The following is a 55,642-nucleotide window of genomic DNA, read 5'->3' on the forward strand; positions in this document are numbered from 1 at the left end:
CGCGTCCGTCGGGCGGGCCCAAAGAATATTGGCGCCCCCGAATAATTTTGGGCGGGGGGCCGGGGCGCCGGGGGGGGGCCGCGCCCCCCGGGCGGCCCGGTGCTCAGGACACCGGGCGGTTCGGGTGGCCGTTCCGGGTCACGCCGGCGGCGGGCAGAGGGTGGTCCGCAGCGCGTCGTTGATCTTCGCGGCGGTGTCCGGTCCGAAGCCCTGCGGGTGGTCGGGCGAGGTGAAGCGCTGGTTGGCCAGCTCGACCAGCTTCGACTTGTCCTTGGGGAACTGGAACAGCGCCTGGCACTGGTTGCGGGCCCGGTCCACGGCCTGGTCCGGCTTGCCGCCGACGATTGCCGGGTCGATCGCGTCCAGCGCGGCGACCAGTTTGCCGGTCAGGTCGGTGCCCGGCTTGCCGGGCAGGCCGGCGTCGCTGGGGGGCGTGGGCTTGGCCGGGGCAGGGGCTCCGGGGGAGCCTGCGTCAGGGGCGGGGGCCGAGGGGCTGTCGGGTGCGGGCGCCGAGGGGGCCGCGGGCGTCGAGGGGGAGGCGGCCGGGTCGGGCGCGGAGGCCGAGGGCGACTCGGGCGTCGGCGGCGTCGAGGCGGTGCCGGGGGTGGGGGCCGAGGCGGCGGCGGGGGTGGTGGGGGAGCCGGCCGCGGCGGTGGCCGGGTGGGGGCCCGGTCCGGAGCTGGAGCAGGCAGCGAGGCTCACCGCGGCGAATGCCGTGAGGGTGGCGGCGAGGAGACGAGTGCGCATGGCGTCACACTGTCATGTCCGCGGCGTCGAAGGGAAGATCCTCCCGCGAGCGCGGACGGCCCGGGAGGGGGGACCTCCCGGGCCGCCGGCCCGCCGCGTCCGCAGGGCGCGCAAGGCGCCCGCCGAGGCGTGGTCAGCCGAGGCCGTTGGCCTTCAGCCAGTCCTTGGCCACCGCCGACGGGTCGTCCTTGTCGATCGCGACGCGCTTCATCAGCGCCGTCAGCCCCGCCGTGTCGAGCTTGGCCGACACCGCGTTGAGGGCCGCCGTCGCGGTGGGGTTCACGCCCGCCTTGTTGACCAGCGGGGTGACGTTCTGCGCGCCGAAGAGGTTCTTCGGGTCGGTCAGCGGGACGAGCTTCAGCTGGGGGATCTTCGGGTCGGTGGTGAACACGTTGCCGACCTGGATGGTGCCGTCCTTGAGCGCGTTCGCGGTGGCGTCGCCGGTGGGCTTCCACTCCTTGAAGTTCAGCCCGTAGACGTCCTTGAGCTGCTGCTCGCGGCGGGACTTGAACTCCGGCGGACCGCCTATCGTGAACTCGCCCGCCTTGGCGGTCAGGTCGGCGATGCTCTTGAGGCCGTACTTGTCGGCGTTCTCCTGGGTGACGCTGAGCGAGTCCTTGTCCTCGGCGGGGGAGGAGTCGAGGATCCCCAGCGCGGCGGGCAGCGTCTTGGTCAGCGCCGCGTTCACCTCCTCGGTGGTGGCGGCGGTGGACTTGGCGTCCAGGTAGGCGAGCAGCGAGCCGTTGTACTCGGGCAGGACGCTCAGGCTGCCGCTCTGGAGCTGCCCGTAGAGCACCTCGCGGCTGCCGATGTTGAACTTCTCCTCGACCTTGACGCCCTTGGCCTTGAGGGCCTGCGAGTAGATCGAGCCGAGCAGCACGTTCTCCGGGAAGTTCGCCGAGCCGACGACCACCGTCGAGCCGGCGCCCGCGCCCGAGGCGGCGGGGGAGCCCGCCGCGGAGCCGCCGCCGAGCGGGTCGCCGCCGCCGGAGGAGCCGCAGGCGGTGGCGCCGAGGGCGAGCGCGGCGAGCGTGCCGAGGACGACGGCGCGCCTGCTTCCGTGGTTTGTCGACATGGTGACAGATGTCCTTCCGGAGAGGATGGGGAACGAGGTTCAGCGGGCCCGGCGCTGGGCGCGCATCCCGGGCGGGAGTGCGTACCGGGCGAGCAGGGCGAAGAACAGCTGGGCGCCGACCGCGAGCAGCACCACCAGCAGCGCGCCGCCGACGGTGACGGCGTACTTGCGGGTGGCCAGCCCGTCGATGACGTAGCGGCCGAGGCCGCCCAGTCCGACGTAAGCGGCCACGGTGGCGGTCGCGATCACCTGGACGGTCGCGGTGCGAAAGCCCGCCAGCAGGGTCGGCGCCCCGGACGGCAGGCAGACCTGCCACAGCACCTGCGGGTGGGTCAGCCCGATGCCGCGCGCCGCGTCCCGGACGTCCGGGTCGGTGCCGCGCACCCCCTCGACGGCGGCCACCAGCAGCGGCGGCGCGGCGAGCGCGACCAGAGGGATCAGCACGGCCGTGTCGCCGACCCCGGCGAGCAGCACCGCCAGCGTCACCAGGCCGAGCGTCGGCAGGGCGCGGGTGGCACCGGCGAAGGCCGTCACGAGCGTGACGCCGCGCCCGGTGTAGCCGATCAGCAGCCCGAGCGGCACGGCGAGCAGCGCCGCGAACAGCAGGGCCTCGCCGGAGAGCACCAGGTGCTCGGTGATCCGGTGCACGATCGAGTCCGGGCCGCTGCGGTGGTCGGGGGCGGAGAAGAAGTCGCCCAGCCAGTTCAGCCAGTTCACGAACCGGCTCCCTTCTCCCGGACGGCCCAGGGCGCGAGCAGCCGGCGGGCGCCCACCAGTAGCAGGTCGACGGCCAGCGCGAGGACGGCGATCAGCGCGATGCCGGCCACGATCGGGGTCGGGAAGGTGCGCTGGAAGCCGTCGATGAACAGGTAGCCGAGCCCGCCGCGCCCGATCAGCGCGCCGACGCTGGCCAGCGAGATGCTGGACACCGCCGCGACCCGCAGCCCGGCGATCAGGTACGGCACGGCGGCGGGCAGCTCGACGGAGGTCAGCCGGTGCCACGGCCCGTACCCCATCGCGGTGGCGGCCTGCCGGACCGGGTCCGGGACGGCGCGCAGGCCGTCCACGGTGGTCGGCAGCAGCACGGCGAGCGCGTAGAAGGTGAGCGGGATCATCACCGTGGCCTGGGTGGCGAGGCCGGTGTAGGGGATGAGCACCACGAACACGGCCAGCGAGGGCAGCGCGTAGACGACGTTGAAGACGGCAGACAGCGGTTGGTACAGCCGGGGGAAGCGGGTGCAGGCCAGGCCCAGCGGGACGGCCAGCAGCAGGCCGATCAGCACCGGGAGCAGGGCGATCACGGCGTGGTCGGCGAGCAGGCCGCCGAGGTAGCCGAGGTGGTCGCCGATCCAGTACCAGCGGACGATCGGTTCACCGTCCACCGGCCGCCCCGTCCGTGAGGTCACCGGCCGCCGCGCCGGCTGCTGCGTCCGCCACCGGGATGGCCACGGGAGTGGCCACGGGGGTGGACAGCGCGGCGAGGACGGCCTCGCGGCTCGCGGTGCCAGTGGCCCGCCCGTCGGCGTCCAGGGCCACGGCGGCCCCGGCGGGGGAGAGGACGGCGGCGTCCAGCGCGGTGCGCAGGGTGTCGGTGTCCGGCCGGTAGCCGGAGACCGGGTGCAGTTCGGCGGTGGCGGCGTCGCGGTCGATCCAGCCGATCGGGCGGCGCTCGTCGTCCAGCGTCAGCTCCCAGCCGCCGTAGCGCAGCCCGTCGGCCACCGGGCGGACGGCGACGGTGGTCGCGGGGCGCAGGGCGAGGCCGCGCAGGCCCCGGTCGCGGCCGAGGAAGGCGGCCACGCCGTCGTCCGCGGGGGTGGTGAGCAGGGTGTGCGGGTCGGCGAGCTGGGCGATCCGGCCGTGTTCGCGCAGGACCACCACCTGGTCGCCGAGCCGGACGGCCTCCTCGATGTCGTGGGTGACGAACAGCACCGTCTTGTGCAGCTCGGACTGGAGCCGCAGCAGTTCCTCCTGGAGCCCGGCGCGCACCACCGGGTCGACGGCGCTGAACGGCTCGTCCATCAGCAGCACCGGCGGGTCGGCCGCGAGGGCGCGGGCCACGCCCACCCGCTGCTGCTGGCCGCCGGACAGCTGGAACGGGTACCGCTTGCCGGTCTCGGGCGCGAGCCCGACCAGTTCGAGCAGTTCGGCGGCCCGGGCGCGGGCCTTCTTGCGGTCCCAGCCGAGCAGGTAGGGCACGGTGGCGACGTTGTCGATCACCTTGCGGTGCGGGAAGAGGCCGGCCTGCTGGATCACGTAGCCGATGCCACGGCGCAGCTTTGCGGGCTCCAGTTCGGCGACGTCCGTGTCGTCCAGCAGCACCCGGCCCGAGGTCGGCTCGACCATCCGGTTGACCATGCGCAGCAGGGTGGTCTTGCCACACCCGGACGGTCCGACCAGGACGGTTATCCGACCGGTCGGGACGTCCAGGTCCAGGCCCTCGACGGCGATGGTGCCGTCGGGGTGGCGCTTGCCGGCGCCCTCGAATCTGATCACGGGGAGTTTCCTCGTCAGGGCGCCCCAGGGAGGCGGCGCCTGTTTCGGTCGTACGGTTGATGGCGGTTTGTCGACAAGCGGCGACGGCGTGGGCCGTACCGGCCGCTGCCGTGACGGCGTCTGTCGGATCGACCGCCCGGGCGTTCTTCCGCCCGCGTGGCTGCCCAGCTTCGGACCGGCGGAAACTCTGATCAGACTATGACCTGCATCATCTCCTGTCTCTCACTTACCACCCGGCACGGGGCCCAGACCCCGCCGCCGGACGGCCGGGGCCGACCGGGCGCCCGACGTTTCGGCAGGTCAGAGGGTCGGGGCGCGGACACCCTGACGGCGGGTCGAGGGCTCGCGCCCCGGACGATCAGCCCGTCAGCCGCCGAGCGCCCCAGCCCTCCAGGCTCTCAGCCGCCCCGGCGCGTCGGCAGCCCGGAGGCCGCCCAGCCGACGAAGCCGCCGTCCAGATCGGTCGCCCGGTGCAGCCCCAGCTCGCGCAGCGAGGCCGCCGCCAGGCTGGAGGCGTACCCCTCCGAGCAGACCACGATCACCTCGACGTCGTAACCCGACGCCTCGGGGATCCGGTGACTGCCCGTCGGGTCCAGCCGCCACTCCAGGACGTTGCGCTCGATGATCAGCGAGCCGGGGATCTCCCCCTCCGCCGCCCGCTGCGCCGCCGGACGGATGTCCACCAGCAGCGCGCCGTCCAGCTGCGACTGGTACGCCTCCCGGGCGCGCGGACGGTGGACGCCCTCGCGGGCCCGCTCCACCAGGTCGTCGATCGTGGTCACCATTGCTCCGGTCCTTCCTCCGAGGTGCGGACGAGCCCGCCGGCCCGCAGGTCGTAGTGCGCCATCGAGCCCAGCGGGGGCGAGTAGGCGTGCAGGGTCACGGCCGGGCCGGACGCGGTGTTGCGCACGTCGTGCACGTACTCGGGGCCGAAGGCGCGGGCGGTGCCGGCCGGGACCCGGCGGATCAGCAGGCCCTGCTCCGGCCCGCCGAGGGACAGCTCCTCCAGCTCACCGAGGGCGACGGCGAACGCGCCGCGCGAGCCGCCGTGGTCGTGGAAGCCGGTGGACTGGCCGGGCAGCCAGCTGATCAGCCACACCTCGTGGTCGTCGTCGGCCACCAGCCGCTGGTACCAGCGCTCCTCGGTGGAGAGCCGGACGAGGTGGATCCACTGGTCGGGCTGTTCGGCCAGTTCTCGGACGACGGTGCGCAGGGCGCTCGGGGTGAGCGGCGCGCGGGCCTCCTCGGTGGCGGTGGCGGTGGCCCTGGATGTTCTGGCCAGTGCCGATGCCAGTGCTGGTGCCGCTGCCGCTGCCGGGGCTTGGGCGGCAGCGGGTTCGTCGGGGGCGAGGTTCAGGCTCATGGGGGCGTCCTCGGGTGCAGCGGGAACGTCGGCGGGGTGCGCCCTGGTCCGGCGGCGGGCGAGGGCACGGGCCGACGGAGCGGCACGGCACGCGCGGGTGCGCCGGGCGGGGCGGGAATCAGAACTCGGGGTGCGGGTGCGCGGCGCGGGCCCTGGCAGACGTCACAGGGCGGGGGCGGCGGGGAGAGCCAGGGTCAACAGGCACAGATGGAACTCGCCTGGCGTCGCAGATCGACGTGCAGGCGGCAGACCAGAGTGGTGCCGGTGTCCATGCGCCGGATCCTTCCCGAGCCAACCGGACGAAGTCAAGCCGGATGGGGCCGGCCGCCACCGGCCGCCCCGCTGCTCCACCCCCGGCCGACCGGCCGTCGAGCCGTTCTGGACCGGAACCGCCGAACGGCACTCGCATGCGTAAGGACCCCACTTGCGGGGTAAATGATCGTTTCATCCCATCCAGGCCCCTCCGCGTGTCCGCGTCACGAGATCGCCCCAGATGCGTTACCGCCAACGTATTGTCAGGCCACCGAGGCCCGGCCTACGGTCTACAGACCGCTTTCTACGCACGTAGACCCCTGCGGATCCCCGGCGGTCCGCAGACGAGACCCGCCCGCCCCGTCAACCCTCAGACCGCAGGCCCGACCCCATGGCCGGGCAGCGGAGTTGCGGAGGTATCCATGTCGCAGATCGTCCGTGCCGCGCTCGTCCAGACCCGCTGGACCGGCGACCAGGAGAGCATGATCGCCCTTCACGAGCGGCACGCCCGCGAGGCCGCCGCCCAGGGCGCGAAGATCATCGGCTTCCAAGAGGTCTTCAACGCCCCGTACTTCTGTCAGGTCCAGGAAGCCGAGCACTACCGCTGGGCCGAAGCCGTCCCCGACGGCCCCACCGTCCGCCGGATGCAGGACCTCGCCCGTGAACTCGGCCTGGTGATCGTCGTCCCGGTCTACGAGGAGGAACAGGCCGGGGTCTACTACAACACCGCCGCCGTCATCGACGCCGACGGCAGCTACCTCGGCAAGTACCGCAAGCACCACATCCCGCAGGTCAAGGGCTTCTGGGAGAAGTACTACTTCAAGCCCGGCAACCTCGGCTGGCCCGTCTTCGACACCGCCGTCGGCAAGGTCGGCGTCTACATCTGCTACGACCGCCACTTCCCCGAGGGCTGGCGCGCCCTGGGCCTGGCCGGAGCGCAGATCGTCTACAACCCCTCCGCCACCAGCCGAGGCCTCTCCGCCTACCTCTGGCAGCTGGAACAGCCCGCCGCCGCCGTCGCCAACGAGTACTTCGTCGCCGCCATCAACCGCGTCGGCACCGAGGAGTACGGCGACAACGACTTCTACGGCACCTCCTACTTCGTCGACCCGCGCGGCCAGTTCGTCGGCGACGTCGCCTCCGACAAGGAGGAGGAGCTCGTCGTCCGCGACCTCGACCTCGGCCTGATCGAACAGGTCCGCCAGCAGTGGGCGTTCTACCGCGACCGCCGCCCCGACGCCTACGGACCGCTCGCCGAGGCCTGAGGAGCAGCGCGATGACCACCCGCGACCCGCACCAGCGCACCATCGTCCGCGGCGGCCTCGTCATCACCGCCGCCGACGAACTCCACGCCGACGTCCTCATCGAGGGCGAACGCATCGCCGCCCTCGCCGCCACCGGCAGCTCCGCCGCCGAGGCCTGGAGCGCCGACACCGTCATCGACGCCACCGGCCACTACGTCATCCCGGGCGGCGTCGACGCCCACACCCACATGGAACTGCCCTTCGGCGGCACCTCGGCCTCCGACACCTTCGAGACCGGCACCCGGGCCGCCGCCTGGGGCGGCACCACCACCATCGTCGACTTCGCCGTGCAGTCCGTCGGCGGCTCGCTGCGCGAGGGCCTGGACACCTGGCACGCCAAGGCCGACGGCAACTGCGCCGTCGACTACGCCTTCCACACCATCGTCTCCGACGTCAACGAGGGCGTCCTCAAGGAGATGGACGCCCTCGTCGACTCCGGCGAGTCCACCTCCTTCAAGCTCTTCATGGCCTACCCCGGCGTCTTCTACAGCGACGACGGCCGCATCCTGCGCGCCATGCAGCGCGGTGCGGTCAACGGCGGGCTGACCATGATGCACGCCGAGAACGGCATCGCCATCGACGTCCTGGTCGAACAGGCCCTCGCCGCCGGGCACACCGCACCCCGCTACCACGGCGAGGTCCGCCGTGAACTCCTGGAGGCCGAGGCTACCCACCGGGCCATCAAGCTCGCCCAGGTCGCCGGCAGCCCGCTCTACGTCGTCCACGTCTCCGCGGCGGCCGCCCTCGCCGAGCTCGTCCAGGCCCGCGACGCCGGGCTCAACGTCTTCGGCGAGACCTGCCCGCAGTACCTGTTCCTCTCCACCGACAACCTCGCCGAGACCGGTGCCGACGGCTTCGAGGGCGCCAAGTACGTGTGCAGCACGCCGCTTCGGCCGCGCGAGCACCAGGAGGCGCTCTGGCGCGGACTGCGCGCCAACGACCTCCAGGTGGTCTCCACCGACCACTGCCCGTTCTGCTTCACCGGGCAGAAGGAACTCGGCCGCGGCGACTTCTCGAAGATCCCCAACGGCCTGCCCGGCGTGGAGAACCGGATGGACCTGCTCCACCAGGCCGTCGTGGACGGGCACATCACCCGTCGGCGCTGGATCGAGATCGCCTGCACCACGCCCGCCCGGATGTTCGGGCTGCACCCGCGCAAGGGCACCATCGCGCCCGGCGCCGACGCCGACCTCGTCGTCTACGACCCCACCGCCGTGCAGACCGTCTCCGCCGCCACGCACCACATGAACGTCGACTACTCGGCGTACGAGGGCCGCCAACTCGCCGGCCGCGCCCGCACCGTGCTCTCACGCGGCACCGTCGTGCTGGACGGCGAAACCTGGCTCGGCCGGGCCGGCCACGGCACGTTCCTGCGCCGCGACACCTGTCAGTACCTGACCTGACCACTCTCCCGCACCGCCGCCCGGGCCCGTGCGCACGATGGCTCGGGCGGCGGAACCACCCTCCCCGGAGCCACCCATGGACATCGGCCTCGTCCTGCAGACCGACCCGCCCGCCCGCCTGCTCATCGACCGGATGATCCGCGCCGAACAGGCCGGGTTCAGCCACGGCTGGACCTTCGACTCCTGCGTCCTGTGGCAGGAACCGTTCGTCATCTACAGTCGGATCCTCGCCGAGACACGGCAGTTGACCGTCGGACCGATGGTCACCAACCCCTCCACCCGCACCTGGGAGGTCACCGCCTCCCTGTTCGCCACGCTCAACGACATGTACGGCAACCGCACCGTCTGCGGCATCGGCCGCGGCGACTCCGCCATGCGGGTCGCCGGACGCCGCCCCGCCACCCTCGCCCGGCTCTCCCAGGCCATGCACGCCATCAAGGAGCTGGCCGAGGGGCGGACGGTCGAGGTGGACGGCACCGAGATGCACCTGCCGTGGGTCGGCCCCGGCGCCGAACTCCCCATCTGGATGGGCGCGTACGGGCCGAAGGCACTCGCACTGACCGGTCGTCAGGCCGACGGGTTCATCCTCCAGTTGGCCGACCCGTACCTCACCGAGTACATGATCAAGGCGGTGCGGTCCGCCGCGGCCGAGGCCGGCCGGGACCCGGACGCCGTCACCATCTGCGTCGCCGCCCCCGCCTACGTGACCGCCGACGACTCGCCCGCCGCGCTCGCCCACGCCCGGGAGCAGTGCCGCTGGTTCGGTGGGATGGTCGGCAACCACGTGGCCGACCTGGTCAGCCACTACGGCGCGCACTCCGACCTCGTCCCGGAGGCCCTCACCGACTACATCAAGGGGCGCCAGGGCTACGACTACAGCCACCACGGCCGGGCAGGGAACCCCGACACCGCCTTCGTGCCGGACGAGATCGTCGACCGCTTCTGCCTCATCGGCCCGCCGCAGGCCCAACTCGCCCGCCTGGAGCACCTCCGCTCCCTCGGCGTCGACCAGTTCGCCGTCTACGCCATGCACGACGCCGTCGAGGCCACCATCGACGCCTACGGGACCGACGTCATCCCGCATCTGTCCCGCCAACCCCGGACGTAACGCCATTCGCGCAGAGGGGAGTTGCCCATGGCCGGGTCGAACTCTGACCGGCCGCAGGAGAGTTGCCGTCCGACGGCTACACCGACGACGACCTGCGGCCGGTCCCGGTGGCGCGGCGCACCTGGACCACCTGCAACTTCCCGGCGCTCCGGGTCGGCCTCGGTGCTGTACCTCGTGCTGGGCACGGCCTCGGGCGCCCGGCGGGCGGGTGCGACGGGCGGAAGGGGGTGGGCGGCTGACAAGTGACAGCAAACGGATAACGGCAAACGGATGACAGCGAACAGATAACAGATAACAGATTTCGAAATCTATTATCTGTTCGCTGTCGCTTGTCCGCTGCCGTTTGCCCGCTGTCATCCGCCGGCCGCTGCCCGGTCGACGGCCGCCAGCACCTTCGCCGTGCCGTCCTCGGCCGCGAGCGTGGCCGCCGCCGCCCGGGCCTGGTCGCGGTAGCGGGGGTCGTCGAGGGCTTGGCGGATGGCGGCGGCGAGGCGTGTGGCGGTGAGGGTGCGCAGCGGTACCGGCCCGGGGGAGACGCCGAGGCGGGTGAGCCGGTCGGACCAGAACGGGGCGTCGAGCTGTGCGGGTACCGGGACGGCTGGCGTGCCGCAGCGCAGGGTGGCGGCGGTCGTGCCGGCTCCGGCGTGGTGGATCACGGCGGCCATGCGGGGGAACAGCCAGTCGTGCGGGGCGTCGCCGATGGTCAGGACGTCCTCCGCCTCGCCGGCGGCGAGGTCGCTCCAGCCCGACTGCAGGACGGCCCGGACCCGGGCGGCGCGGACCGCGGCGACCACCGTCGCGGTGAGCCTTCCGGGGTCGGGGACGACCAGGCTGCCGAAGCCGACGAAGACCGGCGGCGGTCCGGCGGCGAGGAAGTCGAGCAGTCGGGCCGGGGGCCGCCAGCCCGGATCCCGTACCGGCCACCAGTAACCGGCCACGTCCAGCCCCGGGCGCCAGTCGGCGGGTCGCGGGACGACGGCAGGCGAAAACCCGTGCAGGACGGGGTACTTGCGCCTGGCACGGCTGGCGTCGAGCGGCGGCAGGCCGAGGCGGCGCCGCAGCCCGCGTGCGGCGGGGGCGAAGAGCTGGTCGGTCGCGACCTGGACGGCATGCCCCGCGAGCAGGTTGCCCGGGCGGCCGAGTGAGCGGGCACCGGTGACGGCGGGCGCGAACTCCCGCGTGGGGGAGAGCGGTTGGAGGTGCAGGCCGATGCTGGGAATGCCTGCGGCCTCGGCTGCGACCTGGCCGAGCGGGCTGGTGGTGCTGGTGGTGAGCAGCAGGTCGGTGCCGAGTGCCGTGGCGTCGGCGATGCCGTCGGCGAGCTCCGGCATGAACTTCCGCCCCAGCTGCAGCAGTTGCAGGACGGCTAGCGGTCCGGTGCCGGCCTGGAGCAGGCGCCGCCCCTCGGCGGAGGCGAGTTCGGCGCGCGGGTCGACCGGCAGCGGGCGGAACTCCAGCCCTGCGGTCCGCACCGAGGCGGCGAAAGTGGCGTGGGTCGCGACGGCCACCTGATGGCCGGCCGCCTGGAGGCGGGCGCCGAGCCCGGTGAACGGGGCCACGTCGCCCCGGGATCCGGCGGTGGCGATCAGGATGCGCATGGCCGCAGTATCCCGGCTCGGGCGCCCCGCCGGGAGGGTGCCTCGCCCGGAGCGGCCCGGTCCGGGGTGGCCGGTTCGGGCCGGTGCTCCCGCGGCGCCGGAACCGGGCGGTGGTGGGCGGCGTCCTTCCTGGCAGAGTGGCGGAACGGGGCCGTCGCGCCGTGGACGGGAGGGACAGATGAGCATCGTCGCGTGGATCGTGCTTGGCCTGCTGGCGGGGGCACTGGCCAAGCTGCTGCTGCCGGGAAAGGACCCGGGCGGCATGATCGTGACAACCCTGATCGGTATCGCCGGTTCCTTCGTCGGCGGTTGGATCGCCTCGCACTTCCTGCACAGGTCGGTGACGGCGCACTTCTTCGACATGGCGACCTGGGTGTCGGCGATCGGCGGCGCCCTGGTGCTGCTGATCATCTACCGGCTGGTGTTCGGCAGCTCCCGACGCTAGCCCGGGCGCCGGGAACCGGCCCCGCGCCGACGCGGACACGGTGTCGCGCAGCCGAGCCGGCCAGGCCCACGGGGCGGCCGGCTCGGCTCAGCGCGTCGCTGCCGACGCCTCCGTGACCCACTCCGGCAGGTCCTCGCGGGCGGCCAGCCAGGCGGTCGGCACCTCGGCGAGGCCGGTACGGGCGGCGACCATCCCGGCGGCGATCGCGCAGGTGGTGTCCATGTCGCCCCAGCCCTCCAGGGCGTGCCAGATCGCCTCGGGCAGTGAGTCCAGGTGCCCGGCGGCGGACCAGAGGGCGAACGGGACGGTGTCCGGGGCGGAGATCATGAACCCGGAGCCGAGCACGTTGGCGGCCTGCCGGACGCTCGTGTGTCCGGGCAGCCGGGCGGCGATCCGCAGACCGGAGCGCACTTCGCTGTCCGGCAGGCGACCGGCCACCTCCGTCAGCAACTCGGCACGGCCGGGCGGGGTTTGGCCCCGGCTGCGGACCGCGAGTGCCGTCGCGAGGGCGACCGCCACCGCGCCTGCGACCGCCTCCGGGTGGAAGTGCGTGGCGAGCGCCTGGAGTTCGGCCTGCCGGGCGACGGCGTCCAGGTCGTCCGCGAACCAGGCGCCCAGTGGGGCGACCCGCATCGCGGCGCCGTTCCCGTACGAGCCCTGACCCTCGAACTGGCGCGAGGTGATGGCGCGCCAGTCCCCGCCGGCGCCGATCTCACGCAGCACCCGGTGCATCGACGGGCCGTACTTGCGCCCGTACTCACGGGCGTACTCCTCGGCGAACTCGCCGGCCAGCGCATCCTGCCGGACCTCGCCCCAGGAGGCCAGGTGGCGGACGAGGACCAGCGCCATCGCGGTGTCGTCGGTCCAGTGCCAGGGCGCCGGGCGGAGCCGGCGGGCGGCCAGCGCGGCGGGTGCCTCGTCGAGCGGGGCCGAGAACCAGCGGTCGCCGAAGGCGTCGCCGAGGGCGAGCCCCTGCAGACTGTCCAGGGCCGGGCGGGCCGGGCGGGCCGGACGGGGCGGAGGGGTTGGACGGGCCGGACGCATGTCGTCCTCCAGGTGAGATCAACCGTGCGCGGCAGTCTGCCGGATGGCCGGGCCCGCGGGCGACCGGGTTTCGCTCCGGTGCCGGCCTGCGCGGCCGTCGGTGCCCGGGTCAGGGGCGCCCGGGGCGTCGGAGGTCCGTCACTTGGCGAGCAGGCCGCCGAGGATGAGCTTCCAGAGGGCCTCGAAACGGTCCTCGATGGTCGGCTCGGACCACGAGGACGCGTACGCCGGGTCGTGGAAGGGGCTGGTGGCGTCGAAGACGGCGCGGGCCGTGGAGAGGATGTGGGCGAGCTTGAACTCCTTCCTCTCCATGCCGTCCTGGACGATCTGGGCGATCTGGGTGACCAGGGTGTCGATGTGCGCCTCGACGATGCCGCTGTTCTCCTTGACCAGCACCATGTAGGTGGCGAACAGCTCCGGGTCGTCCAGCGCCTTCTTCCGCTTGGCCGCGAACAGTGTCACCAGCCAGCGGTGCAGCTGCTCGACGGCCGAGCCGGGCTCGGTCGAGATGAAGGCGAGCTGGTGGTGCGCCTGGTCGAGCCAGCGCTGGGTGACCGCCTCGCGCAGCGCGGCCTTGCTCGGGAAGTGGCGGTAGACGCTGCTGTGGCTGACGCCGAGGATCCGGGCGACGTCCACGACGGTGGCCTTGGCCGGGCCGAACCGCCGGAGGACGTCCTCCGCCGCGATCAGGATCTGCTCGGCGGTGAGTGTGGTGTCCGTGGTCACGGGGAGGTCCGTCCTTAGGGTCGTGCGGTCGAGGGTGGTGCTGCCGTCCCCGGCCGTCGGGCCGGTTCGGGTTGGTCAGTGCTCGCTGTCCAGGTGTGCCATCTGGGCGGCAGCGTAGCGGTCGCCCGCTGCGGAGCCGGCGGGGACGGCCGCCTCGATGGCCGCGAGGTCGGCCGCGGTGAGATTGATGTCCAGCGCGCCCAGCGCTTCGGTGAGGCGGTCGCGGCGGCGGGCGCCGACCAGCGGAACGACGTCCTCCCCGCGCGAGGCGACCCAGGCGATGGCGACCTGGGCGACGCTCGCCCCCTTCGCGGCGGCCACCGCGCGCAGCGCCTCGACGAGCGCGAGGTTGTGGGCCAGGTTGTCGCCCTGGAAGCGCGGGCTGTGGCCACGGAAGTCGGTGCCGGCCAGGGCGCGGCCCTGGTCCCAGTGGCCGCTGAGCAGGCCGCGCGAGAGCACGCCGTAGGCGGTGATTCCGATGCCGAGCTCGCGAGCGGTGGGGAGGATGGCGTCCTCGATCGAGCGGGAGATCAGCGAGTACTCGATCTGCAGGTCGCTGATCGGGTGGACGGCGGCGGCGCGGCGCAGGGTGTCGGCGCCGACCTCCGACAGGCCGATGTGGCGGACGTAGCCGGCCTTCACCAGGTCCGCGATGGCGCCGACGGTCTCCTCGATCGGGACGTTCAGGTCCAGGCGGGCGGGGCGGTAGACGTCGATGTGGTCGGTGCGCAGGCGGCGCAGCGTGTAGGCGAGGGCGGTCTTGGTGGCGGCGGGGCTCGCGTTGTAGCCGAGCCACTGGCCGTCCGGGCCGCGCTGGGCGCCGAACTTCACGCTGATCTGCACGCTCTCGCGGGCGCGGCCGCGCAGGGCCTCGTGGATCAGCAGCTCGTTGTGGCCCATGCCGTAGAAGTCGCCGGTGTCGAGCAGGGTGACCCCGGCGTCGATCGCGGCGTGGATGGTGGCGATGCTCTCGGCCTCGTCGGCCGGGCCGTACATGTCGGACATGCCCATGCAGCCGAGGCCGAGGGTGGAGGTGACCGGTCCGGAGTTGCCGAGGGTGCGCTGTGTGGGGCGGGAGGTCGTGGCCACGGGGACTCCAGGGGTGGGTGCGGCGATGGGTGGGGTGACCCGGAGTCCACTATGGCACGACAGCGAACAGATTTCAAAATCTGTTCGCTGTCGTCTGTTATCTGTTATCTGAAAGCTGTCACCTGTTATCTGTCACCCGCCGACCCGATCGGCCGCCCGGCTGCGGTTCTCGTGCGAGAGGGTGCCTCGTCGGCTGCGGCCTCGCCTGCCGGGGGCTCTGGCGGCGAGGTCGGACCCCAGTCCTCCCGTCCGCCCGGTGCCCGGAGCAGGTAGGCGCGGGCCGGCGGCAGGTTGCGCCACACCGTGCGCTCGCCCAGCCCGTACGTCGCCTCGAACCGCCGCAGCAGTCGCACCACTGCCCGGTGGCGGGCGCTCTGCCGGGGCCCCGAGGACAGGGTGCGAGCCGTCGTCGTGCCGAGGTAGCCGAAGTACGTCAGCTCGCCCCCGGGCAGCAACAGCCGCAGGTAGAGGTCGAGGAGGCGGCGCACCTGGGCCGGCTCGAAGTTGGTGAACGGCAGGCCCGACACGATCACGTCGTACCGCTCGTCCGTCTCGCCGGCCCCGCCCGCTCGGCCCGTCTCGTTGGTCTCGTCCTGGGGCAGTTCCTCCACCCGGCAGGCCGACAGTCGCAGGGCGACGCCTGGGCGTCGTGCGGCCAGCACCGGGTCCTCCCGCAACCGGTCGGCGAAGCGCGGGTTCGCCTCGACGACGTGCAACCGGTCGCCCGGGAGCAGTACTTGGGCCAGCCGGCGGGTCACCACGCCCGTCCCGGCGCCGACTTCCAGCACCGAGATCGGCCGATTCGGGCGGCTCGTGGCCGGAACCGTCAGGGCGTTCACCAGGTCCTCGCCGCTCGGTGCCAGCGCGCCGGTGTCGTGGAAGGTGCGCAGGGCCTCGGCGAGGAACAGCAGGTGGTCCCCGGCGGATCGTGAACTACGCTGCGGGCCAAGGGAGTCGAGGTGGGGGCGGGGGCGGAGCTTTTCGGTGGTCATGCCGTCGACGCTAGGTAGCCTGGCCGCACCCCGAATCGGCCGACGAGCGACGCGTACCCCCGACGAAAGTCGAGGGCACGGGTACCTGGGAGAAGGGGGCGCCCGCCCGCCGCCCGCCCGTAGCATCGAGACGGACGGACGGAGGGACGGGCGACGGACGGACGGAGAGAGCGCGGAGGGAGCCCGATGCGAGAGGACGGGAGCGGCCCGATGCGCACAGGCCTGTTGGGCTGGTACGGCCCGGACCGCCGGCTGTGGAGCGACACCCTGCTGCTGCTCGGCATCCTCGCGCTCACCGCCGAGGAGGGCCTCTCCCAGTGGATCCACGCCGACGAGCCGTTGAGGATGCCCCGGACCGTCATGGCCGCCCTCGCCCCGCTCTCCCTGCTGTTCGCCCGCCGCTACCCGATGGCCTCCGCCGTCCTGCCGGTGCTCACCGGCGGCCTGTTCAACCGCGCCTTTCCCGGACTGTTCAGCGTCTACTACCTCGCCTCCCTCGGCCGGACCGGCCCGGCGGTGGCCGGCGGCGCCCTCATCGCAGTGGTGAGCGCGACCCGAGCCGACTCGCTGGTCGGCTGGGCGGGCACCACCGGATCCCAACTCCTCGTCCAGGCGGCGACCTTGTCCGTCGGCCTGTGGTTGCACGGCCGCCGGGTGCTGATCCGCACCCTGCACGAGCAGGTGGACGTGCTGCGCCGGGAGCGCGAACTGCGCGCCGAACGGGCCCGGGCCGCCGAACGGGCCCGGATCGCCCGGGAGATGCACGACGTGCTCGCCCACCGTCTCAGCCTGCTGGTGCTGCACGCCGGGGTGCTGCGCGACCAGGCCCTCGCCGGCACCGTCGCCGCCGACCCGGACCGGCTCACCCACCGCCTCGAACTGCTACGCACCACCGCCGCCCACTCGCTCGACGACCTGCGCGACGTCCTCGGCGCCCTGCGGGCCGACCCGCCGACAGCACCGGCCGCCGAGGAGGTGCCGGCCGTACCGCCCCGGGCGGAGCGCGTCCAGGCGCCCGCGCTGCGCGATCTCACCGAACTCGTCGGTGAGGCCACTTCGGCCGGGCAGCAGGTCGAACTGGCCCTCGCCGGCGACCCGGAGACCGTCCCCACCACCCACCGGCTGGCCGTGCACCGTCTGGTCCAGGAGGCGCTGACCAACGCCCGCAAGTACGCGCACGCCGCGCCCGTCACCGTCCGGGTCCGTTACGGCGCCCCGGCCACCACCGTCGAGGTCCGCAACGGCCCGGGGGAGGCGTCGCCGAACGGGCCGGGCACCAGCGGCGGGTACGGTCTGGTGGGGCTCACCGAACGGGTCGACGCGCTCGGCGGCCACCTCGACGCGGGACCGGACGGCGGTGGCGGCTTCCGGCTCTCGGCCCGCCTGCCCGCACCGGAGCGCCCGCCGCAGACCGTGCCAGAACCCGTGCCAGGACCAGTGCCTGGGCCCGTCCCAGGACCGGGGCGCGACCCCGGATCCGGGCCTTCCCCGACCCTTGCTCCCTCCCCGACCCCGAAGCCGAAGGACGACGCATGATCCGCACGATGGTGGTCGACGACGACGCGCTGGTGCGGCTCGGTCTCGTCGACCTGCTCGCCCAGGACCCGGCCCTCACCGTGGTCGCCGAGGCCACCGACGGACTGCAGGCCGTCGAACTCGCCCGCAGCCAGCGGATCGACGTGGCGCTCATGGACATCCGGATGCCCCGGCTCGACGGCATCGCCGCCACCAGGCGCCTGCGCGAACTGCCCGACGCCCCGCGCGTGATCGCGCTCACCACTTTCGACCTCGACGAGTACGTGTACCAGGCGCTCGCCGCCGGGGCCGACGGCTTCCTGCTCAAGGACACCCCGCCCGCCGAGATCGCGCGGGCCGTCCACGTCGTCGCCGGCGGCCAGGGGATGCTGCACCCGGCGGCCGCGCGGCGCCTGATCGACCGCTACCACCGCACCGGTGCGCCCCGGTCGGTCGCCGCCCGCAACCGGGTCGCCGGGCTGACGCCGCGCGAGACGGACGTGCTGCGCGAACTCGCCGACGGGCTCTCCAACGCGGAGATCGCGGGCGTCCTCGGGATGCGCGAGAGCACCGTGAAGGCGCACGTCAGCCGGATCCTGACCGGGCTGGGCGTCGGCAATCGGGTCCAGGCCGCGCTGCTCGCGCGCGATGCCGGGCTGGTCGAGGACGGCGCCTGAGTCGGAGCCTGCCAGCGGTGTCCTGAGTCGGCGCCCTGAGTTGGTGCCCTGCAGTTGGTGCCGGGCGGTGCGGGGCAGTGCAGGGCGGTGCCGTCGTGGCTCGTGTGGTCGCTGGTCCTGCCGATGCCCGACGCCCGGTGGTGCGCACGGTGGCGGGTGGGGCGTCATGTCGTCCGGTGTTCACGCGAGTGTTCCCGGGGCGTCGGACCGGGCTCCCCCTGAGCCGGTCGCGTGCTCCCGGTTCGTACCGCGCGCTGAGCCGTTGTCACCCATCCGGCGTGGAAATCCCGCGCCTTGGCGGTTTGCGCTGCCGAACCCGGGCGGCGGGTCCATGGTGGAGATGGGCGCGATCCGGCGACCGCGCCCGCGCGCCGATCCAGGCCCGCGCGCCGCGCGCCCGCCGCTGTTCTCCGACGGGTGTCCGAGGTTGAGGGCCCGGTCCCGGCACGCTGGGAGCAGGGCCACCTCGCAGGAAGCCGAACGGTTCTTCTAGGCTCACATCTCGGCTTCCCTGCGGCGGTCCGGCCCGTTGCGCCCGCCGTCAGGAAGCCGCCGTCCACGGGGCCCCGGGCGGACCGGGGCCACCGGATCGAGCGAGGAGGACGCAATGCCAAGCACGCCGCCCAGCCGTTCCACCGCACTTGGGCCAGACGGTCCGTTCCGAAGGGCCGGGCACCATCCCGGTCGATCGGCGCGGTCCAGCCGGGCCTGGCAGCCGGGTTGGGGTGGTCGGCCGGTCCGGCCGCTGAATACCGGCAGCGGCCGCGGAGGCGAACGTTGAGTCCCCAGATCGTCGGGTCGCCCGCCGCGCCGAGTGCCGCCGCCGCCCCCGACGGTGACTCCGCCCCCGCGCCCGCCCCTGCCTCGGACCGCGCCCCCGTCGACCTCCCGGCCGCTGCTGACGGTGAGGCCCTCACCGCTACCGCTACCGCTACCACCAGCGCTACCACCACCGCTCATGCCACGGCCACGGCCACAGCCTCGGCCACCGCTGCCGCGACCGCCGCGCTCCCCGGCCTGCCGCAGGCCCTCAGTACCCGCGCCCGTACGCTGGCCGGGGCCGTCCGGCGCCGGTGCACGGACCTGGCCCGGATCGAGTCACCCAGCGGAGACGTACCCAGACTCGACGCTCTCGCCGAGGAGTTGAGCGCCGGGTTCAGCGCCACGGGTGCCACCGCGCGACGCGAGCCCGGGCCGGCCGGCGACCACCTCGTCCTGGATTGGGAGGGGCAGGACGAGACCCTGCCGCACCTGTTGATCGTCGGCCACCACGACACCGTCTGGCCGGTCGGCACCCTCGCCGACTGGCCGGTCACCGAGCAGGACGGTCTGCTCAGCGGCCCCGGCGTCGTCGACATGAAGGGCGGACTCGCCATCCTGGAAGGCGCGTTCGCCCTGCTCGCCGACCTCGGGCAGCGGCCGCACCGCGCCGTCCGGCTGGTCGTCGTCTCCGACGAGGAGGTCGGCAGTCCGGACGGACGGCGCCTGGTGGAGCGCCAGTTGCGCGGCGCGGCCGCGGTCCTGGGGCTCGAACCTCCGCACCCCGACGGCCGGTTGAAGACGGCCCGGCGCGGCAGCACCCGGGTCCGGCTCACCGTCACCGGGCGTGAGGCCCACGCGGGCAACGACGCCCACGACGGGGTGTCGGCGGTCGACGAACTCGTCGACCAGCTCGTCGTCGTCCGCGGCCTCGCGGGACAGCCGGGGACGGAGCTCAACGCCGGTCGGATCAGCGGGGGTTCGCGGGCCAACGTGGTCGCGGGCCGGGCCGAGGCCGAGCTCGGCCTGCGGTTCTCCACCGCCGAGGCGCAGCGCCGCACGCTCGACAACCTGGCTCGGCTCACCGCGCTTCGCCCGGGGGCCAGGGTCCGGACCGAGGTGCTGTCCAGCCGCCCGGCGTGGCCCGAGCGCACCGGCAACCCGCTGCTGCGGCACGTTCGTTCACTCGCAGCGGTGCTCGGGCAGCAGCTGGACGGCGGACCGGCGGGCGGTGCGGGGGACACCAACCTGCCGGGCTCGCGCGGGCTGCCGACGCTGGACGGCTTCGGCGCGGTCGGTGCCGGTGCGCATGCCCGGCACGAGCACATTCGGCTCGACCAGCTGGCACCCCGGATCGCCCTGCTGGCCGCGCTCCTCGCCGTACCGCTGCCGAGGCTGCGCGACCGCACGGAGGGTTGAGCGGGCCGCCGACGGTCGGGGGCTATCGGCGAGCAGAGAGCAGAGAGCAGGGAGCAGAGAGCAGGGAGCAGAAAGCAGGGAGCAGGGAGCAGAAAACAGAGAACAGAAGACGGGTGACAAGTAACAGCTAACAGATAACAGCTAACAGATAATGAAATCTGTTAGCTGTTATCTGTTTGTCGCCCGCCCGCCGCCCGCCACCCGCCGCCTGCGCCCACTGCTCACCGCCCGAAACCCCGCCCCTCGCCCGCGTCCCTTGCCATCTCTCCGTCTCGCCGCGCAGAATGGTACCGACCGAACGGTCAGTCGGTTGGCGCCGTGGGCGCCGGCGCGGGACACGAGAGGTGATCGTGGTGACAGCAGAGGTGGCCGAGGCGGTCCCCGCGCAGGCGCAGGAGGACCGGTTCGAGGCGGTCGTCGCCGCCGAGCAGCGGATCGAGCCCAGGGACTGGATGCCCGACGCCTACCGGGCCACGTTGATCCGCCAGATCGCCCAGCACGCCCACTCCGAGATCATCGGCATGCAGCCCGAGGGGAACTGGCTCACCCGCGCCCCCTCGCTGCGCCGCAAGGCGATCCTGCTCGCCAAGGCCCAGGACGAGGCCGGCCACGGCCTCTACCTCTACGCCGCCGCCGAGACCCTGGGTGTCGACCGCGCCGAGCTCACCGAGAAGCTGATCTCCGGCCGGCAGAAGTACTCCTCGATCTTCAACTACCCGACCCTCACCTTCGCCGACGTCGGCGTGATCGGCTGGCTGGTCGACGGCGCCGCGATCTGCAACCAGGTCCCGCTCTGCCGCTGCAGCTACGGCCCGTACGCCCGCGCGATGGTGCGGATCTGCAAGGAGGAGTCGTTCCACCAGCGTCAGGGCTATGAGCTGCTGATGACACTGATGCGTGGTACCGAGGCGCAGCGCCGGATGGTCCAGGACGCGGTGGACCGCTGGTGGTGGCCGTCTCTGATGATGTTCGGGCCCCCGGACGCCGACTCGCCGAACACCGCCCGCTCGATGGCCTGGCGGATCAAGCGGCACACCAACGACGAGCTGCGCCAGCGCTTCGTCGACATGACCGTCCCGCAGGCCGAGCACCTGGGCGTCACGCTCCCGGACCCCGAGCTGCGCTGGAACGAGGAACGCGGCGGCTGGGACTTCGGCGAGCCGGACTGGTCCGAGCTGACCAGGGTCATCCACGGCCAGGGCCCGTGCAACACCCAGCGGGTCGAACGCCGCCGGACGGCGCACGAGGACGGTGCCTGGGTCCGTGAGGCGGCCGTCGCCTACGCGGCCAAGCGCCGCGCCGAACAGTCCTCCGAACCCGTGCTGCCCGAACCCGCGCTGCCCGGAGCCGGACAGTCCGCCGAACCCGGGCAGCCCGGGCGTACGGGCGAGCCCACGGAACAGGAGAACGGAAAGTGACCGAGTCCAAGGCCGGCTGGCCGCTGTACGAGGTGTTCGTGCGCCCCCGACGCGGGCTGAACCACGTCCACGTCGGTTCGCTGCACGCGGCCGACGACCGGATGGCCCTGCTCGCCGCCCGCGACCTCTACACCCGCCGCAACGAGGGCGTCAGCCTCTGGGTGGTCCGCTCGGACGCGATCACCGCCTCCACCCCGGACGAGCGTGACCCGTTCTTCGAGCCCAGCGGGGACAAGGTCTACCGCCACCCGACCTTCTACGACATCCCCGAGGATGTCCCGCACATCTGACGGGGGAACCGCCATGCAGGACCACAGCACGCAGGCCGGCGCCGGCGCCGACCCCGACGACCATGTCTACCTCGGCCTCGCCGAAGCCACGCCCGGCCCCGAGGGCGAGGGCCGCTGGGCGTACGGGACGGGCTTCGCCGACCCGCTGCTCGGCGTGGACACCGCCGTGCCCGCCGGGGTGGACGGCGCGGACCTCGCCGCCTACTGCCTGATGCTCGGCGACGACGCCCTGATCCTCTCCCAGCGCCTGATCGAGTGGTGCACCCGGGCGCCTGAGCTGGAGGAGGAGGTCGCGCTCGCCAACCTGGGCCTCGATCTGCTCGGCCAGGCCCGCCTGCTGCTCACCCGGGCCGGCCAGGCGGACGGCTCCGGCCGCACCGAGGACGACCTGGCGTACTGGCGGGAGGACCACGAGTTCCGCAACGTCCGGTTGGTCGAGGTCCCGAACGGCGACTTCGCCCACTCGGTCGCCCGGCTGCTGCTGTTCGCCACCGCGCGGTGCGCGCTGTACGAGGCGTTGAGCGCGCACCCGGACCCGGTGCTGGCGGCGGTCGCCGCCCGGGGCGTCAAGGAGCTGGCGTACCACCGCGAGTACGCCACCGCCTGGACGCTTCGGCTCGGTGACGGCACGCCGTACTCCTCGGCGCGGATGCAGGCCGGGCTGGACGCGCTCTGGCCGCTGCTGGAGGAACTGTTCACGGCCCACCCGGTGGAGCTGCGGACGGGCGCCGATCCGGCGGCGCTGCGCGAACCGGTGCTGCGCTCGCTCGGCGCCGTGCTCGCCGAGGCCGGGCTGACCGTACCGGACGGGCAGCCGCTGGCCACCGTGCTCGGCCGGGCCGGCCGGGACGGCGTGCACACCGAGGCGCTCGGCCCGCTGCTCGCCGAATTCCAGGTGCTGGCCCGCGCGCACCCGGGGGCGACGTGGTGAGCGCGGCGGTGACGGAGCGCGGGACGGCCTGGGAGGTCGCGGCGGCCGTGCCGGACCCGGAGCTGCCCATGCTGACCCTGGCCGACCTGGGCGTGCTGGCCGAGGTGGAGGTGGACGACGGCGCGGTGACCGCCTGGCTGACCCCGACCTACTCGGGCTGCCCCGCCGTGGCCGAGATGGCCGCCGACGTGGACCGGCGGCTGCGCGCGGCCGGGTACCGGGACGTCCGGGTCCGGCTGCGGTTGGATCCGCCGTGGTCGACCGATCTGATCACGGCCGAGGGCCGCCGCAAACTCGCCGAGGCGGGCATCGCCCCGCCGCGGCCGACCTCCGCCGCCGGCGTGGCCGGCGCGGTCCCGCTCGTGCTCGGTCCCACCCGCACCACCGCCCCCACCGCCACTCTGGCCGGCACTGCCGCAGCCGCTGCCGCAGCCGTTCCCGTGCCCTGCCCGCGCTGCGGCGACGTGGACACGGAGGAGCTGTCCCGCTTCGGTTCCACCGCCTGCAAGGCGCTCTGGCGCTGCCGAGCCTGCCGGGAGCCGTTCGAACGCGTCAAGGAGATCTGAATGCCCGCCGCTTCGCACGCCGCGTCCCAGGCCGACGCCGCCGCGCACGCTGACGCCGACGCCCCCGCTGACGCCCCCGCTGAGGCCGCGGTCTCCACGGTGCGCCCCGCCCGCCGCCCGACCTTCCACCGGCTGCGGATCGAGCGGGTCGAGCGGATCTGCGACGACGCCGTGGCGGTGACCTTCGCGGTGCCGGACGGGCTCGCGGCGGACTTCGCCTTCCGGCCGGGGCAGACCCTGACGCTGCGCAAGGTGGTGGACGGCGTCGACGAGCGCCGCTCGTACTCGATCTGCGCCCCCGTCGGCGGGCCGCTGCGGATCGCCGTCCGGGAGGTGCCCGGCGGGCTGTTCTCCCGGTGGCTGGTGCGGGACGCGGGGCCGGGCGAGGAGGTGGACGTGCTGACGCCGTCGGGCCTGTTCACCCCCGACCTCGGCGTTCCGGCCGAGCACGTGCTGCTCGCGGCCGGTTCCGGCATCACCCCGATGCTGTCGATCGCCGCGTCCGTCCTGGCCGCCGACCGCAGCTCCACCGTCACCCTGCTGTACGGCAACCGGCGCAGCGACACCGTGATGTTCGCGGACGAGCTGGCCGACCTGAAGGACCGCTACCTCGGCCGCTTCCAGCTGGTCCACGTCCTGTCCCGGGAGACCCGTGACGCGGAACTGCTCAGCGGGCGGCTGGACCCGGAGCGGGTGCGGGCGCTGCTGGCGGCGCTGGTGGATGTCGGGAGCGTCGGGCACTGGTGGCTGTGCGGCCCGTTCGGGATGGTCGTCGGGGCGAAGGAACTGCTCGCCGGGCTGGGCGTGCCGGGCGAGCTCGTGCACCAGGAACTGTTCCACGCCGAGGACGAGCCGGTGTCCGAGCGCCCGGAGGACCGGGACGGCGCGGCGGGAGCGGCCGACGGCCCGCACAGCGAGGTCACCGTCGTCCTGGACGGGCGCGGCAGCACGCTCTCCCTGCCGTGCGACCGCTCGATCCTGGACGGAGCCCAGCGCTCCCGCCCCGACCTGCCGTTCGCCTGCAAGGGCGGGGTCTGCGGCACCTGCCGCGCGCTGGTCACCGAGGGCGAGGTCGAGATGCGGCGCAACTTCGCGCTGGAGGAGAAGGAGCTGGCTGCCGGCTACGTCCTCACCTGCCAGGCCCGCCCGCTCACCGACCGGGTGACGGTCGACTACGACCGCTGAGCGGTCGGCCGCCGCACCCTTCCTCTCCTGCTTCCCCTCCAGACTGCTTCAGACCACGGCTGGGGCGGGCAGCCTGGCCGGGTCGCCGAGCAGGTGGACGAGGTCGCTGACGGCGGCGCGGCCGGCCCGGTTGGCGCCGATGGTGCTGGCGGACGGGCCGTAGCCGACCAGGTGGACGCGCGGGTCGGCGGTGGCGCGGGTGCCGGTGAGCGCGATGCCGCCGCCGGGGGAGCGCAGCCCGAGCGGGGCCAGGTGGCCGACCTCCGGGCGGAAGCCGGTGGCCCACACGATCGCGTCCACCGTCAGCTCCTCCTCCCCCCAGGCGACGCCGTGCTCGGTGAGCCGGTCGAACATCGGGCGGCGGTGCAGCGCGCCCAGTTCCTCGGCACGCCGGTAGGCGACCGACGGGCCGAGCCCGGTGACGCTCACCACGCTGCGCACCGGCAGGCCCTGCCGGACCCGTTCCTCGACCTTGGCGACCACCGCGCGCCCGTACTCGGGGGTGAACGGCCCCTCGTGGTACACGGGCGGGGTCCGGGTGACCCAGACCGTTTCGCCGACCGCCGCCACCTCGGACAGCACCTGGATCGCCGAAGCGCCCCCGCCCACCACCAGGACGCGCCGGCCGGCGAACTCCCCGGGGCCGCGGTAGTCGGCGTAGTGCAGTTGGCGACCGGCGAAGTGGCCCGGGTAGTGGGGCAGGAAGGGGCGGGTCCAGGTGCCGGTGGCGTTGATCAGCGCGCGGGTGGACCAGGTGCCGTGGTCGGTCTCGACCAGCAGCCGGGAGTCCGGGCGGTCCGACTCGGCGCGCACCGCGCGAACCGCGACGGGGCGTACGACCGGGAGCGCGTGCCGGGCCTCGTACGCCGCAAAGTACCCCGGCACGACCTCGCGCGCCGGGGCCTCGGGGTCGGGCGCGGGGAGTTCGGCGTCCGGAAGGTCGTGGAAACCGTGCACGGTGGCCATCCGCAGGGACGGTGAGCGGTGCGCCCAGGCGCCGCCCGGCGCGGGGTTGGCGTCGAGCACGACGAAGCCGCCGTCGGCGTCCGCCCGGTAGGGGGCGAAGCCGCGGCGGCTGAGGTGGTAGGCGGCGGACAGTCCGGCCTGTCCGGCGCCCACCACCAGGACGTCCACCACCTGGATGTCCACTACCTCGATGTCCACTACCAGGGCGTCCGCGTGCCGCTGCCCGCCATTGGTTGCACCGTAAACAGTCACGCCGGTGAAACATCGGGGGTGCGGCGGGTGTTCCCGCCGCGTCTGCGGGTGCTCGCGGTCCCGGGGTGCTTACGGTCCCGGGGTGCTTGCCCGTCCCGCCGCGTGGCGCCCCGCGCGGGCGCCGGGTCAGCTCGGGCGCCGGGTCAGGCGGCTGGGGAGATCACCGCGGCCGTGCCGTAGGCACAGACCTCGGTGCCGACGTCCGCCGCCTCCGTCACGTCGAAGCGCATCATCAGCACCGCGTTTCCGCCGCGCGCCTTGGTCTGCTCGATCAGCCGCTGCATCGCCTCGTTGCGGCTCTCGACCAGGGTCTTCGTCAGGCCCCGCAGCTCGCCGCCGATCAGCGACTTCAGTCCGGCGCCGATCTGGCTGCCGATGTGGCGGCTGCGCACGGTCAGCCCGAAGACCTCGCCGATCACATGATCGACCCGGAAGCCGGGGATGTCGTTGGTGGTTACGACCAGGACGTCGGCGTTCGGGCCCTGCCCGCCGCCGTACTCGTTGATGTCAGCCATGGGCCCATCCTGCCCTGTCGTACGTCCGAGTGATCGAGGCGGGGCCGGGCGATGGCCGAGAAGGGGTCCAGAAGCTGGTTCAGACCGGTGATCGGGCGGCCGAAAGGCCGTACCGTAGCCCCATGGGCGAGCGAAGCGATCATCCACAGGGGCCGGGCGCGGCGGAGGACTCCGGCGCGCAGGAGATCGAGGCGACGGTGGTGCTGGGCCTGCGGATCACCGACTGGCCGGCGCTGCGCGCCGCCGCGGTCAGGGCCGTCGAGGAGCTGGTGTTCGAGGGCATCGACCCGGCCGGCCAGCGCCGTGAGCTGCTGCGCGAGGTCTCCGAGGACGCCAACGCGGCGCTCGGCGCACTGCTGCACCCGGACCGGCTGGTGGCCGCGATCCCCGGGGTCGAGGCGATCGGCGGCACGCTGGAGATCAGCGTCACCGAGGACTTCGCGCCGGACTTCGCCGAGCTGTTCCCGCTGGAGGGCGATGAGGACGAGGACGGCGGCGCCGGCGCGGACTGGACCCTCACCCCGCGCACCGCCTGCCTCCTGCACGCCCAGCTGATCGGCCTGGCCGACGCCGCCTACGACGACTTCGACGAGCACGGTGACGACCCGGTCGTCGACGGCGAGGACGCCGACTGGTCGCTCTACGCCCGCCTGCCCCAGCGCACCTGGCGGCTGCACCGGAACTGGCGCCGCGCCATGGCCCGGGCCCTCGACGACCTGGCCGACGACCTCGCGCTCGGTGAATGGCCGCTGCCGCGCTGTCTGGCCGAGGACATCGGGCTGCGGATGGCCCTGGTGGACGCCCGGGCCCTGCTCGGCGCGCAGCCCGAGTCGGTGGCCGACATGATGGGCGACCTGCCGGCCGACCTGTACGACTACGACTGGGACGGCTGCCACGACGAACTGTTCGGCGTCTACGGACCGGACGACGGCGATCCGGAGCTGGGCGCCGAGCAGCGCACCGAAGTGCTGTTGGCGGCCACGCACCCGGAGGGCTGGTTCCTGACGTACGAGGACGCGGAGGCGCGGGACCCGCAGCGCGGCTACCGGCGCTGACCGGCCGCCGGGCTGGTCCGGTTTTCGGGCCGGGTTGGGGTGGTTCGAAAGGCTTTTCGGGCGCCGCGACGGGTGGGCGACTAGGCTGCGGGCATGTCCGATACGTCTGATGTGCGTGCGGGTCCGGCAGGCGGGGACGACCAGGTGTTCACCCGGATCGCGCTCGGACTGGACGGCGTCCAGGCCGCCCAGCACGGGCGGACGGCCGAGGCGCGGGCCAGCTTCGAGGCGCTCTGGGCGGCGCTCGGCGAGCGGGGCGACGTCTTCCACCGCTGCGTCCTCGCCCACTACCTGGCCGACCTGCAGGACGATCCGCAGGACGAGCTGGAGTGGGACCGGCGGGCGCTGGCCGCCGCCGACTCGCTGACCGCCGAGCGCGCCCAGACTTACGAGTCCGCCCTCCAGATGCGCGCGTTCTACCCCTCACTGCACCTCAACCTGGCCTCGGACCACCTCAAGCTCGGCGAGCCCGACCTCGCGCGCGAGCAGTTGGAGCGCACCGTGCGCAGCCTGGACGCGCTCCCCGAGGACGCCTACAGCGCGAGCATCCGGTCGGCCGTCGACGAACTGCGGCAGCGGCTGCGCTGAGCGGGGGTGTGCGGGGGTGTGCAGGGGCGGGGGTTGGCAGGGACAGGGGCGTACGGGCCCCCGGCACCGCGTGATCACCGGGGTGGCGGGGCTGGCATGCTGGACGGGTGACTTCTCCGTTCGACACCCCTGCTCCCGCTTCCGCTTCAGCTTCCGATTCCGCTCCGGCGCCCGTTTCCGCTGCCGACGGCTCCCCGGCCCCGGCGGACCGTGACGCGCGGCCGCAGTACGTGCTGCCGCTGCTCGTCCGGCTGGAGAAGGCCACGCCGCCCGGGCGGACCGACGCGCTGGAGACCTCGGCCCGGGCGGTGCTCACCCTGCTGTCCGACTCGCGGGTGACCGACGCGGACGGCGAGTGGGCGGAGCGGGTCGAGGCCTGGGAGGACGCCCGGATCCGCAAGGTGGTCCGGCGGGCCCGGGGCGGGGAGTGGCGCCGGGCGGGCGAACTGCCGGGGATCACGGTGAGCGGACGGGAGGCCGAGGTGCGGGTGTTCCCGCCGGTGCCGTTGGACGGCTGGCCGAAGGACCTCGCCAAGCTCCAGGTCTCCGGGACGGACCTGGAGGAGACCGCCGAGGTCGGCGCCCCTGAGCCCGGGTTGCCGGTGCTGTGGCTCAACCCGGAGCTGGAGATGAGCGCGGGCAAGACGATGGCGCAGACCGGCCACGCCGCCCAGCTGGCCTGGTGGCGGCTGGACGAGGCGCAGCGCAAGGAGTGGGCCGAGGCCGGATTCGCGCTCGCGGTGCGGACGGCCCCGGCGGAGACGTGGGAGGCGCTGGTCGCCAGCGGTCTGCCGCTGGTCCGGGACGCGGGCTTCACCGAGATCGCCCCCGGGCTAACTGTTGCACTCGAAGGCGGCACGCGCTACTGCCCCACCCCGCGCCTACGACGCCCGTGAGCGCACCACGCTGAACCCGACACGGCAGGGTAGCGGGTGAGGAGCTTCACCGTGCGCCGTGGTCCGGTTACGTGAGTGAGCGTCCTCACGCCGCAGGAGCTCCGCGTCGCCCCGCCTCGCGGGCCAGGGGCTCACCAACAAGGAGATCGCCGCGCAGCTTCTGATCAGCCCGCGCACCGTCGGACACCATCTGGCCGACGTCTTCCCCGAAATCGGCATCGCTTCGCGCACCGACCTCGCCCGGGTCGACTTCGAGGACGGCCTCAAGCTGACCGGCTGACCGGCACGGCGTCCTGGCCTGCGGTGGCCGGCTCCCGCATGGGGACGTACCGAGGCGGCGGATCGCGGACCGCGCGATCGCCGGGGCGTCCGTCTCCCCGCCGGCTCCGCAGGGTCCGGGAGTTAGGGTTACCTGGTTACAAGATCGAACATGGGGGTGGGGACATGCTGGTCATGGGGGGAAGGCTGCCGGGGAGGGCTGCGGAGCTCCAGGTGCTGGCCGAGGCCGTCGGGGCGGCAGGTGTGGGGCGCGGCAGGGTGATCGTGCTCTCGGGCGAGGCCGGCATCGGCAAGACGACGTTGCTGCGGTACGCCGGTGATCTCGGCCGCGCCGCTGGGATGTGCGTGCTCCGGGCCAACGCCAGTGTGCTGGAGCGTGAGTTCGCCTTCGGTGTTGCACGGCAGCTGCTTCCGGATCTCGACGGGGCCGTACTGAAGGCGAGGGTCGAGGATCCGTTCGAGGCGGTCCAGGCTCTTTTCTCGGGGATCAGGGAGATCGCCTCGGCCGGGCCGGCCCTGCTGGTGGTCGACGACCTGCAATGGGCCGACGCGGCCTCGCTGCGTTTCCTCAACTACGTCGCGACACGGATCGGCACGCTGCCGGTCACGGTGCTGGCCGGGCGCCGCCTGGACGACACGGAGGGCGAGCCGCTGGTCGCCGAACTGACCGCGCGTGCGGACCAGGTGTGGGTGGCGCCCCTGGATGTGGGCGACGTCGCGGAACTGGCCGGACGGGCGTTCGGCCAGGAGGTGGACGACGGTTTCGCTCGGGCCTGCCACGCGGCGGGCGGCGGCAACCCGTTCCTGGTCACCCAGGCGCTGGCCGTGCTCCAGGAACGCGGTGTACGCCCGACGGGGGACGCGATCCCGGACGTGACGAGCGCGACCTCGCAGGCCGTCGTCGACTGCACCGCGTCCCGCCTGCGGACCGTGGACGGCGCCCTGGAACTGGCGCAGGCGCTGACGGTGACCGGGGACCACGGCAGTCTCGAACTGGCCGTCGAGGTGGCCGGGCTGACGACGGACCGGGCGGCGTCGGCGCTGGACGCGCTGCTGCGCGGCCGCATGGTGAAGTACGAGCAGGACGAGATCGTCTTCGTACACTCCATCATCGCCTCGGCGGTGGCCGCCACGCTCAATCCGCTGCGCACCCGTGCCTTGCACGTCACAGCGGCCGAGTTCTGCCACCGGCACTTCCTCAGCACCGAGCGGATCGCCGCCCACCTGCTCCAGGCCGGGCCGCCCCGCGAGGACTGGCAGGTCGACGTGCTGACCGAGGCGGCGGAGGGCAGCCACCGGGTGGGGGCGTTCGAGTCGGCCGCCACGCTGCTGAGGCACGCGCTGAGCGCGCCCCGCCTGCCGGACGGCCGGCGACTGCGCCTGCGGGCCGGGCTCGGCGCCGCCCTGATCGTCGACGACACGGCCGCGGCGCGGGAGACGCTGGCCGAACTGCTGCCGCTGACCAGCGGTGACCTGTACGCCCAGGTGGCCTCCGACCTGCTCCTCGCTACCTTGAACACACAAGGATTCAGCGCGGGAACGACGGTGGTGGGCGCCGTCATCGACACGGTGGCCGGGCACGATCTGGCCGCGGTTCTTCCACTGATCGCCCGCTCGATGGGCGCCGGCTGGCTGTCCGACAGCCCGGTGCGCGCGGTCCTGGACCAGGTGGAGACCGTGGCCGACGCCCATCCGCACGGCCTGGCGATCGTGTGTGCGGCCCGCGCCCAGCTCGCCGGGGAGATCGCCTCGGACGCCGAGGCCGGCGCCGTTCAGGCGGCCAGGGCACTGGACCTCTTCTGGGGCGCGGGGGAACCCGAAGCGGCCGACATGCACATCCAGTACGGAGCGATCCAGGGGCTGCTGACAGCCGAACGCTTCGACGACGTTCTGGCCTGGACGGCCAGGGCGGAGGAGCTGGCGGCTCGCCGGGGCTGGCCGGTCGTGTTGCGGGGCACGGCCTGGGTCCGGTTCATGTGCGCCTTGCTGGCCGGCCACACCGACGACGCGTTGGCCGCGGCCCGGGTCGTCGAGGGGCCCCCTGCCACTCCCGGGAGCGGGAGACCTATCTTCCATGTGGGCGGGTTCGTCGCGGGCGCGCTGCTCGCGGCGGGCCGCCTCGACGAGGCGGAGGAGGCGCTGGGGGCGCTGGCCTCCGGTGAACTCCGCTCGACGGACCAGTTCGTGGTGGCGGGTACGCGTGCGGGTCTGCGACTGGCCCAGAACCGGTGGGAGGAGGCGCTCGCGGACGCCCTCATGTGCGGGCGGCTGCTGCCTGCGCCGGTGGACAACCCGCTGGTCCTCCCCTGGCGGTCCCTCGGAGCGCTCGCCGCACACGGGCTGGGCGACGTGGAGCAGGCCCGCCGACTGGCCGACGACGAGTTGCGGCCGGCCCGCCGGTGGGGCACCCCGCACACGCTGGGCGTCGCGCTGTCCGCGGCCGGGATCGTCCACGGGGACACGGCCCTGCTGCGCGAGGCCGTCGACCTCACCCGGGGCACCCCCGCCCGGTCGGCACTGGTGCGGGCCCTGCTGGCGCTCGACGAGCCGGACGGACTGGCCGAGGCACTGCGGATCGCGGAACAGTACGGGATGGGTCTGTTCGTGCCCGCCCTCCGCGAGGCGCTGCGCGCCCACGGAAGGCGCCCCGGCACCAGGCCGGCGACCGCCCTGACCCGCGGCGAACAGGCCGTCGCCGACCTGGCGGCCCGAGGACTGACGAACGCGGCGATCAGCGGCCGGCTGCATCTGGCGCCGCGCACGGTCGAGCAGCACCTGACGCGCACCTACCGCAAGCTGGGAATCGCCGGGCGCACGGAGCTGGCGTCCGCGCTGCGGACCGCCCAGCGCCGCTGAACACGAAGCCTCCACTGGTCCGTTCCGGAACCCCGGACCGGCCCTACGGCGTCGCGCTCCCGGCGACCTGCGGCGAGAGCCCTTCAGCGACACGCAGCCCGTCGCTGAAGGGCGCGGGACGCCCGGTTCCCGGATCGAGGTTGACGATGGCCCGGTGGCCTTCGGCGTGCACCGCCGACCGGTCGGGCGACAGGATCCGGTAGCCGTGCACGCAACTGGTCCTTCCCATGCGCTCGATCCAGAAGTGCACGACCGGCGCACAGACTCCCGTGATCGGCCGATGGAAGGTCGTCCTGACCTCGCGGACGGCCACGAGGACGTCGGGGAAGGCCGAGACCGCCGCGTCGGGAGCCCAGCCAAGCCGCAGCCAGTGTGCGTGGATCGCCCGTTCGACGAGTGCCGCGTAGCGGGAGTTGTGCAGCACCCCCATGGGGTCCAGGTCGTCGAAGTGCACCGAGAGCTGCTCGTAGTGTCCGGGGTCCTTCATTCGGTTCTCCAGGCAGGGACGGTGGATGGCCATCGACAGGTTAGGCGGGGACGGAGCGGCCCGGCACCGTGCGCCGCCCGTCGCCGCCGAATACGCGGTCCGCCGCGCAAAGTACGCGGTATCCCCGGCCCGGTTGACGGTTACCGCAGGTCAGCACGGGGTTCTAGCGTCTTCCCATGTCCAAGATCATCACAGCCGCCATTCCGGCGCACGGCCACACCGGACCGCTGCTCGCCATCACCGCCGACCTGGTCGCGCGCGGCCACGAGGTGGTGTTCCTCGGCGGCGCACGGTACGGCAAGGCCGCCGAGGCGGCGGGCGCGCGGTTCGTCGCGCTGCCCGCCGAGTCCGACTTCGACGACCGCGACCTGGGCGCCGCCTTCCCCGGGCGGGACGGGACCACGCCGGGTCCGGAACGCGTCGCGTTCGACATGAAGAACGTCTTCCTGGACCCGATGCCCGGTCAGTACCGCACCCTGAACAGGCTGCTGTCGGAATTCCCCGCCGTCGCGGTCATCGCCGACTCCGGCTTCGTGGGGGCCCAGGCCCTGGCCATGGCGCTGCCGGCGGACCGGCGGCCGACGGTCGTCAGCATCGGGACCGGCGTCCCGCTGCTGCAGAGCGTGGACACCGCCCCGTTCGGCCTCGGACTGCCGCCGGTTCCGGGCGAGGAGGGACGCGCCCGGAACGCGGCGCTCAACGCCGAGGTGGCCACGCTCATGGAGCCGCTCACGCGCTATGCGGCGGAACTCTTCGCCACGGTGGACGCACCCCTCCCGGACGGCCCCTTCGGCCACGTCCTCGCCACCGTCGCCGACCACTTCCTCCTGCTGACAGTGCCCGGGCTCGAGTACCCGCGCACCGACGCCCCGCCGACCCTGCGTCTCATCGGGGCGCTCCCGGCGCCCGCGGGCGACGAAACCGAACTGCCCGGCTGGTGGGACGACCTGACGCAGGACCGGCCGGTGGTCGTCGTCACCCAGGGCACCGTGGCCAACGACGACCTGGACGAACTGATCGCCCCCACCGTACGGGCCCTGGCCGGCCAGGACGTCCTGGTGATCGCGGCCACCGCCCGCCCGGACGGCCCCCGGATCCTGACCGGCCTGCTCGGCGAACTGCCCGAGAACACCCGCGCAAGCGGCTACGTGCCCTTCGAGCTGCTGCTGCCGCACGCCGACGTCCTGGTCACCAACGGCGGCTACGGCGGGGTGCACACCGCGCTCCGCCACGCCGTCCCCCTGGTCGTGGCAGGCGCATCCGAGGACAAGCCCGAGGTGGCCGCGCGAGTGCAGTGGAGCGGAGCCGGCATCGATCTGCGCACCGGACGCCCGACGGAGACCGCGATCACCGAGGCGGTCACCGCGGTCCTGGGCGACCCCCGCTTCGGGGAGAAGGCCCGTGCCCTGCACGACGAACTCAGCCTGCACCGCCCGCTCGACGTGATCGCCCACCTGGTCGACGGGCTCAACTGAGAGGCACCGCGCACACCGGCGGGGAAGGCCCTCACCGAGCCCGCCGCCGACCGGCCCGCCGTCCTCAGCATCGGCATCTGCCCGTTCGGCGTGCCGAGCCTCGACACCGATTTTTGCAAGGAAAGGAAACCTGTTGAAGACCTATACAGGCGCAGGCAGGGCTGCGGTGGTTGCCGCGGCGGCTGTCGTGGCCATGTTCGCCGTGGTTCCGGACGCCTCGGCCGGCACCGGCTGGGGGAAGCCGATCGAGGCGGTCGCGTCGCCGGGCAAGTGCCTGGACGTGCGGAACGGGAGTCTGGACAACGGCACATCCGTGGAGATCTGGGACTGCACCGGCGGCTGGAACCAGAAGTGGGACGTCGACTTCCCGGACGGCCGGATCAAGGTGTCGGGGACGTCGAAGTGCCTCGACCTGCCCGCAGGCAACAGCTACAACGGCGCAAAGCTTGAGATCTGGGACTGCAACGGGGGATCCAACCAGCAGTGGAACGTGTCGCTGCGCCAGTTCGGCAGGGACAACACGGACTACTGGATGTCGAACCGGAGCGACCAGGGCGAGCGGCGATGCGCCGACAAGACCGACGGCGGGTCATGGAACGGGAACCCCGTCCAGGTGTGGGACTGCGACAACAACAACCTGAACCAGGGCTGGAGGATCCGGTGAAGCCCGCTGTGCTCATGTCCAAGGCCGGGGCCGTCGCCGCCTGCGCCGCGATCGCCACCCTCGGGCTGGGCACCGTGGCCTCCGCCGCTCCGCCGCCCGGCGAATTCCCGGTGGAGGTGCGGCTGTCCGGTACCACCAAGTGCCTCGACATCCCCGGCAACAACCCCTACAACGGCGCCCCGGTCACGCTCTACGACTGCAACGGCACCTCCGCCCAGACCTGGATGCTCTCCTCACTCGACTCGAACTCCACCTCGTTCGCACTCAAGAACTGGGGCAAGTGCCTCGACATCCCCTGGGCCAACAGCTACAACGGCGCGCAGCTGCAGATCGTGGACTGCGGCTACAGCACGGCCCAGCAGTTCTCCAGCCACGCCCTGGGCTCGGCCGACAGCATCCGCAACTCCATCGACGATGCCACCAGGTGTGTCGACGACCCGCGCGGCGGCCTGGACAACGGCAACCGGATCGAGCTCTGGGACTGCAACGGCGGCTGGAACCAGAAGTGGGAGATCCGCCGCCGCTGACGGTCCTCCGTCGTTTCCCTCCCGGCCCCGGCGCGTCTCCTCGCCGCGCCGGGGCCGTGGCATGCAAGAAGCAAGAAGCAAGAAGCAAGAAGCAAGAAAGGAACACTGGTGAAACGTCACCAGCCCGTAATCCGGCACGGGTGGCACCGACTCGCCACCGTGCTCACCGCGGTCATCGCCATGGCGGGTGTCCTCACCGCCGTCAGCCCGAACCAAGCCTGGGCGAGCGGTGACGACCCGGCCTACAAGTCGCTGAAGAAGGCGAACAATCCGGACTGGATGAAGGACCTCGGCGACGACACCCCGCTCGGCTGGCTGTCCGTGCCCGGCACACACGAGTCGATGTCGATCCGCGGTGGTGACAGCACCTACACGCAGGAGGACTTCGGCGCCAGCGCCAAGACGCTGGCCGCCCAGCTCCAGGCCGGCATCAGGGCGATCGACATCCGGGTGCGGGTGATCGGCGGCGGGTTCACGATCCACCACGGTGTCGTGTACCAGGAGGCGAACTTCGCCGACGCCCTCAAGGTGCTGGGCGACTTCCTGTCGTCCCATCCGAGCGAGACGGTCCTGATGCACTTGCGGGCCGAGTGCGACAACAGCAGCAGTGCCATCACCGACTGCAACGACAAGCCGAAGAGCACGAGTAGCGAGGACCGCGTCAACGTCTTCCGCAAGTACCTGGCCGATGACCCGAACGGAAAGTACTTCTGGGGTCCGTCGGTCAGCGGGAACGGGCAAGCCGATGTGCCGAACCTGGGCGAGGTGCGCGGCAAGGTCGTGCTGGAGCGGTTCCGGAGCGTGGGCGACTTCAGCGGCAAGTACGGTCTCACGGGCGGCAGCTACTTCATCCAGGACGACTACACGGTGCCGTCAGTCCTCGACGGCGACATCATCGAGAAGGTCGAGAAGGTCCGAGGCCAGCTCGATGCCGCCGACAAGGATACCGACCCGAAGCACATCTACCTGAACTACACGAGCGGTTCCAGCGCCTTGGCGTATCCCAAGGCCGTGGCGGACCGGGTGAACGCGAAGGTCCTTTCCCCGCTGGGCGCGACGAGGAACCGAACAGGCGAAGTGCTGATGGACTACCCCGGATACGGGATGATCAACACGATCATCGCCGCGAACCGGCCGTGGAAGGACCCCGCGCAGAAGACCGTCTTCGAGGACGACTTCAACGGCCCCGCCGGAGCCGGGCCCGACTCGAAGAACTGGGGGTACGAAACCGGCGGGAACGGGTGGGGCAACAAGGAGCGCCAGTACTACACGGACAGTACCGACAACGCCCGCCTCGACGGTGACGGCAATCTCGTGATCGAGGCCCGCAAGGACAACACCGGCGGTCTGAACTGTCACTACGGCCCCTGCGAGGTGACCTCCGCCCGTCTCGTGGGTGCGGGGAAGGTCAGCGCGAAGTACGGCCGCATCGAGGCGAAGATCAAGGTCCCGGGGGCGAAGGGCGCCTGGCCGGCGTTCTGGATGCTGGGCGACACCATGCCCCAGGCGGGCTGGCCCGGCGCCGGCGAGATCGACATCATGGAGAACATCGGCAACCAGCCCAACCGCCTCATGGGCACCGTGCACGGCCCCGGCTACAGCGCCTCCGGCGGCATCGGCGGCGAGCTGATGAACGACCAGCCCCTCGGCGACGCCTTCCACACCTACCGGGTGGACTGGGGACCGGACCGCCTCACCTGGTTCTTCGACGGCAAGGCCTACCTCAGCGTCGGGCGGGAGGACCTGCGCGGCTACCCGTGGGTGTTCGACCACCCCTTCTACCCGATCCTCAACCTCGCCGTCGGCGGCGACCTCGGCGGCAGCGTCGACCTGGGCGACTTCCCCGCGCAGATGGCCGTGGACTACGTGAAGATCACCGACCTCGGCGGAGCCAACCCGCAGCGCTCGAACCCGCCGACCACCGGCAAGGGCTGGCGGACCTGGCGGCCGGAGGCCCCGGCCGTGGCGATCCGCAGCACCGCCGACAACACCGTCCTGGACGTGCAGTACGGATCGCACGACAAGGGCGCCAAGGTCGTCACCTGGGACTACACCGACGCCGACAACCAGCGCTGGCAGATGCTGCGCCACGCCTGGGACAACGACTTCATGTACCGCAACATCGGCTCCCAACTCGTCCTGGACAAGGACGGCGGCGGAACCGGGGTCCTGCAATGGGAGTTCACCGACGCCAACAACCAGGACTGGGTCTTCGCCGACGCCCCCGGCGGGGCGAAGGGCGAGGTGCAGATCAAGAACGGCGCGAACAGCGGTTGCCTGACCAACAAGGGGCGCGGCAGCCAGGTCACCACCGAAGCGTGCCGCGGCGGGGACCGCAGCCAGGTCTGGATGCTCGACGACGTCCACCGCGGCGGCGACCTGGGCAAGCCGGTGTGGCAGGACTGGAACATGGAAAGCAAGAGCCTGAACATAGAGAACGCGGCCACCGGCGAGGTCCTCGACGTCCCTGGAGGTTCCACGGAGGCCGGCGCCCAGGTCGTGACCTGGGGGGCCAACGGCGGAGGCAACCAGACCTGGAAGATGTACCGGCGCACCACGGAGAACCGGTTCATGTTCACCAACCTCAACTCCTTCCTGGTGCTGGATAAGAACCGCTCCGGCAATCAGGTCGCCCAGTACGACTTCGGCGGGAACGCGAACCAGGAGTGGATCTTCGAGGACGCCGACACCGGCACCGTCTCCATCCACAACGGCATGGGCAACGGGTGCCTGACCAACGCCGGTCACGGGAGCCAGGTACAGGTCCAGCCGTGCACGAGTGGTGACCGCAACCAGATGTGGCGGCTGAGGGAAGTCCCCTGACCATCAGGCGCTCGTGAGGTCCTTGATCTTTTGTGTGACCAGCTCGGCCTGTAGATCGCGACCGGTGCGGTTCGGGTGCAGGACCCAGGCGCATGGAGATCGCGCCGGGTAGCTGCACGGTGATCGCGGACCACCCGGCATTGCGGGGGCGGGGGACTGCTGAGGTCTGAGGTCTGACGTCCGGGAGCCGACAGCTGGCGTCTGGCGTCTGGCGTTTGACGGCAGACGGATAACAGCGAACAGCTGACAGATTTCGAAATCTGCCAGCTGTTCGCTTGGGGCGGCGCGTTCGCGCGGCATGGCTTTCTACCGCGGCATCCAGCGAGCTCGGCCCTGGCTTGGCTCACCCGCCACTGGGTCGTGACCGGGTATGGCGGCGTCCCGACGGTTTGACGACGGAGAGCACGACGTTGGCGACGTACACCGACAGCGCGACGATCGGGATGATCACCAGGTTGTAGCGGGTGAATCCGAGGTGCATGTCCGCGATGGTGCCGGTGGGGTGCTGGTCCACCAGGTGGGCCGCTTCGTGCAGCCGGGCGGTGAGTTCGAAGATCGAGGCGGCGGTGGCGGCCAGGGTGAGCCAGAACTTGACGGCAACCCAGCGGTACCTGAACAGGCGCCAGGGGGTTCCGAGTGCGAGGAGCAGGCCGGTCAGCAGGGAGAGCAGGCTCAGCGGGAGGACCAGCGCGTCGCCGAGGAGCGGCATCGTCCGGTAGGCGCTGCGCAGGGTCTCCGCGCTGTCCGTCAGCAGCCCTGTCGCGCCGAGTGTGAGCAGGCAGAGCATCAGGCCCAGCCAGCTGATCGAGCTGATGATGTGCACGACCACCGCGCTCTTGCGGGCAGTCGGTGAGAGGCGGAAGTTCTTGGGCTGCCGGGTGCCCTGATGGGGCGTTGCCACGGAGGACGCGGCGGGGGTGGTCATACGGGGTCCTTCGGGAGGCGACGGGGGAGGGGGCCTGCGTCAGGCTCTCGTGGCGAGCGCCGTGGTCGCCGGCCTGCGGCTGCGGCCGGCCACCGGCGTCAGAGCATGATGCGCCCGCCGGCCACGTCGATCGTCTGGCCGGTCAGCCAGGACGACGACTCGGACGCGAGGAAGAGCGCGGCGTGAGCGACATCGGCGGGCACTCCTGCGCGGCCCAGCGGGAACTGCCTGACGATCAGCGGGAGCTTTTCGGCGGGTATGCGCCCCTGCTGGCTCTCCGTCATGATGAGGGACGGAGCGAGGCAGTTGACCCGCACGCCGTGCCGGCCCACCTCCTGTGCGACCTGGCGGGTGAACATCAGCACGCCTGCCTTGGCCGCCGCGTAGGAGGCGGCGGCACCGCCGGGAAGCCGCCCGGCGGTGGACGCCATGGTGATGATCGAACCGCCGCCGCGCTCGATCATGCCGGGCAGGAAGGTCTGTACGGCCAGGAAGGTGGTGGTCAGGTTCAGGTCGACCACCGAGTGCCAGTGCTCCAGGCTCATCTGCTCGATCGGCACCGGGTCGCCGCCTCCGCCGACGAACGCGCAGAGCACTTCGATCGGACCGACGGACTGCTCTGCCTGTGCACGCAGCCGTACGAGGTCGGCGGGATCGGTGCAGTCGGCCGTCATCGCGACCGCCGTTCCGCCTGCCGCGCGGATCTCGCCGACCGTCCGGTCGACGGCACTCCGGTCGCGGCCGACGACGGCTGCCTTGACACCGTTGGCGGACAGGGCTTTTGCCGTCTCGGCTCCGATGCCCCGGGAACCTCCGGTGACGAGGGCGGCCTTACCCGCGAGATCGGGATAGGTGGGCAGTGGCGTGGTCATCAGTGTGGCTCCGTGGATTCTCGGTTGACGGTGAGTCGGCCGACGGGCGGCGTGGTCTCGTCAGGCATGGGAGGGGACGGTGGCGTCATCGGCTTCGGCCGGGCGTCGTGCCGGGTCGAGGGCCCTAGCGGCCGGCGCGTCGCCCCGGACTGATCCGCCGATGCGGGCACCTGCCGCCCGTGCCGACCCCAGGAATCCTCGTCGCCGCGCCCGCACGCCGTCGTCGCCCGAGCGGCGACCGTCGGGATACTCCTGCTGACGTAGCATCGCGTCCCGGCAGTACGACGCTGGGCGGAGGCCGAAGTGCCGGGCTCAGAGCAGTTGCTGACACAGAACAAGGGCAGTGCTCTCCCGGCGGCCGAGCCCTTGGCGCGACCCACGGCTGAAGCACCAGGCCCGTGTGAGGGCGGCCGGTGGTCCGGTACCTGCGCGGGCGTACGGCCGAAGCCTTCCTCCGGAGGACGCCCCGGCGCGGCCGGTGCGGTGAACTGAACCGCGCCGGACGTGGGCCTTCCAACCGGCGCCGTCCCTTGCCTGGAGGCTGTCGACCTTGTCGTCCTTCACCTCGCCCCGTCGGTCGTCCGCGGGAGCGCTCAGCGGCATCCTGTACGTGCTCCTCTTCGTGGCCGGCCTCGTCATCAGCGGCATCACCGCGCCCTCCGGGCCGTTCGCCACCCCGTACTCCAGCGACGACGTGGTGCGCAAGTACCTGCTCGCCGATCCGGCGGCGCTGCACCGCTCGCTTCAGGTGGGAGCCCTGTTCCAACTGCTCTCGGCGCTGGCGCTGCTGGCGTTCGTCCCCTGGCTCACAGAGTTCGTGGGCCGCCACGGCACCCCGGTGCGGGCGGGTGTGGTCCGGGCGGCGGGCGGTGCGTCCGGGGTCCTGCTGGTGCTGTCCGCGAGCGTGGGTTGGGTCCTGTCGCTGTTGGGCACCGCCGCGGACCTGTCGGTGTCCCGTGCCCTCATGGACCTCGCCTTCATCACCGGCGCTGCGCCCGCGATCGGCACGCTCGGCGTGGTCCTGTGGCAGGTGTCGCGCACCGCGCTGGTGAGCCGGGCGCTGCCCGCCTGGGTGGCCTGGTCCGGACTGGCCCTGTCCGCCGCGAGCATGTTGTCCCTGCTCTCGCTGGTCGCCGAGCCGGCCACGCTGCTGATCCCGGTCGGACGTTACGTCGGCTTCCTCTGGTTCGTCGCGGTGAGCCTGACGCTGTGGCGTCGGGACGGCGGCACCCCCTCCACGGGCCGGTCGGGTACTACGGTGGGAGTAGCTGCACCCGCACCCGCGAGCTGATGCCCGGGTGCGGCGCGTCGAACTAGCCTTCCGGCATGAACGAGTTACGCCCGCTGTGGAAGCCGCCGTGGAACCGATCCGGTCGGGCGGGCCTGCCCGTGCTCTCGTCTCTGGCCGTCGCCTGCTTCCAAGTGGCGGGCACGGTCGGTGCAGGACAGCGGCAGCCCGACCGCGTCCAGCTCGACGCCCTCGGCTACGTGCTGCTCCTGCTCGGCCCCGCCGCGCTGCTGCTGCGCCGCCGCCACCCGGCGGCGGTCATGGCCGGCACCACAGCGGTCACCATCGGCTACCTGTTCGCCGGGTACCCGTACGGCCCGGTCTTCGTCAGCCTTGGTGTGGCGTTCTTCGTCGCGGTCCAGTGCGGGCAGCGGCGGGCGGCCTGGGCCTGCGGCGGCGCCTTCTACGTCGGTCAGCTGCTGATGAGCTACGCGATTCCGTACGACTGGCTGCGGGCCAGGAGCTGGCAGGCCAACGCCTGGCAGGAGTTGGGCGTCGCGGCGGTGCTGCTGCTCATCGCGACCGGTGCGGAACTGGCCCGGGTCCGCCGCGAGCAGTTCGCCGCCGCCGGAGCCGCCGCGGAGGAGGCACAGCGGCGCCGCGTCGACGAGGAGCGGCTGCGGATGGCCCGCGAGCTGCACGACATCCTGGCGCACAGCATCTCGTTGATCCACGTCCAGGCCGGGGTGGCGCTCGAACTCATCGACACCCGCCCGGAACAGGCCAGAAGCGCCCTGGCGACGATCAAGGCCGCCAGCAAGGAGGCCCTGGGTGAGGTCCGGCAGGTCCTCGGCACGCTGCGCGGACCGGGGGCCACCGCGCCGCGCACTCCCGCCCCCGGCCTGGACCGGCTGGACGAACTGGTCGACCAGGCCGGCCGGGCAGGCCTGACCGTCAGCGTCCGTTCCGAGGGCATCCCCGGGGAGGCGCCGACCGCCGTCCAGCGGGCCGCCTTCCGGATCGTCCAGGAAGCCCTGACCAATGTGATCCGCCACTCCGCGGCCCGGACGGCCACCGTGCTGCTCTCCCGGACGGCCGACGGCCTCACCGTGCAGATCGACGACCCGGGCCCGGTGGGCGGCGGCGACGCGGGCGGATCGGGAGCCGGACTGATCGGGATGCGGGAGCGGGTCGCCACCTTCGGGGGCACCCTGGAGGCGGGCCCGTGCGACGCGGGCTTCCGAGTCCGGGCCCGCTTGACGAGAGGTGACTGGTGATCAGGGTGCTGCTGGTGGATGACCAGATGCTGGTCCGGGCCGGGTTCCGGGCGTTGCTCGACGCCCAGCCCGACGTCGAGGTGGTCGGCGAGGCCGGCGACGGCGAGCAGGCCCTGTGCCTCGCCGTCGAGCTGCGTCCCGACGTGGTGCTGATGGACATCCGGATGCCCCGCCTCGACGGTCTGGAGGCCACCCGGCGGATCGGGGCCGACCCGGAGCTCGGCGGGGTGCGGGTGGTCGTACTGACCACCTTCGAGCTCGACGAGTACGTCTTCGAGGCGTTGCGGTCCGGCGCGGCAGGGTTCCTCGTGAAGGACGCCGAGCCGGCCGAACTGCTCCGGGCGGTCCGGGTCGCTGCCGCAGGCGACGCGTTGCTCTCGCCGGGCGTCACCCGGCGCCTGATCGGAGAGTTCGCCGCCCGCTCGAAGGAGCCGCGGGCGGTCGGCCTTGAGATGCTCACCGAACGTGAACGCGAGGTGCTTGCCCTGGTCGGGCTCGGGCTCTCCAACGAGGACATCGCCCGCCGCCTGGTGGTCAGCCCGCTGACCGCCAAGACGCATGTCAGCCGCGCCATGGTCAAGCTCGGCGCCCGCGACCGCGCCCAACTGGTCGTCCTCGCCTACGAATCCGGCCTGGTCCGCCCCGGCTGGCTCGGGTGACGGATGACAGATGACAGCGAACAGATAACAGATTTCGAAATCTGTTATCTGTTCGCTGTTACTTGTTTGCTGTCATCTGTTTGTTGTCATCGGTTACCGGCCCGCCGCCCGCTGTCGGGCGCTACTCGCCGGAAGCCTGGTGTCGTCGGATCGCCCGCAGCCCGCCGTAGGCGGCAGCAGCCGTCCAGAGGGCCATGATCAGCAGTCCGGTCCAGTGGCCGTAGTGGATGCCGCCCTCGGTCCGGGTGTGCATCGCGTACAGGCCGGCCCGGTCGGGCAGGAACTGGCCGGCCTCGCGGACGCCGGGGATGGCCGCCAGCCAGGTGGTGCCGAGGAACACCATCGGGCCGAGCAGGCCGAGCGCGGCGCTGAAGTTGCCCAGCATCGTGGTCAGTCCGAGGCAGAGCAGTACCAGCAGCGGGTGGTAGAGCACGCCGGCCACGAAGCTGCGGGCCAGGCCGGGGGTCGACCAGTCCAGTCCGACGGTGGCGTCGACGGCCAGGAACGAGCCCGCCGTCGACGCCAGCCCGAGCAGCAGGCCCAGCCCGGCGCCGAGCGTGAGCTTGGCGCCGTACAGCCGCTCGCGCCGGGGGACGGCGATGAACGAGGTGCTGATCATGCGGGTGTTGAACTCCTGCCCGATCAGCAGGATCCCGAGGCAGGCCACGGCCACGTGCCCGAAGAGCAGCCCGTAGTAGATCCCGTTGGCCGGGTCCGTGCCGGGGGCCACGGTCTTGGGGTCGGAGGCGGCGCTGACGGCCGCGGTGACCCCGACGGTCAGGAGCAGGGCGACCAGCGGGGCGGCCCACTGGGAGGGCAGGGTGGTGAACTTGATCCGTTCGGCGCGCAGGGCGTGGGCCGCGCTCATTGTCATCTTCCCTTCGTTCGCGGTCACTTGGCGCGCCGCAGGGCGAGCAGGCCGCCGTAGGCCGCGGCGCCGGCCCACAGGGCCATGATCAGCAGTCCGGTCCAGTGCCCGTACGAGACCTGCGGGTCGTCGGCGTAGTGCAGTGCGTACTGGCCGGCCCGGTCGGGCAGGAACTGGGCCACCTGCCGCACCCCGGCCACGCCGCCGAGCAGCGGCGAGAGCAGGAAGACGACCGGTACCAGCAGTCCCATGGCGGCGGTGAGGTTGCCGAGCAGCGCGGTCGCCCCGAGGCAGAACACCACCAGCAGCACCGGGTAGAGCGCGCCGGCGGTGGCGCTGCGGACGAAGGCGGGGCCGTCCCAGTCGCCGGGGACGGTGGCCGCGTACCCGGCGAAGGCGCCCGCCGTGCCTGCCGCGCCGACGCCGAGGCCGACCAGCGCGCCGAGCGTGAGCTTGGCGCCGTACAGCCGTCCGCGCCGGGGGACGGCGGTCAGCGAGACGTCGATCATGCGGGTGTTGAACTCCTGGCCGATCAGCAGGACCGCGAAGCAGACCAGCGCGGCCTGGCCGAAGTTGAGCCCGTAGAAGACGCCCACGCCGGGGTCGTCGGTGAGGGTGTGCTCCGATCCGCCGAGGGCCGCACCGATCGCCGTGGTGGTGCCCGCGGTGAGCGCGAAGGCGAGCAGCGGGGTGATCCAGAGCGAGTGGAGCGTGGTGAGCTTGATCCGTTCGGCGTTGAAGGCGCACAGGTGGTACCGGAGGGTCGAGCCGGGGTTCATGCGGTGGCCTCGGCGCGGTACTCGACGCTGTCGGCGGTCATCCGCATGAACGCCTCCTCCAGCGAGTCCTGTTGGACCGCGATCTCGTACAGGACCACGCCGTGTGCGGCGGCGAGCGCGGCGATCTGCTCGGGTTCGGCGCCGGTCACCTCCCAGGCGCCGTCGTCGGCCTCGGTCACGGTGAGGTTGCCGGCGGCGTCCGACTGCTGGAGCGGGTCGCCGCCGAACAGGGCGGCGAGTTTGGCCGAGTTGACGGCCCGGACGCGGATCCTGGTCCGGCCGTGCTGGTCGATGAACTCGGCGGTGGCGGCGTCCGCGAGTAGCCGGCCACGGCCGATGACCACCAAGTGGTCGGCGGTGAGCGCCATTTCGGTCATCAGGTGGGACGACACCAGCACCGACCTGCCCTCGGCGGCCAGTTCGCGCAACAGGGTGCGGATCCAGCGGATGCCCTCCGGGTCGAGACCGTTGACCGGTTCGTCCAGCAGTAGCACCGGCGGGTCGCCGAGCAGCGCGGCGGCCACCCCGAGGCGCTGGCGCATGCCGAGGGAGAAGCCGCGGATCCGCCGTCCGGCGGCGTCGGTCAGGCCGACCTGGGCGAGCACCTCGTCCACCCGGCGCGGCGCCAGGCCGTTGCTCGCCGCGAGCCAGCGCAGGTGGCCGGCGGCGGTGCGGCCGCCGTGCAGGGCATGGGCGTCCAGCAGGGCGCCCACCTGCCGCAGCGGCTGGGCGAGTTCGGCGTACCGGTGGCCGCCGACCAGGGCGCTTCCGGCGGTGGGGCGGTCCAGGCCGAGGATCAGGCGCATGGTGGTGCTCTTGCCGGCGCCGTTCGGGCCGAGGAAGCCCGTCACCAGGCCGGGCCGGACCTCGAAGGACAGGTCGTCGACGACGCGCCGACCGTCGTACTCCTTGGTGAGGCCCTGGATCTCGATCACGGCCGCGCTCCCCTCTCGGTGCTCCGGTGCCGGGTCGTCCGGCTGGTGGTCACATTCGACCGGAGCGGGCTGTACCGGCGGATCCCGCCGGGGTCGGGAGCCGTCTCCCTCCCGGGAGGGAGACGGCGGCAGGCTCGCGGGGGAGCCAGGGCCGGCCGCTGAGCTGGCAGGATGGTGGAATGCCCAGGATCCTCGCGCCGCTGCTGGCCGGCGCCACGTACGCGCGCCTGCTGCACCTGCTGGTCGGGTGGATCTTCGCGGGCGTCGTCCTGATGATCTATCCGGGGACGTACCACAAGGGCCTGGGCGAGATCGTGGTCGCGAGCGCCGCGGTGGACACGGCCCTGCTCACCCTGGTCGCCGTCGTCCCCGCGACGCGGCGCGCCGAGGGGGTGCAGGCGCGGTTGCTGCTGCTGCCCGACCGCGAGGAGGACATTGCCGTCGAGTCCTCCCGCACCTGGGCGGACCGGCGGCGCACCGCCGGCTGGCTGATCGGGCGGGTCGTGCTCGGCTCGGTGGTCGGGTTCGCGACGGCCTTCGGCCTCACCAGCGGCTACGACCTGCTGACCGGACCGGACTCGTTCTGGTACCTCCCGCTCGCCCCGGTGCTGGTGCTCGGCTACGGCTGGCTGGTGGTGTCCGCTGGTCGCCTCCAACTCGCCATGGCGGTAAGGCTTCTGGGGCCGTCCCCGGCGGAGCGGCTGGCGGAGGCGGAGCTGCGGGCCGAACGGCTGCTGGAACGCAACAGGTTGGCCCGCGAGCTGCACGATTCCATCGGCCACGCACTGACGGTGACGGTCATTCAGGCGGGTGCCGCGCGGGAGGTCGGGGACCAGGTGTTCACCGCCAAGGCGCTCGAAGTCATCGAGGAGACCGGCCGCCGGGCCATGGAGGACCTCGAACGCACCCTCGTCCTGCTCCGCGAGACGCCGGAGGGCGCGGCCGGTAACGGAACGGCCACCGAACAGCCCGGCGTCGATCAGCTGCCCGCACTGTTCGACACCGCCCGGTCGGCAGGGAGCCCGGTCGAGGCACGGATCGAGGTGTCGGCGGGGGCGCTGCCCGGGGTGCTCTCCCGCGAGTCCTACCGGATCGTCCAGGAGGGTGTCACCAACGCGCTCAAGTACGCGCCCGGCGAGCCGGTCAGCGTCCGGATCGCCGTTCAGGGCGGGCAGTTGGAGCTGCGCTGCGCCAATCGCTCGGCGGTCGGCGGGGCCCCGGCGAGCCTGGCGGGCGGCGCGGCGGGCAAGGGCGGCAAGGGCGGCAAGGGGCTGCGCGGCATCCGGGAACGCGCCACGCTGCTCGGCGGGGAGGCCACCGCCGGGGTGTCGGGCGACGGGGGCGGGGAGTGGGTGCTCGCCGTCCGGCTGCCCCTACGCTTGGGCTCGTGACGAACGATCCTGTGGGCGACGGACCGGCGAGGGGCTCCGCCGGGATGATCGACATCCTGCTCGCCGACGACGAGGAACTGGTCCGGGCCGGGATGCGGGCCGTCCTGGAGGCGCAGGGGGACCTGCGGGTGGTCGGTGAGGCCGCCGACGGCGCCGACGCGGTGGCGCTGGCCCGCACGCTGCGCCCGCACGTCGTCCTGATGGACGTCCGGATGCCGGTGCTGGACGGCCTGGAGGCGACCCGCGAGCTCCTGCGCCCCGGCGCGCCGGGGGAGCAGCCGCCGAAGATCCTGGTCGTCACCACCTTCGAGAACGACGACTACGTCTACCAGGCGCTGCGCGCGGGCGCCGACGGCTTCCTGCTGAAGCGCTCCCGGGCGGCCGAGATCGCGCACGCGGTACGGCTGGTGGCGGCGGGCGGGTCGCTGCTGTTCCCGGCCGCGATCCGCCGCCTCGCGGCCGGCCACGGCAATCCCGCCGCCCGCGCGACCATGGAGCGGGCGGCGCTGACCGAGCGCGAGGCGCAGGTGCTGCGGCTGGTCGCGCGCGGCCTCAGCAACGGGGAGATCGCCGAGCTGCTGCTCCTCGGCGTGCAGACGGTGAAGACCCACGTCAGCAGTGTGCTGGCGAAGCTCGGGGCGCGGGACCGCACCCAGGCGGTGATCGCCGCGTACGAGTCGGGCTTCGTCGAGCCGTCGGAGTAGCGCACAGCGCGGCGGGCAGGAGTGGCGTACCGGGCCTGAGCGGCGCAGCGGGCAGGAGCTCGGCGGGGACGCGGGCGGCCCGGCGCTGTCGGGGTCAGGCCGGGTAGGCGTGGGTCTGGGCGGCCTTGACGGAGGCCCAGACCTCGGATCCGGGCGCCAGCCCCAGCTCGGCGACGGCGGCCGGGGTGAGGTCGGCGGCCATCGGCAGTTCGCCCGCGAGGTCGGCGCGCACCTGGTCGCCGTGCAGGTCCAGGCCGGTGACCTCGGCCTTCCACACGTTGCGCGCGCTGGACTGGGGCCGTTCGCGGTGCAGGGTCACGGCGGACGGCGGGAAGGCGACGAAGGCCGGGCCGGACAGTTCCTCGGTGGTGGCCAGGACCGTGCCGGCCGTGAGCGTGACCTGGTGGCCCTCGGCCACGCCCTGGTACAGGTTCAGTCCGACCAGGCGCGCGATGTAGTCGGTGCGCGGCCGCCGGGCGACCTCCGCCGGGCTGCCGGACTGCACCTCGTGCCCTCCCTCGATCACCACCAGCCGGTCGGCGAGCACCATCGCGTCCAGCGGGTCGTGCGTCACCAGCACCGCCACGGCCTCGAACTCGGCCAGATGGCGCCGCAGTTGGGCGCGCACGTCGAGCCGGGTGCGGGCGTCCAGGGCGGCCAGTGGCTCGTCCAGCAGCAGCAGCCGGGGGCGGACGGCCAGCGCCCGGGCCAGCGCCACCCGCTGGGCCTGGCCGCCGGAGAGGCTGCCGGGGCGTACGGAGGCGTGGTCGGCCAGGCCCATCCGCTCCAGCCAGGCGGCCGCCTCGGCCCGGGCGGCACGCTTGGGGCGGCCCTGGCAGCGCGGGCCGAAGGCGACGTTGTCGAGCGCGCTGAGGTGCGGGAAGAGCAGGTAGTCCTGGAACACCACGCCGACGGGACGTTCCTCGGCGGGGGTGTGCACGCGCTGCCCGGGCTCCTCCAACAGACGTCCGTCCAGGCGCAGGTGGCCGCCGGTGAGCGGGAGCAGCCCGGCGAGGGCGCGCAGGGCGGTGGACTTGCCGGCGCCGTTCGGGCCGAGCAGCGCGACCACCTCGCCGGGGGCGGCGGTGAGGGCGAGGTCGAGGGTGAACGCGGCGCGCTCCACCCGCAGCCGGGCGTCGAGGGCGGGTGCAGGCGCAGCCGTGGCAGCAGGGGCGGCGGGGTCGGCGGGGGCAGCGGGGTCGGTCGGGGAGGTGCTCATCGGGGCGGCGTCCAGGGGGTCGGGGCAGCGGTGGCCGGGTTCCGGCCCGGGGCTCGCAGGGCCGTCACGGGGTCGACATCCAGCGGTCGCGCAGGCCGACCAGGACCGCGACGGAGACCACCAGCAGGACCAGCGACAGCGCGATCGCCGCCTCGGGGTCCGATTCCATGGCGAGGTAGACGGCCAGTGGCATGGTCTGGGTGCGGCCCGGGAAGTTGCCCGCGAAGGTGATCGTGGCGCCGAACTCGCCGAGCGCCCGGGCCCAGGCGAGGACCGCCCCGGCGGCGATCCCCGGGGCGATCAGCGGCAGGGTCACCCGGCGGAACGCCGTCAGCCGGGAGGCGCCCAGGGTCGCGGCCGCCTCCTCGTAGCGGGGGTCGGCGGCGCGCAGCGCGCCCTCCACGCTGATCACCAGGAACGGCATCGCCACGAACGCCTCGGCGATGACCACCCCGGTCGTGGTGAACGGCAGCGTGATGCCGAAGGCCGAGTCCAGCCAGGAACCGACGATGCCGCGCCGCCCGAGGACCAGCAGCAGTGCCACGCCGCCGACCACCGGCGGCAGCACCAGCGGCAGGGTGACCAGGGCCCGGATCACCCGCCGGCCCGGCAGTTCGGTGCGGGCGAGCAGCCAGGCCAGCGGGACGCCGAGGACCAGCGAGACCGCCGTGGCCGCCGTCGCGCAGATCAGCGACAGGCGCAGGGCGTCCCAGACGGCGGCGCTGGTGAGCTGCTCGGACAGGCCGCTCCAAGGAGCCCGGACGAGCAGGCCGACCAGCGGCAGGATCAGGAACGCCAGCCCGAGCAGCGCCGGGAGCAGCAGCGTGACGGGGACGCGGTGGGTGCGCCGGCGCCGGCGTGGCAGGGCTTTCGCCGTTGCTGCCATGCCGGGCCCGGTGTCGGCGGTGCGTTCGGTGGTGCGCCCGGTGTCGCTGGTGCGCTTGGTGGTGCGGTCGCTCACGGCGCCTGGAAGCCCGCCGCGGTGAGCGCCTGCTTGGCCTCGGGCGACTGGATGTACGCGACGAAGGCGGCGGCGCCGTCCTTGTTCGGGGCCTTGGCCAGGGCGGCGATCGGGTAGTCGTTCACGGCCTTGTCGGCCTCGGGGAAGTCCACGCTGTCGATCTTCCCGGCATCCGCCTTCACGTCGGTCTTGTACACGAGCGAGGCGTCGACCTCGCCGAGCTCGACCTTGGTCAGCGCGCCCTTGACGTCCTGCTCCAGGGTGACCGGGGTGAGGTTGACGTTGGCGGCCTTGAGCGCGGTCAGGGCGGCGGCGCCGCACGGCACCTCCTTTGCGCACAGCGCGACCTTCACGCCGGAGGCGGTGAGGTCGTTCAGGCCCGCGACGTGCTTGGGGTTGCCCTTGGGCACGGCGATGGTGAGCGTGTTCTTGACGAAGGTCTTCGGGTCGCCGCTCGCGCCGCCCGTGTCGGTCACGGTCTTCATGGTGGCCGGACTGGCGGCGGCGAACACGTCCGCCGGGGCGCCCGAGTTGATGCTGGTGGCGAGGCTGGAGCTGCCGCCGAAGTTGAACTTGACCTTGGCGCCCGGGTTCGCGGCCTCGAACTTCTTGCCGAGGTCGGTGAACGTCTCCTTGAGCGAGGCGGCGGCGAAGACGGTGATGTCGCCGGTGGCCTTCGGGACGCTGCCGCCACCGGCCGCCGACGAGGCCGAGGAACCCGCCGTCGAAGCGGGCGAGGAGCCGCCGGACTTGCCACCGCCGTCGCTGCCGCAGGCGGTGGCCCCGAGGCTGAGGACGAGGGCCGCCGCGGCGGCGACGGCGAGTCTGCGGGTGGTCGTACGGGTGCTCATCGGGGCTTCCCCTCCAGGGCTCGCGCCGGAAGGGGCGCGGGGTGAGGCCGCAGGTGCGGCCATTACGGTGATCATAGTGCCGCAAATACGAGTGATAAGTCCTCTGTCGCTTCGCACAGGCGGGGTGTGGCGGGGGTCTCCGCCCGGCTGTGTGAAGGCTCAAACGTGCACGGACGGCGCCGGGGCGGGAGTGTTGCGGGGGTCGGCGTGACGGCCGGTGTGAGGGGCCGTGTGAGGGGGGCGACGTGAGCATGGTGCCGGGGAAATTGCGTCGCGCAGGGGGCGGTCGGGCGGACAGAGTGGGGGCGATTCGTACAGCAGTCCGTACAGCAGTCCGTACACACCGCCCGGGTCGAACGGCCCAGGAGGGGAGGAGGGGTCCGTCCATGTCCACGTTGCGCGTCACCGTCGAGAAGCTGGTCGTCCTGGAGCACCCGAACGCCGACGCACTGGAGCTCGCGCAGGTCGGCCTCTACCGGGCGGTGGTCGCCAAGGGCAGGTACCGGACCGGCGACTACGCCGTCTACATCCCCGAACAGTCGGTCCTCCCGGCGGAGTTGATCGAGGAGCTGGGCCTGACGGGCAAGCTGGCCGGCAGCAGGTCCGACCGGGTGAGGGCCGTCCGGCTGCGCGGTGAGCTGTCCCAGGGCATCGTCTGCCTGCCGACCGTGCTCGCCGGCACCGACCTGGCGGACGCCGCCGGGCGCGGCGAGGACTTCGCCGAGCTGCTCGGAGTCGTCAAGTGGCAGCCCCCGGTGCCGACCTCCATGAACGGCGACGTGCTGAGCGCGCCCGACCTGCTGCCCTGGGTGGACATCGAGAACCTCAAGCGCTACCCCGACGTCTTCGAGCCCGGCGAGCCCGTGGTGCTGACCGAGAAGCTGCACGGCAGTTGCTGCCTGATGACGTACACCGCTGCCACCGGCGAGGTCCAGGTGTCGTCCAAGGGCATCGGGGCGCAGGGGCTCTCACTCGTCGAGGACGAGCGCAACCTGTACTGGCGGGCCGTGCGCGCGTACGACCTCCCCACCGTGGCGGCCCGACTGGCCGAGCGGCTCGGCGCCGAGCGGGTCGGCGTCTTCGGCGAGGTCTTCGGGGCCGGTGTGCAGGACCTGACGTACGGCGCCTCCGGCCGTGCCGAACTGCCCGGCTACGCCGTGTTCGACGTGTCGGCCTTGGTGGACGGGCAGCTGAGGTGGTACTCCGCCGCCGAACTGCTCGACGGCGAACTGCCGTTGGTGCCCGAACTGTGGCGCGGGCCGTTCGACCCGGAGACGGTGCTGGCCTTCGCCCAGGGCGAGGAGACCGTCTCGGGGCGTGAACTCCACCTGCGCGAAGGCGTGGTGGTCCGGCCGGTGACGGAGCGCTGGAGCCTGGTGGTCGGCGGGCGGGCGATCGCCAAGGTGGTCGGTGACGCCTACCTGACGCGCAAGGGCGGCACCGAGTACGAGTGATCCCCGCCCCGCCCCGTCGCGCCCTCCCGTGCGCTCCCGCGCGCTTTCGCTTCTTCGCGCGCGCCTTCGCGCCTTCCGTTACTGATGATTCGTCAGTTACGTTGATGGGTCGCCTGTGGAGAATGGAGTGCCGATGACCACCGCCACCGCCCTCATCCCCGGGCCGGCCGGAAACCCCCTGGTCGGGTCGCTGTTCGATCTCACCCGCCGCCCGCTGCGCACCTACCTCGCCGCCCACCGCGACCACGGGGACGTGGTCCGGTTCCGGGTCGGGCCGCCCGGGCTGCGGGTCGAGTTCTACGGGGTGTTCTCCCCGGAGGGTGTCCAGCAGGTGTTGGGCAGCGAGGCCGCCAACTTCCGCAAGGAGAACGCCTTCTACGACGAGCTGCGAAGCAGCGTCGGCAACGGACTGCTGACCAGCCAGGACGGCGACTACCAGCGCCAGCGCCGGCTGGTCCAGCCGCTGTTCACCCGCCGCCGGGTGGACGGCTACGCGGGCGCCGTCGCCCAGGAGGCGCGGGCGCTCACCGAGCGGTGGAACGCGATCCCGGTCGGGGGCGGGGGCGGGGTTGTGGACGCGGCGGAGGAGATGTCCCGGTTCGCGCTGCGCGCCGTCGCCCGGATCCTGTTCGGCGCGGACGTCGAGGAGGCGGTGGCGGTGGTGGACCGCAGCTTCCCGGTGCTCGGTGAGTACGTCTGGGACCGGGGCTTCGCGGCGATTCGCATCCCGCGCACCTGGCCGACCCCCTCGAACCGGCGCGGCGCCGAGGCCCAGCGCGCCCTGTACGCGGTCTGCGACCGGATCATCGCCGAGCGGGCCGCGCGCGGCGACCTGGACGAGGACGCGGACGACCTGCTCACACTGCTCGGACGGGCCCGCGGCGAGGACGGGGAGCAACTCGACCCGGCCGAACTCCGGGACCAGGTACTGGTGTTCCTGCTCGCCGGGCACGAGACCACGGCCACCTCGCTGGCCTTCGCGCTGCACCTGCTGGCCACGCACCCCGAGCAGCGCAAGCTCGCCCAACAGGAGGTGGAGACCGTGCTGGCCGGCCGGGAGCCGACCGCGGCGGACCTGGAGTCGCTGCCGTACATCACCCGGGTGCTGAAGGAGTCGATGCGGCTCTACCCGGCGGCGGCTCTGGTCGGGCGGAGGGCGGTCGCCGAGACGGTCATCGACGGGTACGTGATCCCGGCGGGTGCCCAGGTCGTCGTCTCGCCGCTGGTCACCCACCGGCACCCGGCGCACTGGCCGGACCCGGAACGCTTCGAACCCGACCGCTTCCTGCCCGAACAGGAGAAGGAGCGGCACCGCTACGCCTGGTACCCGTTCGGCGGCGGTCCGCGGGCGTGCATCGGGCAGCACTTCGCGATGCTGGAATCGGTGCTGAGCCTGGGCGTGCTGCTGCGGGACTTCGAGATGGAGGCGGTGGACGAGCGGGTGGCGCTCGCCCAGGGCATCACGCTCCGCGCGGCGAGCCCGATGCGGATCCGGGTGACGGCGAGGGGAGCCGCGGGGCTCGCCGGGTAACGGCTGACAGCCTGCAGCATTCAGATTTCAGCGGACAGATAACAGAAGATGAAATCTGTTATCTGTCATCTGTTTGTTGTCATCTGTTCGCCGCCTCTCCGGGTGTGCGACCGACCGGCGCCCACCGGGGTACGGGCATGCAGCGGGGGCGCCGCCCCGGCGGGACGGCGCCCCTCATCGGTTCTGCCGGCGCCTCAGCCCCGGCTCTGGAACACGATCTTGGTCCAGCTGGAGCCCGGGCAGTTGCCCCAGACGTCCCAGGCCTGGGATCGGGCGCCGATCCACAGGCCGGTGGTGCTCGTGCCGTTGGCGCAGTAGGTGATGGTGCGCAGCTCGCCCGAGTAGACGTTGCAGTAGCCCACCCAGCGCCACCCGTAGTCTGCGGTGATGACGCAGTGGTAGGAGGCGGCGGCCACCTCGGGCGAGGCCCCGATGGCACCGGCGGTGATGGTCTGGTCGGCGGCGGCGGCGACGGTGGGCGCGGCGGCGGCGGGCAGGGCGGTGGTGCCGAGCACGCCGAGGGCGGCTGCGGCGGCCATCCCGAACGTGGCGATCTTCCTGGCGATGCGACCTCGCATGGCGGTTTCTCCTCGCTCAACGGTACAGATCGGGCAGTGCGTCCCCGGCCGTCCGGATCCACGGGGCGAGTGAATTCCGGCTTCCTGTCCGGCTGATGACGTATTGCGCACGAATGACTGCGGACAGTGAGACGACGACCTATGATGTGACCTGTGTCACAGGCTTTTTCGATGGGTCGTGACCTGCCCAACTGGGCTTTCGGAGTGCCGATTTCCGGGGAGAGCGGCATGGCGGAATGCGACGGTCGGTGTGGCGGCGGACGCGGGAGCGGGGGCGGGAAGGACTTCGGTCCGAGGCCCGCCGATCGTCAATCGGCCGATTTCAACCGGGTGTTCACGGAAATGCTGCCGAGGCTCCACCGGGCGGCCGCTTCGCTCACCGGCGGGCTCGCCGCCGGGGACGTGGTGCATGACGCGTATCTGCGGATCGCCCGCAGGCCGGAGCGGTTCCTGAGCCATCCGCAGCCCTACGCCTACGTGTTCACCACGATGGCGAACATCCTGCGCGACCAGTGGCGCCGGGAGCGGCGGAGGGTCGTGCTGCCCGATCCGTCCGAGACGGCCGAGCGGGAGCGGGGCCAGCCGCCGGTCGAGTCGCCGTCGGGCGGGATGGTCGAGCTGCAGGCGCGCTGGGAGGTGCTCCGGCTGCTGGGCTGCCTGACCTCGAAGCAGGCCCGGGTGGTGGTGCTGGTGGATCTCGACGGCTACACCGTCGACGAGGCCGCCGAGCTGCTGGGCCTGCATCGCAGCACGCTGGCCGTCACCCGTCGCCGCGCCCACGGGAAGCTGCGCGCCGTCCTCGCGCGGGAGCGGGAACATGAGCGGGAGGGCGAGCGGGGCGATCGGCCGGGGCCCACCCCCGCAGCGGCGCCCGGCGCGGGGTCCGATGAGGGGCCCGGCGCAGGCCCTGGGGCGGCTCCCGAAGCGGCTCCCGACGCACCGAGCTGACGCTAAGTCAGCTGATGCGCCACCCCGGCCCGTACGCTGAAAATCGTGATCACGTACGAGGACCACCGCCTCCGCGCCCTGGCTGACGACGGCCGCTGGCCCGAACTGCTGACCGCCTACCGGCAGGGCCGGGCGGCAGCCGTGGAGCGCGCCGGGGAGGAGCCCGCGGCGGCGCTGACCGCGCCGCTCGGCCACCTGATCGCCTACTCGGCGCCGCCGGAGCTGTCCGTCCGGCTGTTCGACCGGGATGGCGGCCCGGGGACGGTCGCCGGGGTCGCCGACCATGACGCCGGTCCGCTCTGGGAGGTGCTGGCGACTCGGCATTCCTGGCTGCGGCTGGCTCCGCTGCTCGTCCCGGCCCCGGTGCGCCGACTGGTCGCGCAGACCAGGGTGCTGCTCGGCGAGGACCTCTCGTACGGGGCCGAACCCGACCCGGAGGGCATGCCGCTGCTGCTGGCGCCCTGGGAGACGGCCGGATGGGACGAGGGGGCTCGGGTGCGCCAGTACCTGCCCTGCGGGGGCGCGCGCAGTGCGCTGCTGACCCTGCCGGCCAGCCGGGAGGGTCTGGGCGAGGTGGTGCTGCCCGCGCCGGGTGTACGGCTGGGCGGGCAGCGGGCGACCCGGGCGCTGGCCGCGCTGGCGGACTGGGCGGAGGTGGTCTGCGTCCGGGGCCCGGCGCC

The 55,642-nt window shown here is 72.9% G+C and carries 55 protein-coding genes (1 of these 55 only partly in view); 30 read left to right on the forward strand and 25 right to left on the reverse strand.

Annotation, left to right across the window (positions count from 1 at the left end):
* Positions 1-138: 138 nt before the first annotated feature.
* The 8 genes from ACFWPT_RS00825 to ACFWPT_RS00860 form a co-directional block, all read right to left on the reverse strand.
* Positions 139-747, reverse strand: a complete 609-nt coding sequence (locus ACFWPT_RS00825) for a hypothetical protein (RefSeq protein ID WP_380424724.1) — start codon at positions 745-747, stop codon at positions 139-141.
* Positions 748-880: 133 nt separating this feature from the next.
* Positions 881-1,822, reverse strand: a complete 942-nt coding sequence (locus ACFWPT_RS00830; RefSeq protein WP_380373051.1) for an ABC transporter substrate-binding protein — start codon at positions 1,820-1,822, stop codon at positions 881-883.
* Positions 1,823-1,861: 39 nt separating this feature from the next.
* Entirely contained in the window at positions 1,862-2,539 is a 678-nt protein-coding gene (locus ACFWPT_RS00835) for an ABC transporter permease (RefSeq protein WP_063349905.1), read from the reverse strand.
* A complete protein-coding gene (locus ACFWPT_RS00840) occupies positions 2,536-3,204 on the reverse strand; it encodes an ABC transporter permease (RefSeq protein WP_063351516.1) in 669 nt (222 codons plus the stop codon). Before ACFWPT_RS00840 ends, ACFWPT_RS00835 begins: the two co-directional genes overlap by 4 nt.
* Positions 3,194-4,315: an ABC transporter ATP-binding protein gene (locus ACFWPT_RS00845; RefSeq protein WP_380478454.1), complete on the reverse strand. Its 1,122-nt coding sequence runs from the start codon at positions 4,313-4,315 to the stop codon at positions 3,194-3,196. Before ACFWPT_RS00845 ends, ACFWPT_RS00840 begins: the two co-directional genes overlap by 11 nt.
* 398 nt (positions 4,316-4,713) lie before the next feature.
* Positions 4,714-5,100 (reverse strand): rhodanese-like domain-containing protein, encoded by a 387-nt coding sequence (locus tag ACFWPT_RS00850; RefSeq protein WP_063349906.1) that lies wholly within the window; start codon positions 5,098-5,100, stop codon positions 4,714-4,716.
* Positions 5,094-5,678 carry a cysteine dioxygenase gene (locus ACFWPT_RS00855; RefSeq protein ID WP_380478456.1) on the reverse strand — a complete coding sequence of 195 codons (585 nt, stop codon included), beginning with the start codon at positions 5,676-5,678 and terminating at the stop codon, positions 5,094-5,096. The genes ACFWPT_RS00850 and ACFWPT_RS00855 overlap by 7 nt, the downstream gene beginning before the upstream one ends.
* Before the next feature lie 194 nt (positions 5,679-5,872).
* Entirely contained in the window at positions 5,873-5,950 is a 78-nt protein-coding gene (locus ACFWPT_RS00860) for a putative leader peptide (protein ID WP_106981192.1), read from the reverse strand.
* 402 nt (positions 5,951-6,352) lie between these two features.
* Here ACFWPT_RS00860 and ACFWPT_RS00865 point away from each other — a divergent pair, with 402 nt between their 5' ends.
* The 3 genes from ACFWPT_RS00865 (at position 6,353) to ACFWPT_RS00875 (ending at position 9,745) form a co-directional block, all read left to right on the forward strand.
* Positions 6,353-7,195, forward strand: a complete 843-nt coding sequence (locus ACFWPT_RS00865; protein WP_380478458.1) for a nitrilase-related carbon-nitrogen hydrolase — start codon at positions 6,353-6,355, stop codon at positions 7,193-7,195.
* 11 nt (positions 7,196-7,206) lie between these two features.
* Positions 7,207-8,637, forward strand: coding sequence for a dihydropyrimidinase (hydA, locus tag ACFWPT_RS00870; protein WP_380478460.1), 1,431 nt, complete (start codon positions 7,207-7,209; stop codon positions 8,635-8,637).
* 76 nt (positions 8,638-8,713) lie between these two features.
* On the forward strand, positions 8,714-9,745 hold the full coding sequence (locus tag ACFWPT_RS00875) for a TIGR03842 family LLM class F420-dependent oxidoreductase (RefSeq protein WP_380373065.1): 1,032 nt from the start codon (positions 8,714-8,716) through the stop codon (positions 9,743-9,745).
* Between the two features lie 353 nt (positions 9,746-10,098).
* Here ACFWPT_RS00875 and ACFWPT_RS00880 read toward each other — a convergent pair whose 3' ends face one another.
* Positions 10,099-11,343: a glycosyltransferase gene (locus ACFWPT_RS00880; RefSeq protein WP_380478462.1), complete on the reverse strand. Its 1,245-nt coding sequence runs from the start codon at positions 11,341-11,343 to the stop codon at positions 10,099-10,101.
* 178 nt (positions 11,344-11,521) lie between these two features.
* Here ACFWPT_RS00880 and ACFWPT_RS00885 point away from each other — a divergent pair, with 178 nt between their 5' ends.
* On the forward strand, positions 11,522-11,788 hold the full coding sequence (locus ACFWPT_RS00885; RefSeq protein WP_063349911.1) for a GlsB/YeaQ/YmgE family stress response membrane protein: 267 nt from the start codon (positions 11,522-11,524) through the stop codon (positions 11,786-11,788).
* 87 nt (positions 11,789-11,875) lie between these two features.
* Here ACFWPT_RS00885 and ACFWPT_RS00890 read toward each other — a convergent pair whose 3' ends face one another.
* From ACFWPT_RS00890 to ACFWPT_RS00905, 4 genes are all read right to left on the reverse strand, one after another.
* Complete coding sequence (locus ACFWPT_RS00890; protein ID WP_380478464.1) at positions 11,876-12,832, reverse strand: ADP-ribosylglycohydrolase family protein; 957 nt, start codon at positions 12,830-12,832, stop codon at positions 11,876-11,878.
* 138 nt (positions 12,833-12,970) lie between these two features.
* Positions 12,971-13,558: a TetR family transcriptional regulator gene (locus ACFWPT_RS00895; protein WP_380373074.1), complete on the reverse strand. Its 588-nt coding sequence runs from the start codon at positions 13,556-13,558 to the stop codon at positions 12,971-12,973.
* A gap of 75 nt (positions 13,559-13,633) precedes the next feature.
* The gene (locus tag ACFWPT_RS00900) at positions 13,634-14,647 is read right to left on the reverse strand and encodes an aldo/keto reductase (RefSeq protein ID WP_380478466.1); all 1,014 of its coding nucleotides are present in this window, start codon (positions 14,645-14,647) and stop codon (positions 13,634-13,636) included.
* Between the two features lie 125 nt (positions 14,648-14,772).
* On the reverse strand, positions 14,773-15,639 hold the full coding sequence (locus tag ACFWPT_RS00905) for a class I SAM-dependent methyltransferase (protein WP_380373079.1): 867 nt from the start codon (positions 15,637-15,639) through the stop codon (positions 14,773-14,775).
* Positions 15,640-15,849: 210 nt separating this feature from the next.
* Between ACFWPT_RS00905 and ACFWPT_RS00910 the strand changes: the two genes are divergently transcribed.
* The 8 genes from ACFWPT_RS00910 to paaE all read left to right on the forward strand — a co-directional run bounded on the left by ACFWPT_RS00910 (position 15,850) and on the right by paaE (position 24,399).
* On the forward strand, positions 15,850-17,175 hold the full coding sequence (locus tag ACFWPT_RS00910; RefSeq protein ID WP_380478469.1) for a sensor histidine kinase: 1,326 nt from the start codon (positions 15,850-15,852) through the stop codon (positions 17,173-17,175).
* Entirely contained in the window at positions 17,172-17,831 is a 660-nt protein-coding gene (locus tag ACFWPT_RS00915; RefSeq protein WP_363366967.1) for a response regulator transcription factor, read from the forward strand. Before ACFWPT_RS00910 ends, ACFWPT_RS00915 begins: the two co-directional genes overlap by 4 nt.
* 777 nt (positions 17,832-18,608) lie before the next feature.
* A complete protein-coding gene (locus ACFWPT_RS00920; RefSeq protein ID WP_380478471.1) occupies positions 18,609-20,009 on the forward strand; it encodes a M20/M25/M40 family metallo-hydrolase in 1,401 nt (466 codons plus the stop codon).
* 284 nt (positions 20,010-20,293) lie between these two features.
* Positions 20,294-21,427, forward strand: a complete 1,134-nt coding sequence (gene paaA / locus ACFWPT_RS00925; RefSeq protein WP_380478473.1) for a 1,2-phenylacetyl-CoA epoxidase subunit PaaA — start codon at positions 20,294-20,296, stop codon at positions 21,425-21,427.
* On the forward strand, positions 21,424-21,717 hold the full coding sequence (gene paaB, locus ACFWPT_RS00930; RefSeq protein WP_030056311.1) for a 1,2-phenylacetyl-CoA epoxidase subunit PaaB: 294 nt from the start codon (positions 21,424-21,426) through the stop codon (positions 21,715-21,717). Before paaA ends, paaB begins: the two co-directional genes overlap by 4 nt.
* Positions 21,718-21,730: 13 nt before the next feature.
* On the forward strand, positions 21,731-22,648 hold the full coding sequence (gene paaC, locus ACFWPT_RS00935; RefSeq protein WP_380478475.1) for a 1,2-phenylacetyl-CoA epoxidase subunit PaaC: 918 nt from the start codon (positions 21,731-21,733) through the stop codon (positions 22,646-22,648).
* An 8-nt stretch (positions 22,649-22,656) separates the two neighbouring features.
* Entirely contained in the window at positions 22,657-23,214 is a 558-nt protein-coding gene (paaD, locus tag ACFWPT_RS00940; RefSeq protein ID WP_380478477.1) for a 1,2-phenylacetyl-CoA epoxidase subunit PaaD, read from the forward strand.
* Positions 23,215-24,399 carry a 1,2-phenylacetyl-CoA epoxidase subunit PaaE gene (gene paaE / locus ACFWPT_RS00945; RefSeq protein WP_380478479.1) on the forward strand — a complete coding sequence of 395 codons (1,185 nt, stop codon included), beginning with the start codon at positions 23,215-23,217 and terminating at the stop codon, positions 24,397-24,399.
* A gap of 48 nt (positions 24,400-24,447) precedes the next feature.
* Here the strand turns inward: paaE and ACFWPT_RS00950 are convergent, their stop codons facing one another.
* Both ACFWPT_RS00950 and ACFWPT_RS00955 read right to left on the reverse strand, forming a co-directional pair.
* Positions 24,448-25,563, reverse strand: a complete 1,116-nt coding sequence (locus ACFWPT_RS00950; RefSeq protein WP_380478481.1) for an NAD(P)-binding domain-containing protein — start codon at positions 25,561-25,563, stop codon at positions 24,448-24,450.
* A gap of 197 nt (positions 25,564-25,760) precedes the next feature.
* Positions 25,761-26,132 (reverse strand): YbjQ family protein, encoded by a 372-nt coding sequence (locus tag ACFWPT_RS00955; protein ID WP_063349920.1) that lies wholly within the window; start codon positions 26,130-26,132, stop codon positions 25,761-25,763.
* Between the two features lie 122 nt (positions 26,133-26,254).
* Here ACFWPT_RS00955 and ACFWPT_RS00960 point away from each other — a divergent pair, with 122 nt between their 5' ends.
* From ACFWPT_RS00960 to ACFWPT_RS00980, 5 genes are all read left to right on the forward strand, one after another.
* Positions 26,255-27,187, forward strand: coding sequence for a hypothetical protein (locus ACFWPT_RS00960; RefSeq protein WP_380373098.1), 933 nt, complete (start codon positions 26,255-26,257; stop codon positions 27,185-27,187).
* Between the two features lie 93 nt (positions 27,188-27,280).
* Complete coding sequence (locus ACFWPT_RS00965; RefSeq protein WP_380478483.1) at positions 27,281-27,775, forward strand: hypothetical protein; 495 nt, start codon at positions 27,281-27,283, stop codon at positions 27,773-27,775.
* Between the two features lie 107 nt (positions 27,776-27,882).
* Entirely contained in the window at positions 27,883-28,671 is a 789-nt protein-coding gene (locus tag ACFWPT_RS00970; RefSeq protein ID WP_380478485.1) for a peptidyl-tRNA hydrolase, read from the forward strand.
* Between the two features lie 163 nt (positions 28,672-28,834).
* Positions 28,835-28,951 (forward strand): hypothetical protein, encoded by a 117-nt coding sequence (locus ACFWPT_RS00975; protein ID WP_380373184.1) that lies wholly within the window; start codon positions 28,835-28,837, stop codon positions 28,949-28,951.
* Positions 28,952-29,124: 173 nt separating this feature from the next.
* Positions 29,125-31,806: an ATP-binding protein gene (locus ACFWPT_RS00980; RefSeq protein ID WP_380478487.1), complete on the forward strand. Its 2,682-nt coding sequence runs from the start codon at positions 29,125-29,127 to the stop codon at positions 31,804-31,806.
* Positions 31,807-31,849: 43 nt separating this feature from the next.
* On the opposite strand, the gene ACFWPT_RS00985 is transcribed toward ACFWPT_RS00980, so the two are convergent.
* A complete protein-coding gene (locus ACFWPT_RS00985; protein WP_380424559.1) occupies positions 31,850-32,293 on the reverse strand; it encodes an acyl-CoA thioesterase in 444 nt (147 codons plus the stop codon).
* A gap of 176 nt (positions 32,294-32,469) precedes the next feature.
* Between ACFWPT_RS00985 and ACFWPT_RS00990 the strand changes: the two genes are divergently transcribed.
* The 4 genes from ACFWPT_RS00990 (at position 32,470) to ACFWPT_RS01005 (ending at position 37,782) form a co-directional block, all read left to right on the forward strand.
* Positions 32,470-33,768 carry a glycosyltransferase gene (locus ACFWPT_RS00990; protein ID WP_380373111.1) on the forward strand — a complete coding sequence of 433 codons (1,299 nt, stop codon included), beginning with the start codon at positions 32,470-32,472 and terminating at the stop codon, positions 33,766-33,768.
* Between the two features lie 133 nt (positions 33,769-33,901).
* Positions 33,902-34,432: an RICIN domain-containing protein gene (locus tag ACFWPT_RS00995; RefSeq protein WP_380373113.1), complete on the forward strand. Its 531-nt coding sequence runs from the start codon at positions 33,902-33,904 to the stop codon at positions 34,430-34,432.
* On the forward strand, positions 34,429-34,959 hold the full coding sequence (locus ACFWPT_RS01000; RefSeq protein WP_380373115.1) for an RICIN domain-containing protein: 531 nt from the start codon (positions 34,429-34,431) through the stop codon (positions 34,957-34,959). Before ACFWPT_RS00995 ends, ACFWPT_RS01000 begins: the two co-directional genes overlap by 4 nt.
* 108 nt (positions 34,960-35,067) lie before the next feature.
* On the forward strand, positions 35,068-37,782 hold the full coding sequence (locus tag ACFWPT_RS01005; RefSeq protein WP_380373118.1) for a phosphatidylinositol-specific phospholipase C domain-containing protein: 2,715 nt from the start codon (positions 35,068-35,070) through the stop codon (positions 37,780-37,782).
* A gap of 343 nt (positions 37,783-38,125) precedes the next feature.
* Here ACFWPT_RS01005 and ACFWPT_RS01010 read toward each other — a convergent pair whose 3' ends face one another.
* Entirely contained in the window at positions 38,126-38,707 is a 582-nt protein-coding gene (locus ACFWPT_RS01010) for a DUF2269 domain-containing protein (RefSeq protein ID WP_380478489.1), read from the reverse strand.
* 98 nt (positions 38,708-38,805) lie between these two features.
* The gene (locus ACFWPT_RS01015; RefSeq protein ID WP_380373124.1) at positions 38,806-39,579 is read right to left on the reverse strand and encodes an SDR family NAD(P)-dependent oxidoreductase; all 774 of its coding nucleotides are present in this window, start codon (positions 39,577-39,579) and stop codon (positions 38,806-38,808) included.
* Between the two features lie 550 nt (positions 39,580-40,129).
* Between ACFWPT_RS01015 and ACFWPT_RS01020 the strand changes: the two genes are divergently transcribed.
* From ACFWPT_RS01020 to ACFWPT_RS01030, 3 genes are read left to right on the forward strand one after another with little or no spacing between them, the layout of a single operon-like run.
* Positions 40,130-40,870 (forward strand): hypothetical protein, encoded by a 741-nt coding sequence (locus tag ACFWPT_RS01020; RefSeq protein ID WP_380373126.1) that lies wholly within the window; start codon positions 40,130-40,132, stop codon positions 40,868-40,870.
* 35 nt (positions 40,871-40,905) lie between these two features.
* The gene (locus ACFWPT_RS01025) at positions 40,906-42,084 is read left to right on the forward strand and encodes a sensor histidine kinase (RefSeq protein ID WP_380478491.1); all 1,179 of its coding nucleotides are present in this window, start codon (positions 40,906-40,908) and stop codon (positions 42,082-42,084) included.
* Positions 42,081-42,743 (forward strand): response regulator transcription factor, encoded by a 663-nt coding sequence (locus tag ACFWPT_RS01030; RefSeq protein ID WP_363366990.1) that lies wholly within the window; start codon positions 42,081-42,083, stop codon positions 42,741-42,743. The genes ACFWPT_RS01025 and ACFWPT_RS01030 overlap by 4 nt, the downstream gene beginning before the upstream one ends.
* A gap of 121 nt (positions 42,744-42,864) precedes the next feature.
* Here the strand turns inward: ACFWPT_RS01030 and ACFWPT_RS01035 are convergent, their stop codons facing one another.
* From ACFWPT_RS01035 to ACFWPT_RS01045, 3 genes are read right to left on the reverse strand one after another with little or no spacing between them, the layout of a single operon-like run.
* Positions 42,865-43,611, reverse strand: coding sequence for a hypothetical protein (locus tag ACFWPT_RS01035; RefSeq protein ID WP_380478493.1), 747 nt, complete (start codon positions 43,609-43,611; stop codon positions 42,865-42,867).
* Positions 43,612-43,634: 23 nt separating this feature from the next.
* Positions 43,635-44,390, reverse strand: coding sequence for an ABC transporter permease (locus tag ACFWPT_RS01040; RefSeq protein ID WP_380478495.1), 756 nt, complete (start codon positions 44,388-44,390; stop codon positions 43,635-43,637).
* Positions 44,387-45,325 carry an ABC transporter ATP-binding protein gene (locus ACFWPT_RS01045; protein ID WP_380373136.1) on the reverse strand — a complete coding sequence of 313 codons (939 nt, stop codon included), beginning with the start codon at positions 45,323-45,325 and terminating at the stop codon, positions 44,387-44,389. Before ACFWPT_RS01045 ends, ACFWPT_RS01040 begins: the two co-directional genes overlap by 4 nt.
* Positions 45,326-45,504: 179 nt before the next feature.
* On the opposite strand from ACFWPT_RS01045, the gene ACFWPT_RS01050 reads away from it, so the two are divergent.
* Positions 45,505-46,716 (forward strand): sensor histidine kinase, encoded by a 1,212-nt coding sequence (locus tag ACFWPT_RS01050; RefSeq protein WP_380478497.1) that lies wholly within the window; start codon positions 45,505-45,507, stop codon positions 46,714-46,716.
* A gap of 44 nt (positions 46,717-46,760) precedes the next feature.
* Complete coding sequence (locus ACFWPT_RS01055; RefSeq protein WP_380478549.1) at positions 46,761-47,420, forward strand: response regulator; 660 nt, start codon at positions 46,761-46,763, stop codon at positions 47,418-47,420.
* A gap of 94 nt (positions 47,421-47,514) precedes the next feature.
* On the opposite strand, the gene ACFWPT_RS01060 is transcribed toward ACFWPT_RS01055, so the two are convergent.
* The 3 genes from ACFWPT_RS01060 to modA form a co-directional block, all read right to left on the reverse strand.
* The gene (locus ACFWPT_RS01060) at positions 47,515-48,639 is read right to left on the reverse strand and encodes an ABC transporter ATP-binding protein (protein WP_380478500.1); all 1,125 of its coding nucleotides are present in this window, start codon (positions 48,637-48,639) and stop codon (positions 47,515-47,517) included.
* A 64-nt stretch (positions 48,640-48,703) separates the two neighbouring features.
* Positions 48,704-49,525 (reverse strand): ABC transporter permease, encoded by an 822-nt coding sequence (locus ACFWPT_RS01065; RefSeq protein WP_380337236.1) that lies wholly within the window; start codon positions 49,523-49,525, stop codon positions 48,704-48,706.
* A 71-nt stretch (positions 49,526-49,596) separates the two neighbouring features.
* Entirely contained in the window at positions 49,597-50,451 is an 855-nt protein-coding gene (gene modA, locus ACFWPT_RS01070) for a molybdate ABC transporter substrate-binding protein (protein WP_380478502.1), read from the reverse strand.
* 386 nt (positions 50,452-50,837) lie between these two features.
* On the opposite strand from modA, the gene ACFWPT_RS01075 reads away from it, so the two are divergent.
* Together ACFWPT_RS01075 and ACFWPT_RS01080 are read left to right on the forward strand one after the other, a co-directional pair.
* Positions 50,838-51,905 carry an RNA ligase (ATP) gene (locus ACFWPT_RS01075; protein ID WP_380478504.1) on the forward strand — a complete coding sequence of 356 codons (1,068 nt, stop codon included), beginning with the start codon at positions 50,838-50,840 and terminating at the stop codon, positions 51,903-51,905.
* Between the two features lie 133 nt (positions 51,906-52,038).
* On the forward strand, positions 52,039-53,436 hold the full coding sequence (locus ACFWPT_RS01080; RefSeq protein ID WP_380478506.1) for a cytochrome P450: 1,398 nt from the start codon (positions 52,039-52,041) through the stop codon (positions 53,434-53,436).
* Positions 53,437-53,630: 194 nt separating this feature from the next.
* Here ACFWPT_RS01080 and ACFWPT_RS01085 read toward each other — a convergent pair whose 3' ends face one another.
* On the reverse strand, positions 53,631-54,014 hold the full coding sequence (locus ACFWPT_RS01085) for a hypothetical protein (protein ID WP_380478508.1): 384 nt from the start codon (positions 54,012-54,014) through the stop codon (positions 53,631-53,633).
* A gap of 171 nt (positions 54,015-54,185) precedes the next feature.
* On the opposite strand from ACFWPT_RS01085, the gene ACFWPT_RS01090 reads away from it, so the two are divergent.
* Together ACFWPT_RS01090 and ACFWPT_RS01095 are read left to right on the forward strand one after the other, a co-directional pair.
* Positions 54,186-54,962, forward strand: a complete 777-nt coding sequence (locus ACFWPT_RS01090; RefSeq protein WP_380478510.1) for an RNA polymerase sigma factor — start codon at positions 54,186-54,188, stop codon at positions 54,960-54,962.
* 45 nt (positions 54,963-55,007) lie between these two features.
* Positions 55,008-55,642, forward strand: partial view of a hypothetical protein gene (locus ACFWPT_RS01095; RefSeq protein WP_063349937.1) — the 5' portion only. 331 nt of this gene lie beyond the right edge of the window; only the first 635 of its 966 coding nucleotides appear in the window; it begins with the start codon at positions 55,008-55,010; its stop codon lies beyond the right edge, outside the window.

Origin of the sequence: Kitasatospora sp. NPDC058478, from assembly GCF_042720345.1 — a bacterium.
In the GTDB taxonomy this organism is placed as follows: Bacteria; Actinomycetota; Actinomycetes; order Streptomycetales; family Streptomycetaceae; genus Kitasatospora.

Coding starts and splice junctions, on each gene's coding strand:
- ACFWPT_RS01040 (WP_380478495.1), bottom strand. CDS start 44,390: ATGAACCCCGGCTCGACCCTCCGGTACCACCTGTGCGCCTTCAACGCC.
- ACFWPT_RS00855 (WP_380478456.1), bottom strand. CDS start 5,678: ATGAGCCTGAACCTCGCCCCCGACGAACCCGCTGCCGCCCAAGCCCCG.
- ACFWPT_RS00965 (WP_380478483.1), top strand. CDS start 27,281: ATGTCCGATACGTCTGATGTGCGTGCGGGTCCGGCAGGCGGGGACGAC.
- ACFWPT_RS00915 (WP_363366967.1), top strand. CDS start 17,172: ATGATCCGCACGATGGTGGTCGACGACGACGCGCTGGTGCGGCTCGGT.
- ACFWPT_RS01060 (WP_380478500.1), bottom strand. CDS start 48,639: ATGAGCACCTCCCCGACCGACCCCGCTGCCCCCGCCGACCCCGCCGCC.
- ACFWPT_RS01065 (WP_380337236.1), bottom strand. CDS start 49,525: ATGGCAGCAACGGCGAAAGCCCTGCCACGCCGGCGCCGGCGCACCCAC.
- ACFWPT_RS00890 (WP_380478464.1), bottom strand. CDS start 12,832: ATGCGTCCGGCCCGTCCAACCCCTCCGCCCCGTCCGGCCCGCCCGGCC.
- ACFWPT_RS01050 (WP_380478497.1), top strand. CDS start 45,505: ATGCCCAGGATCCTCGCGCCGCTGCTGGCCGGCGCCACGTACGCGCGC.
- ACFWPT_RS01035 (WP_380478493.1), bottom strand. CDS start 43,611: ATGAGCGCGGCCCACGCCCTGCGCGCCGAACGGATCAAGTTCACCACC.
- ACFWPT_RS00825 (WP_380424724.1), bottom strand. CDS start 747: ATGCGCACTCGTCTCCTCGCCGCCACCCTCACGGCATTCGCCGCGGTG.
- ACFWPT_RS00990 (WP_380373111.1), top strand. CDS start 32,470: ATGTCCAAGATCATCACAGCCGCCATTCCGGCGCACGGCCACACCGGA.
- paaA (WP_380478473.1), top strand. CDS start 20,294: ATGGTACCGACCGAACGGTCAGTCGGTTGGCGCCGTGGGCGCCGGCGC.
- ACFWPT_RS00885 (WP_063349911.1), top strand. CDS start 11,522: ATGAGCATCGTCGCGTGGATCGTGCTTGGCCTGCTGGCGGGGGCACTG.
- modA (WP_380478502.1), bottom strand. CDS start 50,451: ATGAGCACCCGTACGACCACCCGCAGACTCGCCGTCGCCGCCGCGGCG.
- hydA (WP_380478460.1), top strand. CDS start 7,207: ATGACCACCCGCGACCCGCACCAGCGCACCATCGTCCGCGGCGGCCTC.
- ACFWPT_RS00875 (WP_380373065.1), top strand. CDS start 8,714: ATGGACATCGGCCTCGTCCTGCAGACCGACCCGCCCGCCCGCCTGCTC.
- ACFWPT_RS00865 (WP_380478458.1), top strand. CDS start 6,353: ATGTCGCAGATCGTCCGTGCCGCGCTCGTCCAGACCCGCTGGACCGGC.
- ACFWPT_RS01075 (WP_380478504.1), top strand. CDS start 50,838: ATGTCCACGTTGCGCGTCACCGTCGAGAAGCTGGTCGTCCTGGAGCAC.
- ACFWPT_RS00830 (WP_380373051.1), bottom strand. CDS start 1,822: ATGTCGACAAACCACGGAAGCAGGCGCGCCGTCGTCCTCGGCACGCTC.
- ACFWPT_RS01085 (WP_380478508.1), bottom strand. CDS start 54,014: ATGCGAGGTCGCATCGCCAGGAAGATCGCCACGTTCGGGATGGCCGCC.
- ACFWPT_RS01010 (WP_380478489.1), bottom strand. CDS start 38,707: ATGACCACCCCCGCCGCGTCCTCCGTGGCAACGCCCCATCAGGGCACC.
- ACFWPT_RS00985 (WP_380424559.1), bottom strand. CDS start 32,293: ATGAAGGACCCCGGACACTACGAGCAGCTCTCGGTGCACTTCGACGAC.
- ACFWPT_RS01055 (WP_380478549.1), top strand. CDS start 46,761: ATGATCGACATCCTGCTCGCCGACGACGAGGAACTGGTCCGGGCCGGG.
- ACFWPT_RS01025 (WP_380478491.1), top strand. CDS start 40,906: ATGAACGAGTTACGCCCGCTGTGGAAGCCGCCGTGGAACCGATCCGGT.
- ACFWPT_RS00860 (WP_106981192.1), bottom strand. CDS start 5,950: ATGGACACCGGCACCACTCTGGTCTGCCGCCTGCACGTCGATCTGCGA.
- ACFWPT_RS01015 (WP_380373124.1), bottom strand. CDS start 39,579: ATGACCACGCCACTGCCCACCTATCCCGATCTCGCGGGTAAGGCCGCC.
- ACFWPT_RS00905 (WP_380373079.1), bottom strand. CDS start 15,639: ATGACCACCGAAAAGCTCCGCCCCCGCCCCCACCTCGACTCCCTTGGC.
- ACFWPT_RS00980 (WP_380478487.1), top strand. CDS start 29,125: ATGGGGGGAAGGCTGCCGGGGAGGGCTGCGGAGCTCCAGGTGCTGGCC.
- paaC (WP_380478475.1), top strand. CDS start 21,731: ATGCAGGACCACAGCACGCAGGCCGGCGCCGGCGCCGACCCCGACGAC.
- ACFWPT_RS00955 (WP_063349920.1), bottom strand. CDS start 26,132: ATGGCTGACATCAACGAGTACGGCGGCGGGCAGGGCCCGAACGCCGAC.
- ACFWPT_RS01090 (WP_380478510.1), top strand. CDS start 54,186: ATGGGTCGTGACCTGCCCAACTGGGCTTTCGGAGTGCCGATTTCCGGG.
- ACFWPT_RS00910 (WP_380478469.1), top strand. CDS start 15,850: ATGCGCACAGGCCTGTTGGGCTGGTACGGCCCGGACCGCCGGCTGTGG.
- ACFWPT_RS00960 (WP_380373098.1), top strand. CDS start 26,255: ATGGGCGAGCGAAGCGATCATCCACAGGGGCCGGGCGCGGCGGAGGAC.
- ACFWPT_RS00880 (WP_380478462.1), bottom strand. CDS start 11,343: ATGCGCATCCTGATCGCCACCGCCGGATCCCGGGGCGACGTGGCCCCG.
- ACFWPT_RS01080 (WP_380478506.1), top strand. CDS start 52,039: ATGACCACCGCCACCGCCCTCATCCCCGGGCCGGCCGGAAACCCCCTG.
- paaE (WP_380478479.1), top strand. CDS start 23,215: ATGCCCGCCGCTTCGCACGCCGCGTCCCAGGCCGACGCCGCCGCGCAC.
- ACFWPT_RS00850 (WP_063349906.1), bottom strand. CDS start 5,100: ATGGTGACCACGATCGACGACCTGGTGGAGCGGGCCCGCGAGGGCGTC.